This window comes from Spirillospora sp. NPDC029432 (assembly GCF_040703975.1).
Taxonomy (GTDB): Bacteria; Actinomycetota; Actinomycetes; order Streptosporangiales; family Streptosporangiaceae; genus Spirillospora.
Genome location: NZ_JBEZWH010000060.1, coordinates 1 through 48323, shown reverse-complemented (window position 1 = coordinate 48323; position 48323 = coordinate 1). Strand labels below are relative to the sequence as shown.

Below are 48323 nucleotides of genomic sequence, written 5' to 3'. Positions count from 1 at the left end.
GCCCCCTCTGCCCGGGGGCGGGTGCCCGGAGCGTCCAACGCGCGGCGGGGGCGCCCCCCCTGCGCGGGGGGCGTGGGGGGTCGACCCCCCACAATGAAACAGTGCATAAACCTTATGGCGATCTTGGGCGGCCTCCGCTGCATGAGCGGGCGCTTCGGCGTGCGCTGGTGCGGGATGGCGGGTTGTGGCGGGATGTCGGGGTCGTGGCGGAGACGGGGTCGACGAACGCGGATCTGGGTGAGGCGGCGGGGAGGGGGGCGCCGGAGGGGACGGTGCTGGTCACGGAGTCGCAGACGGCGGGGCGTGGGCGGCTGGGGCGGCGGTGGTCGGCGCCGCCGCGGTCGGGGTTGATGTTCTCGGTGTTGCTGCGGCCGGAGGTGGCGGCGGATCGGCTGGGCTGGTTGCCGTTGCTGACGGGGGTGGCGGTGGCGACGGCGGTGCGGCGGATGACGGCGTGGTCGGAGGCCGGTGAGGGGTTTCTGGGGGAGGCGGCGGATGTCGCGGTCGATGTGCGGCTGAAGTGGCCGAACGATCTTCTCGCCGGTGAGCGGAAGCTGGGCGGGATCCTGGCGGAGAAGGTGGCCGATGCGGTGATCGTCGGGTGCGGGTTGAACGTGGGGTTGCGGGAGGAGGAGCTTCCGGTGCCGACGGCGACGTCGCTGCTGATCGAGGGGGCGCCGATGAGTGATCGGGCGCCGCTGCTGCGGGCGATCCTGCGGGAGTTCGAGACTTGGTACCGGGAGTGGACGGCGCTGGGCGGTGATCCGGAGGCGAGTGGCCTGCGGACGGCGTACAAGGATCTGTGCGCGACGCTGGGGCGGGCCGTTCGGGTGGAGTTGCCGGGCGGGGAGCCGCTGCGGGGGACGGTCGGTGACATCGACGGGTCGGGGCGCCTGGTGGTGACCGGCGAGGATGGTGCGGTGCGGGCGGTCGGCGCCGGCGACGTGGTGCACGTTCGATGAACGCCGCGCGGGTATCGGCGGTCCGATCACCCCGGATGCATCGTGTCTGCCACGATATGTCGCGGAACTTGACCACGTCGCCGCCGCCGGCGGGCTGAGGGGCAGGGGAGATGTCAGCAGCGGGGTTGCCGGATCCGAAGGAGATCGAGGAGCTTCTGCTGGGCGGCGAGCTGCGTTACACCCGCGTCGGCGCCGTCGAGCGTGCGGGGGTGAGCAGGGAGTTCTCGGGCCAGGTCTGGAAGGCGTTCGGCTACCCTTCGATGCCCGACGGTGAGGTCGCCTACACCGAGGGCGACGTGGCGGCGCTGAACCGGCTGGGCCGCCTCATGGCGGAGGGCGTCCTGGACGAGGACGCGGTGATCCGGCTGGTGCGGGCGTTCGGGCAGACGATGGCGCGGCTGGCCGAGTGGCAGGTGAATCTGCTCAGCCACATGATGGGGCCGGGGGGCGACGAGCCGGACGCCGAGTCGGTGCGGACGATCGTGGAGCTGGCCGAGAAGCACATCGGGGAGTTCGAGCCGCTGGTGGTGCATGCCTGGCGGCGGCAGCTGGCGGCGGCGGGGACGCGCGCGATCGCCGCCGCGGCGACCCGGGAGCCCGGGTCGTCGAGCGCCGTGCGGCCGCAGATCACGGTGGGTTTCGCGGACATGGTCTCGTTCACGCAGATGAGCCGGGAGCTGGAGGAGCTGGAGCTGGCCCGGGTGGTCGAGCGGTTCGAGGAGACGGCGTCGGACATCGTGGCCTCGTGCGGCGGCCGGCTGGTCAAGACGCTGGGCGACGAGGTGCTGTTCTGCGCGGACACTCCGGCGGACGGCGGGGAGATCGCGCTGGCGATCGCCCAGGCGATCACGGATGAGACCGAGGTCCCGGACGTGCGGGTGGGGGTGGCGTACGGGCCGGTGCTGTCGCTGATGGGCGATGTGTTCGGCACCACGGTCAATCTGGCGGCGCGGCTGACCAAGCTGGCCCGGCCGGGCTCGGTGGTGATCGACGCGGAGCTGGCCGCGCAGCTGGAGAAGGAGCCGGGTTTCGCGAGCACCCGGATCGTGCGCCGTCCGGTGCGCGGCCTGGGGATCGTCCAGCCGTACGTGCTACGCCGCGCCCGCGGGGACGGCGGCGGCCCGTCGGGGTCTGGCGGGGAAGGGGCCCCGGCCGGCGGTTGACGGCCGGGGCGTTCCCATGGCGCCGCCCTTCCGGGCGCGCGTTCCGGCGCGGCCGGATCAGTAGTCGGCGATGGGCTTGGGCGCGTCCTCGCCGGGGGCCTCGGTGAGGCGCTGGAGGTAGTTCTGCTCGCCCAGCGACTCGACCAGGCTCAGCTCGGTCTCGAGGTAGTCGATGTGGTACTCCTCGTCCTCCAGGATCTTCTCGAAGATCCGGGCGGAGGTGACGTCGCCGCGGGAGCGCATCAGCTCGATGCCGGGGCGCAGCCGCGCGACGGCCTCCAGCTCGACCTGGAGGTCGGCCTTGAGCTGCTCGACCACGGTCTGGCCGATGCGGAGCGTGCCGAGCTTCTGGTAGTTGGGCAGCCCTTCGAGGAAGAGGATGCGGTCGGTCAGCAGCTCCGCATGCTTCATCTCGTCGATGGACTCGTGCCGGGTGTGCTTGGCGATCCGGGTGAAGCCCCAGTTCTGCTGCATCTTGGCGTGCAGGAAGTACTGGTTGATCGCGGTGAGCTCGGCCGTGAGCTGCTCGTTGAGCAGGTTGATGATGTCCTTGTCGCCTTCCATGGCGACCATGCTTGCACGCTGCCCTGTTCATGGACAGCACTAACCCCCCGTTCGGCCGTGTGTCACACCGGAACGGGGGCTCGGAAGCCTGTGGTCAGGCGGCGTCGGACGCGGCGACCTCCCCTTCGGCGGTGCGGACCGGCAGCGAGGCGCCCGCGACCGGCACCGGGACGGTGGCGGGCCGGGCGGCCGGTGCGGCCGGGACCGCGGGGTCGGCGACCGGCATCGGCTCGGTACGCTCGGCGGGCATGACCGGGGACGCCGGGCCGCCGGTGATAGCGTCGGCCAGCTCGCTGGCCGTGCGGTACTCGCTCACCAGGGCGTACAGGCGCTTGGTGCAGGTCCCGCAGCCGGGCTTCATACCGCAGGCGGCCTTGACCTCCTTGGGGGAGCAGGCACCGCCGGCCATGCAGCTCCGCACGTCATCCTCGGTGACGGCGTTGCAGATGCAGACGTACATCCGGCGGTCGAACCTTCCGTGCGGCGTTACGGTCGGAGGGCATCACCGGGGGACGTAGCGCCACACGCGGTAAGGGCACCCTCAATAAGGTAAGGCTCCCCTAAGGTAACTCACGAATGTCCGCTCTGGCCAGTGGTGGTCGGTTCTCTTTACCTGGCGGCCCGGCCCGCGGGCCTGGCGTGTGAGGCGGACCTCAGCGGGAAGCATCCGTCCCGAGCGACGGGAGGGCGGGACGGTGACGGTGGTCTGGCCGGGGGACGCATATCCGCTCGGGGCCCATTTCGACGGGGCGGGGACCAACTTCGCGATCTTCACCGAGGCGGCCGAGCGGGTGGAGCTGTGCCTGTTCGACGGGCCCGCCGGCGAGGGCGGCGGGGAGACGAGGATCTCCCTGCCGGAGGTGGACGCGTTCGTCTGGCACGCCTACCTGCCGGGGGTCATGCCGGGGCGGCGGTACGGGTACCGCGTGCACGGCCCGTACGACCCCCGGAGCGGCCACCGCTGCAACCCGAACAAGCTGCTGCTCGACCCGTACGCGCAGGCGATCGAGGGCGAGATCGACTGGGACGAGTCGTGCTTCGGCTACGGCTTCGGCGACCCGTGGTCCCGCAACGACGCCGACTCGGCGCCGCACACGATGCGGTCGGTGGTGGTCAGCCCCTACTTCGACTGGGCCGACGACCGGCCGCCGCGCACCCCGTACCACGAGACGGTGATCTACGAGGCGCATGTGAAGGGGCTCACGTACCGGCATCCGGAGATCCCGCCGGAGATGCGCGGCACGTACGCGGCGCTCGGCCACCCGGTGATCATCGATCATCTGACCGAGCTGGGCGTGACCGCCGTGGAGCTGATGCCGGTGCACCAGTTCGTCCATGACGACACCCTCGTCGACCGGGGCCTGCGCAACTACTGGGGCTACAACACCATCGGCTTCTTCGCCCCGCACAACGGGTACGCGGCGGCGGGGCAGCGCGGCGAGCAGGTGCTGGAGTTCAAGGCGATGGTGAAGGCCCTGCACGAGGCGGGCATCGAGGTGATCCTCGACGTGGTCTACAACCACACCGCCGAGGGCAACCACCTGGGGCCGACGCTGTCGTTCCGGGGGCTGGACAACGCCTCGTACTACCGGCTGGTCGAGGACGACCCCCGCTACTACATGGACACCACGGGCACCGGGAACAGCCTGCTGATGCGCAGCCCGCACGTCCTCCAGCTGATCATGGACTCGCTGCGCTACTGGATCACCGAGATGCACGTGGACGGCTTCCGCTTCGACCTGGCCGCCACGCTGGCGCGCGAGCTGCACGAGGTGGACCGGCTGTCGGCGTTCTTCGACCTCGTCCAGCAGGATCCGGTGGTGTCGCAGGTGAAGCTGATCGCCGAGCCGTGGGACGTCGGCGAGGGCGGCTACCAGGTCGGCAACTTCCCCCCACTGTGGACCGAATGGAACGGCAAGTACCGCGACACCGTCCGCGACTACTGGCGGGGGCGGCCGGCGACGCTGCCGGAGTTCGCGTCCCGGCTGACCGGCTCCAGCGACCTGTACGCCGACGACGGCCGCCGCCCCAACGCCTCGATCAACTTCGTGACCTGCCATGACGGGTTCACGCTGCACGACCTGGTCTCGTACGACGGCAAGCACAACGAGGCCAACGGCGAGGGCAACCGGGACGGCACCGACGACAACCGGTCCTGGAACTGCGGCGCCGAGGGCCCGACCGACGATCTGGAGATCATCGGGCTACGGGAGCGGCAGAAGCGCAACTTCATGGCCACGCTGTTCCTCACGCAGGGCGTGCCGATGCTGTCGCACGGCGACGAGATCGGCCGCACGCAGCGCGGCAACAACAACGCCTACTGCCAGGACAGCGACATCTCCTGGGTCGACTGGGACGGCCTCCAGGAGAACTTCCCGCTGCTCGACTTCGTCCAGAAGCTGGCCGCGCTGCGCCGCAGGCATCCGGTGTTCCGGCGCCGCCGCTTCTTCAAGGGGCGCCCGGCGGCCCGCACCGACAAGGGCGGCAAGGGCGGCAAGGACGGGAGCAGGGAGCTGCCCGACCTGCTGTGGTTCACGCCGGGCGGGCGGGAGATGACCGGCACCGACTGGTCGGCGGGCTACAACAAGTCGTTCTACATCTTCATGAACGGGGACGCGATCGGCGAGCCGGGACGGCGCGGCGAGCGGATCCGGGACGCCTCGTTCCTGCTGCTGTTCAACGCCCATCACGGCGATCTGGGTTTCGGGCTGCCGCCCGCCCGGTACGGAGGGATGTGGTCGAAGGTGCTCGACACGGCCGACCCCATGCTCGCCGAGGAGGAGTCTCCGGTGGTCAAGGCAGGTGAGACGGTGACGGTCGAGGCCCGCTCGCTCCAGGTGCTCCGCCGTGTCTGACCCGCCCGCCGCGCCCCCTGCCGCCCCCTCTGCCGGGCCCGCGACCGGCACGTACCGGCTCCAGCTGCGCGGTACGAGCGGCCCCGGCCGCTGCGGCCTCAACGAGGCGGCCGCGCTCGCCCCGTACCTGGCGTCGCTGGGCGTGTCGCACGTGTACCTGTCGCCCGTGCTCCAGGCGGCGCCCGGCTCGGCGCACGGGTACGACGTCGTCGACCACGAGCGGCTGTCGGCGGAGCTGGGCGGCGGTGACGCGTTCCGCGCGATGGTGTCGCGGTTCCGCGCGCACGGGCTCCGCGTGCTGCTGGACGTGGTGCCGAACCACATGGCGATCCCCGACCCCCCGGTGCTGAACGCGCCGCTCGCCGCGGTGATCGAGGAGGGGGCGGACTCGCCGTACGCCCGCTGGTTCGACGTCGACTGGGAGGCGGGCGGCGGCCGGCTCGTCCTGCCGGGGCAGGGGGAGCCGAACTACCGGCGCTTCTTCGACATCTCCGGGCTGATCTGCCTGCGCCAGGAGGACGCCGAGGTCTTCGCCCGCACGCACGGCCTGCTGCTGCGCATGGTGGCCGAGGGGCTGGTGGACGGGCTGCGGATCGACCACCCCGACGGCCTCACCGACCCGCGCGGCTACCTGGAGCGCCTGTCGGCCGCCGCCTCCGCGCCGGGGGAGCCGCGCTGGATCCTGGTCGAGAAGATCACCACGGGTGAGGAGCGGCTGCCGGCCGGCTGGCGGTGCGCCGGGACCACCGGGTACGACGCCCTCGGGATGGTCGGCGGCGTCTTCGTCGACCCGGACGGGGAGCGGCCGCTGACCGAGGCGTACACGGAGTTCACCGGCGGGCCGGAGTCGTTCGCCGAGGTCGAGCACGAGGCCCGCCGGTACGCGGCCGGGCACGGGCTGCGGCCGGAGGTCGACCGGCTGCACCGGGTGCTGTGCCGGGCGCTGGGCGAGCGGGACGAGGCGCGGCGCGCGGACCTCCGCACGGCCCTGGTCGAGCTGCTGGCCGCGATGCCCGTCTACCGGGCGTACGTCGTCCCGGGCGAGGACCCGCCCGTCCAGGCGGTCGAGGTCCTGGAGCGGGCGGAGAGGGCCGCGCGCGCCCGCGTCCCGGAACCGCTGCGCGACGACCTGCGGAGGATCGTCGCGCTGGCCCTCGGGGGCGGCGGCGGGAGCGGGGCGGCCGAGTTCGCCGAGCGGTTCCAGCAGACGTCGGCGCCGCTGGCCGCCAAGGGCGTGGAGGACACCGCGTTCTACCGCTGGAACCGGATGGCCGCCCTGAACGAGGTCGGCGGCGACCCGGCGCGCTTCGCGGTGAGCCCGGAGGACTTCCACGCGTACTGCGCCCGGCAGCTCCGCGACTGGCCCGCCACGATGACGACCCTGTCCACGCACGACACCAAGCGGCAGGAGGACGTCCGCGCCCGGCTCGCCGTCCTGGCGGAGCTGCCGGGGCCGTGGGCGGAGGCGGTGGGTCGCTGGCGCGGCTGGGACCCGAAGGGCTCGCCGCTCGAACCCGACCTGGAGTACCTCCTCTGGCAGACGCTCGCCGGCGCCTGGCCGCTCACGGAGGAGCGGCTCGCGGAGTTCCTGACCAAGGCGATGCGCGAGGCCAAGACCCGGACGAACTGGATCGAGCCCGACACCGGCTACGAGGAGGCGGTGCTCGCGTACGCGCGGCGCGTCCTCGCGGACGCCGACCTGACCGCCGACCTGGCCGGGTTCGTGGACATGCTGGACGGCTACGCGCGCGCCAACGTCCTCGGCCAGAAGCTCGTCCAGCTGACCATGCCCGGCGTCCCGGACGTCTACCAGGGCTGCGAGCTGGCCGGGCTGTCGCTGGTCGATCCCGACAACCGGCGGCCGGTCGACTACGGCCTGCGCCGCTCGCGCCTCACCCGGCTCGACAGCGGCCGCGAGCCCCGCGACCTGCACGACGAGAAGCTGCTGGTCACCTCGCGGGCGCTGCGGCTGCGCCGGGACCGTCCCGAGTGGTTCGGGACCGGCGCGTACGAGCCCGCCGCGGCGGAGGGGCGCGCGGCGCGGCACGTGCTGGCGTCCCGGCGCGGGGAGCGGCCGGGGGCGCTGACGGTCGCGACCCGGCTCCCGGCGGGGCTCGAACGGGCCGGCGGCTGGCACGGCACGTACCTGGACGCGGGCCCGGGCCTGTGGCGGGACGTCCTGACCGGCGAGGTCCACCGGGGCTCGCGGCTCGCGCTCGCCGACGTCCTCGGCACGCTGCCGGTGGCCCTGCTGGTCCCGGACCAGGCGGGGGACGGGTGACCCGCTTCGAGGTGTGGGCGCCGGACGCCGGGCGCGTCCAGGTCGCCGTCTGGGAAGGAGAGAACCCGAGCCGGCACCCGATGACGCGGGACGGGCAGGGCGGCTGGTGGATCGCCGACGTCCCCGGCGCGGGCCACGGCACGGACTACGGCTTCGTCCTGGACGATCAGGACGAGATCCTCCCCGACCCGCGCTCTCCCTGGCAGCCGCACGGCGCGCACGGAGTGAGCCGGGTGTACGAGCACGACCGCTTCCCCTGGACGGACGGCGCCTGGCGGGGCCGCCCCCTCCCCGGAAGCGTCCTGTACGAGCTGCATGTGGGCACGTTCACCCCTGAGGGGACGTTCGACGCGGCCATAGAACGGCTGGACCATCTCGTCTCCCTTGGGGTGGACGCAGTCGAACTCCTGCCCGTCGCAGCGTTCCCGGGGAATCACGGCTGGGGCTATGACGGCGTCCACCTGTGGGCACCGCACGAGCCGTACGGCGGGCCCGACGGGCTGAAGCGTTTCGTGGACGCCGCCCACGGCAAGGGGCTCGCCGTCATCCTCGACGTCGTCTACAACCACCTCGGCCCCAGCGGCAACCGCCTCGCCTCCTATGGGCCGTACTTCACCGGCGCGTACAGCACCCCATGGGGGGACGCGGTGAACTTCGACCAGGCGGGGTCCGACGAGGTGCGCGCGTTCGTCATCGGCAACGCGCTGATGTGGCTGCGCGACCACCATTTCGACGGGCTGCGCCTGGACGCCGTCCACGCCATCGACGACCACGGCGCCGTCCACGTCCTGGAGGAGCTGGCGGGCCGCGTGCGGGCGCTCTCGGCGCATCTGGGACGCGAGCTGTTCCTGATCGCCGAGTCCGACCTGAACGACCCGAGGCTGATCACCTCGCGGGAGGCGGGCGGGTACGGGCTGGACGGGCAGTGGTGCGACGACGTCCACCACGCGCTGCACGCCGCACTGACGGGCGAACGGCAGGGGTACTACTGCGACTTCGGCTCGACGGAGACGCTCGCGAAGGCGCTGACCAGGGCGTTCGTCCACGACGGGACCTGGTCGGCGTACCGGGGGCGCCGCCACGGCCGCCCGGTGGACGTGGAACGGACGCCCGCGCACCGGTTCGTGACGTTCCTGCAGAACCACGACCAGGTCGGGAACCGGGCCGCCGGCGACCGGACCGCGGCCGCGCTCCCGCCCGGCCGGCTCAAGATCGGCGCGGCGCTGCTGCTGCTGGGCCCGTTCACGCCGATGCTCTTCATGGGGGAGGAGTGGGCGGCGAGCACGCCGTGGTGCTACTTCACCGACCACCGCGAGCCCGAGCTGGGCCGGGCGGTGACCGAGGGGCGGCGGCGCGAGTTCGCCCGGCACGGCTGGGCGGGCGAGGTGCCCGATCCACAGGCCGCGGAGACCTTCCGGCGCTCGCGGCTCGACTGGGCCGAGGCGGGCGGCGGCGTCCACCGAGAGCTGCTCGAATGGCACCGCGCGCTGATCGCGCTCCGGCGGGCCTGGCCCGAGCTGACCGAACCGCGCCTCACCGGCGTCTCCGTGGAGATCCCGCGCGGAGAACGGGGAGACACGCGGGCGGATGAGCGGAATGGGGGCGATGAAACGGATGCCCGCCGGCTGGTCCTGCGGCGCGGCCGGATCCGCGTCGCCGTCGAATTCGAGGAACGAACAATGCAAATCCCGGTCGAACCGGACGCGCGCCTCCTGCTCGCCTCCGACCCGGCCGTACGCCTGGAGCCGGGAGCGGGTGCCGGAACCGCCGCGCTGACCCTGCCGGGACCCGCCGTGGCGGTGCTCGCAGCCCCCGCGACACGCTGACCTGTGCCAATAACGTACGGTTACTTCGCCCTACTCCCCGATTTGTTCGTGTTCATGGAAGTACTATGAGTGGCAAACCGCAGGTCAAGAGCGCGGCGGCCGCCGGGAAACGTTCATGAATGGTCATACGATCGGTCCATGACCTCAGTACTGCTCGCCGAGGACGACACGTCCATCTCCGAGCCTCTCGCCCGTGCGCTGCGGCGCGAGGGGTACACCGTCGAAGTCAGCCCGGACGGGCCGCAGGCCCTGGAGCGGGCGCTCGGAGGCGGCGTGGACCTCATCGTCCTCGATCTCGGACTGCCTGAGCTGGACGGTCTGGAGGTGGCGCGCCGGGTGCGCGCCGAGGGGCACGGGGTGCCCATCCTGATCCTCACGGCCCGCGCCGACGAGGTCGACACCGTCGTCGGGCTGGACGCCGGTGCCGACGACTACGTCACCAAGCCGTTCCGGCTGGCCGAACTGCTCGCCCGGGTCCGGGCCCTGCTGCGCCGCGGCAGCACCGAGACCCCGATCGTCCAGGGCGTCCGGATCGACGCCGAGTCGCGCCGGGCCTGGATGGGCGACCAGGAGCTCCAGCTGACCACCAAGGAGTTCGACCTGCTGCGCGTGCTGGTGCGCGACGCCGGCAAGGTCGTGACCCGCGAACAGATCATGCGCGAGGTGTGGGACACCAACTGGTGGGGATCCACCAAGACCCTCGACATGCACATCTCCTGGCTGCGCCGCAAGCTCGGCGACGACGCCGGCAGCCCGCGCTACATCACGACCGTGCGCGGTGTCGGCTTCCGGTTCGAACGCGGCGACTAGCGGGCCCCGCACGCCCTGAACCGTTCGCCATGATCATGCGGCAACGCCGCGGGCCGATCCGAGACGGGCCGCGGCGCGATGCGGCGTGATCACGGCTTCACCTCGAAGGAGCCCTGATGAGGCGCCGACTGCTCCTGTCGACGCTCGCGGTGGCGGTCGTCGCGATCCTGCTGCTCGGCATCCCCCTCGCCTACGCCACGCACAAGCTCATCTACGAGGAGGCGCGCCAGTCGCTGGACCGCGAGGCGGCCTCGATCCTCGGCGGGGTCGGCTTCAGCCTGGAGTCCGGCCAGCCGATCACCGACCAGAAGATCTCCCAGGAGTATCCCGGCCGGTACATCGTGATCACGCTGGCGAACGACCGGACGGTCACCGCCGGGGCGCGGCCCGCCCGCGGCACCGAGCTGCTCACCGCCACCGGGTCCGCCGGCGGCGTGCGGGTCCAGGTGTCCCGGCCCGCCGGGCAGATCCAGGACGAGGCGCTGCGGCTGATGCTGCTGATCGGCAGCCTGGCCGCGCTGGGCGTCGCGGTGACGGTCGGGCTGGCGATGTTCCAGGCCAGGAAGCTGACCGTGCCGCTGACCGACCTGGCCGAGACCGCCGACCGGCTGGGCAGCGGCAACGCCCGGCCGCGCCGCCACCGGTACGGGATCCCCGAGGTGGACCGGGTCGCCGAGGTGCTCGACCGCAGCGCGGTGCGGATCGCCGACCTGCTGGCGGCCAGCCGCGAGTTCGCCTCCGACGCCAGCCACCAGCTCCGCACCCCGCTGACCGCGCTGTCGATGCGGCTGGAGGAGATGGTCGAGGCCGCCGAGTACCCCGAGGTGGTCCGCGAGGAGGGCGCCGCCGCGCTGGCCCAGGCCGAACGCCTGGTGGCCGTGGTGGAGCAGCTGCTGGCCCGGTCCCGGCACGACCGCACCGGCGCCGCCGTCGCGGCCCCGGTCGACGACATCATCGCCCAGCAGGTGGAGGAGTGGCGGCCGATCTTCCGCCGGGACGGCCGCGACGTCCGCACCACCGGCGAGCGCGGGCTGGTCGGCATGACCAGCCCGGAGGGGCTCTCCCAGATCATCGCGACGCTGCTGGACAACTCGCTGGTGCACGGCTCCGGCCCGGTCACGATCAACACCAAGCTCGGGGTCGGCTCGGTGGTGGTGGAGATCGGCGACGAGGGCCCGGGCATCCCGGCGGACCTGGAGGCCAGGGTCTTCGAACGCAGCGTCAGCAGCGGCAAGGGCACCGGCCTCGGGCTCTATCTGGCCCGCTCGCTGGCGGTGGTGGACGGCGGCCGGCTGGAGCTGATCCAGAACCGGCCCGCGGTGTTCGGGGTGTTCCTGCGCCCGGCCGCCGAGGCCCGGCTGGCCTCCGAACGCGTCGTGATCGGCCCCGCCTGAGACGGTCGGCCTGAGATGGTCGGCCTGAGACGGTCAGCGGGTGCGGGTGAACTCCGCGTGGCCCTCCGCCGGCCGCCCGCCGATCGGGCTGCCCAGGCCATGGGACGGCAGGGAGTGGCCGTTGACCCGCTGGGAGGCGGCGGGCTCGGCGGGAGCGGTGGGAGCGGCAGGAGCGGCGGGCTCGGCGGGCGCGACCCCCGGCAGCCCCGAGTGCGGGTCGACCTGCGCGGCCTCCACCGGCAGGAACACCCACTTCTTGTACGACCAGAAGCGGAACAGCGTCGCCGCCCCCGTACCGAGGATCAGCGCCGCGTTGTAGTAGATCGGGCCGTGCAGCCCGAGCACGTAGTGCACGAAGCCGATGAACAGCTGGGTGATCACTAGGCCGACGCCGTTCAGCGCGAAGAACAGCACGTACTCGCGGCCCAGGCCGGTCCGGTCACGGTGCCGGAACGTCCAGTAGCGGTTGGCCAGGTACGAGAACGTGGTCGCCACCACGGTCGCGATGGCGTTGGAGGACAGCGGTCCCATCCCCAGGCCGGCCTCGTTGTGCAGCGCGTTGCTGAGGACCATCGTGATGACGAAGGCGATGGCGCCGACGCTGCCGAACTTGGCGAGTTCGCGCACCAGGTGCTCGAACCGGTGGCGGAGACGGGAGAGCAGCTTCACGAACGAGGACCGTCCTTCCGGACTGCGGCTGCGGCTTCGGCGGCCACTGCGCGGCGCGGGCGTCCGGCCGGCGCGCGCTCTGGCGACTGTGGAGGCACATCGAGGATAGACGCATGTGACCACTGGGACGTCGTAACGGGAACGATCCCCGGTTCGCGCCCCTTCCCCCTGCCCTCCCCGAAGAGGATCACACATCCTTAGACGCCGTACCCGCCCGGTTCGTTCACCATCCCGGCCCCGATAGCCTTTCGGGCGTGAGAGATCCAGCTCAGATGCCCACGGTGGGTATGGCGGGCGGCGGGCAACTCGCCCGGATGACCCAGCAGGCCGCCATCGGGCTCGGCGTGTCGCTGCGGGTGCTCGCCGGCTCGGCCACCGACTCGGCGGCCCGGGTGTGCGCGGACGTCCACGTCGGCGACGACTCCTCGCTCGACGACCTGCGCGCGCTCGCCGAGGGCTGCGACGTCGTCACGTTCGACCACGAGCACGTCCCCGGCGCCCACATCCAGGCCGTCGAGGACTCCGGCGTCCCCTGCCGGCCCGGTGCCGCCGCCCTCCTGCACGCCCAGGACAAGCTGGTCATGCGCGAGCGGCTCAGCGGCATCGGCGCGCCCTGCCCGGCGTACGGGCCCGTCCCCGAGGACGAGCCGCTGGCGTTCCTGGAGGCGTTCGGCCGCGAGCACGGCTGGCCGCTGGTCCTCAAGGCCACCCGCGGCGGCTACGACGGCAAGGGCGTCTGGGTCCTGAACGGCCCGCGGGAGGCGGACCTGGCCGGCCGGCTGATCGCCGAGGGCGTGACCCTGATGGCCGAGGAGCACGTCGCGTTCCGCCGCGAGCTGGCGGCCCTGGTGGCGCGATCGCCGCACGGCCAGGGCGCCGCGTACTCGATCGTGGAGACCGTCCAGGAGAACGGCATCTGCGTCGAGGTGATCTCGCCCGCGCCCGGCCTGGACGGCGACACCGCAGCCGAGGCGCAGCGGCTCGCCCTCGACATCGCCGACAGGCTCGGCGTGACCGGCCTGCTGGCGGTCGAGCTGTTCGAGACGGACGCGGGCCTGGTGGTGAACGAGCTGGCGATGCGCCCGCACAACTCCGGCCACTGGACGATCGAGGGCGCCCGCACGTCCCAGTTCGAGCAGCACCTGCGCGCCGTGCTGGACCTGCCGCTCGGCTCCACCGAGCCGACCGCCCCGTACACCGTCATGGCCAACGTGCTCGGCGGCGACAAGGGCGAGATCTACCACCGCTACCTGCATGTGATGGCCCACGACCCGGCCGTCAAGGTGCACTTCTACGGCAAGGACGTCCGCCCCGGGCGCAAGATCGGCCATGTCACCGCGCTGGGCGCCGACCTCGCCGAGGTCCGCGAGCGCGCCCGGCACGCCGCCGACTTCCTGCGCTGGGGCTCCGACATGAAGGAGAGGCCCGAGTGAGCCGTAGTGCCGGAAGGCGGCCCGGAGACGAACGGAGGGCACCGTGACCCAGGTCGGCGTGGTGATGGGGAGCGACTCCGACTGGCCGGTGATGAAGGCCGCCGCGGAGGCGCTGGACGAGTTCGGCATCGGGTACGAGGCCGACGTGGTCTCGGCGCACCGGATGCCGCACGACATGATCGCGTACGGCGCGGAGGCCGCCGGCCGCGGCCTCAAGGTGATCATCGCGGGTGCGGGCGGCGCCGCCCACCTGCCCGGCATGCTCGCCTCGGTCACCCCGCTGCCGGTCATCGGCGTCCCGGTGCCGCTCAAGCACCTGGACGGCATGGACTCGCTGCTGTCGATCGTCCAGATGCCGGCGGGCGTCCCGGTCGCGACCGTCGCCGTCGGCGCCGCCCGCAACGCGGGCCTGCTGGCCGTGCGGATCCTGGCGGCCTCCGACGAGGCCCTCCAGGCGAGGATGGCGGACTTCCAGCGGGACCTCCACGCCCAGGCCAAGGCCAAGGGCGCCCGCCTCCGCGAGAACCTCTAGGCGCTACCGGCCTTACCGCCGCAGCGCCCATTCCACGGCCGGGCAGCGGTTCATGACGACGTCCAGCCCGGCCTCCTGGGCCCGCCGCGCCGCCGCCTCGTCGATCACGTCCAGCGGCAGCCAGACGGCCTTCGCGCCCGCCGCGATCGCCTCGTCCACCACGGCGCCCGCGTGCTCGGCGCGCCGGTAGACGCCGACGACGTCGATCTCGCCGGGCACGTCCCCCAGCGAGGCGTACCCCTGCTCGCCCAGCACGGTCGCCTTGGACGGGTGCACCGGCACGACCGTCTTGCCGCGCTCCTGGAGCAGCCGGGCCTGGGTGTGCACCTCCCGGTCGGGATTGTCCCCCAGGCCCACGAAGGCCCACCGCCGCGACTCGTTCAGCAGCCGCCGGATCACGTCCTGCCGTGCGAACAGATCATCCATGTCCGCCACAACATCGGCGGGCCTCCGAACGTTCCCTAGGGGCGGCCCAGGGCGCGGTAGTTCCAGCCTGCGGAGCGCCACTGCTCGGGGTCCAGGGCGTTGCGGCCGTCGACGATGTTGCGTTCGGCGACGACCTCGCCCAGGGCGTGCGGGTCCATCTCGCGGAACTCCTGCCACTCGGTCAGCAGCAGCACCACGTGCGCGCCGCGGGCCGCGTCCAGGGCCGAGTCGCCGAAGTCCAGGGCCGGTTGCGCGCGGCGCGCATTGGCCATGGCCTGCGGGTCGTACACGGTGACCTTGCCGCCCTGGCCGCGGATGGTGGCGGCCACGTCGAGCGCGGGGGAGTCGCGCACGTCGTCGGAGTTGGGTTTGAACGCCGCGCCGAGCACGCCGACCGTACGGCCGATGAACGAGCCGCCCAGCTCGTGCCGGGCCAGGTCCACCATCCGGATCCGGCGGCGGATGTTGATCTCGTCCACCTCGCGCAGGAACGTCAGCGCCTGGTCGACGCCCAGCTCGCCGGCGCGGGCCATGAACGCGCGGATGTCCTTCGGCAGGCAGCCGCCGCCGAAGCCGAGGCCGGGGCCGAGGAACCGGCCGCCGATCCGGTCGTCGTACGACAGCGCCTCCGAGAGCTTGGTCACGTCGGCGTGCGCGGCCTCGCAGACCTCGGCCATCGCGTTGATGAACGAGATCTTGGTGGCCAGAAAGGCGTTGGCCGACACCTTGACCAGCTCCGACGTCGGGTAGTCGGCGACGATGAACGGGGTCTCCTCGGCCAGCATGGAGGAGTAGACCTCGCGCAGGACCTTCTCCGCCCGGTCGGCCGCGCCCGGGTCCGGCGGGACGCCGACGACGATGCGGTCGGGGTGCAGCGTGTCCTTGACGGCGAAGCCCTCGCGCAGGAACTCGGGGTTCCAGGCCAGCACGGCGTCGCCGTCGGCGGGGGCCAGCATGGCGATCCGGCCGGCGAGGCGCTCCGCCGTGCCGACCGGCACGGTCGACTTGCCCACGATCACGCAGGGGCGGTGCAGCAGCGGCGCCAGCGAGGCGATCGCGTCGTCCACGTAGGTCATGTCCGCGGCGTACTCGCCCGCCTTCTGCGGGGTGCCGACGCAGACGAAGTGCACGTCGCCGAACTCGGCGACCTCCTCGTACGAGGTGGTGAAGCGGAGCCGCCCGTTCTCCAGGTTGCGGCGGAGCACGGGTTCCAGACCCGGCTCGTAGAAGGGCAGGTCGCCCGCCGCGAGCCGGGCCACCTTCTTCGGGTCGACGTCCAGTCCGAGCACCTCGAAGCCCAGGTCCGCCATGCAGGCCGCATGGGTGGCGCCCAGGTACCCGGTCCCGATCACCGTCAGCCGGTGGGTCAAGGCACAACTCCTTCGTCGTCTCTCGCTGCCGCCCGGTGTGGACATACCCCGCCCTGGCCGGGGGCAGTGTACCGGCGGGTAGCATTCGCGCTATGAGTCCCGACTTTCCCACGTACGCCCCGTCGGAGGAGCACGAGCTGCTCCGCACGACGGTCCGCGAGCTCGCCGACGCAAAGATCGCGCCGCATGCGGCGGAGGTCGACGAGGAGTCCCGCTTCCCTCAGGAGGCCCTGGACGCGCTGGTGCAGAACGACCTGCACGCGGTGCACGTCCCGGACGAGTACGGGGGTGCCGGGGCCGACGCCCTCGCCACCGTGATCGTGATCGAGGAGGTCGCTCGCGCGTGCGCCTCCTCGTCGCTGATCCCGGCGGTGAACAAGCTCGGTACGGTTCCGGTCCTGCTGTCCGGCTCCGCCGAGCTCAAGAAAAAGTATCTGACTCCGGTGGCGAAGGGCGAGGCGATGTTCTCGTACGCCCTGTCGGAGGCCGAGGCCGGGTCGGACGCGGGCGGCATGAAGACCCGCGCGGTGCGTGACGGGGATCACTGGGTGCTCAACGGCGCCAAGATGTGGATCACCAACGCAGGGGTCTCGGAGTACTACACGGTCATGGCCGTGACCGAGCCGGGCGTCGGGGCCCGCGGCATCTCCGCGTTCGTGGTGGAGAAGGGCGACGAGGGCGTCTCGTTCGGGCCCAAGGAGAAGAAGCTCGGGATCAAGGGCTCGCCGACCCGCCAGGTCATCCTGGAGAACGTCCGGATCCCCGCCGACCGGATCATCGGCGCGGAGGGCACCGGCTTCAAGACCGCCCTCGCGACCCTGGACCACACCCGCATCACCATCGCCGCCCAGGCCCTCGGCATCGCCCAGGGCGCGCTGGACTACGCGCTCGGCTACATCAAGGAGCGCAAGCAGTTCGGCAAGTCCATCAGCGACTTCCAGGGCGTCCAGTTCATGGTGGCCGACATGGCGATGCGCCTGGAGGGCGCCCGCCAGCTCACCTACCACGCGGCGATCAAGTCCGAGCGCGCGATGCACGGGGAGAAGGTCCCCGACCTCACCTTCGTCTCCTCGGCCTGCAAGGCGCTGGCCTCGGACGTCGCGATGGACGTGACCACCGACGCCGTCCAGCTCCTCGGCGGCTACGGCTACACCCGCGAGTTCCCGGTCGAGCGGATGATGCGCGACGCCAAGATCACCCAGATCTACGAGGGCACCAACCAGATCCAGCGCATGGTGATGGCCCGCCAGCTCCTCAAGTAGTCCGGAAAGCAGCCCGGAGGTCGAGACTCCGCCAGGGGCCGCCCGCGCCGCATACCCGCGCGGGCGGCCGCTCGCGCCCGGGGTCCCTCAAGGCCCCTGCTCGCCCGGCACCGCCCGCAGGCGGCGATCCGGTTCGGCGCGCCCGGCGGGTCCCTCCTGCGGGAACCAGGCCCAGGCGTCGCAGCTGGTCTCCTTGCACTCCACCTCGATCCGGACGAACGCGCCCGGGTCCGGCAGTGCGAAGCCGGGACGCACGATCTCGTCGTAGAGGTACCTCGACACGATCATGCCCAGCCCGGCGCCACGGTCGCCCAGGGCGGCCTTGAACGAGGCCGCGTCCAGCAGCCGGAACAGGTGGTTCGCCGCGGCGCCGGCGGCGCCCTCGCGATCGGTCGCCACGTACCCGGCGTGGACGGCGACCCGCAGCGCGAGCCTGGCCTCCGGCGACGACATCAGGTTGTGGCTCCGCAGCCCGGCCTGGAGCAGCGCCGGGAACGGCCCGAGCAGCGGCCCGGCCCCCGCCTCGGCCGGCGCGATGACCAGCATGCCGTCCCCGCGGTCCTCGTGGTGGCAGGAGCGGAGCGGGACGCCGGCCTCCTTCAGCGCGGACTTCACCAACCGCCGCAGGACCTTGCGCAGGTACGGCTGCACCCCCGGTTCGCGGCCGCCGAAGCCGACGATGTCGACCGCGACCAGGGTGCGGTGCAGGAGCGGTGTCGGGGTGTGGTTCATCGCTTCCCATCTCGTCGTTGAGTGGTCGATCCATTTGGCAGGCATCATCCGGCGCCGCTCTGATCGTTCCGCGAGGAAGGGACGGATCTATCCGTAAATATCTTGGTATGGCCAAGATTGAACGCGGGTCGCCGTGGTGGCGGGCGTCCAGTCCTGTCGCGCGACGTTCGCCTGGGGCGGTAAAACCGAAAAGTGTCGCGAACTGTGTCATGTGACGTGGTTCGGTCGCGCGTGATCGTTCAATGAATGGTTCGTGAAGGTGTGCCGGGCGCGTGCGGCCCGAGGAGCGTCCAGCGCCGTCCGGGTACGTCCGGACGGCCGCCGGTGCGGTGGAAGGTCCCCGCGACCGCGTTCGTGTACGTCATGATTTCGGGTGAGATGCCTGTCGATCAGTGGTCGGCGGGCCTATATGCGATCCGCCGATCGAGCGGTCGCGTTTCGAAGATCGTTCTTCCAGGGCCTCGCCTGGTACGGCCGAGGAATGGATCATCTGGCCTGACGGTGATGGTGATGCACATGGAGTGGAAACGTCCCTTCGGCAGGATGCCGTGGCCTTCACGTGCCGCCCGCGCGGCCGGGATCCGCCGTGCGGACTTCGAGCGCTTCCTGGAGGTGAACCATCCCGGGGCGGGGGCGGAGAGGCGCCGCCTGCGGCTGCTGATCACCTTCGTGCTCCTCCTGTACGGCGACCGGGACGCGGTGCTGCGGCGCGCCCCCGACTGGGGGCTGAAGCCCACCAAGGCCGAGGAGTTCGTCCGCGGCGACGTGGAGTTCGGGTTCCGCTGGTACTCCATCGAGGGCATGCTCACCGACTGCGGCGCCGAACCGGCCCTGGTGGAACTCGCCCGGGAGCTCTTCTACGAGTTCGGCCGGGGTGAAGCCCCCCGTACCTCCCCGGTGGCCGCGGCCACCCCCGTCCAGGCGGCCTCCGCGGCCCCCGCGCCCGCGTTCGCCGCCGAGCCGGGAGCCTCCGGAGCCGAGGAGGGCGAGAGCGGGGAGCGGTGCGAGGGCGCCGGGACGGCCGGGAGCAGGCCCGCCGAGAGGGAGGGCCAGACCGCCCGCAAGCCCGACCCCGGAACGGTCACCACGACCGCCGAGCTGATCCAGCGCATGCAGGCGTACCGCTTCTGGAAAGGGCGCCCGTCCTTCCGCAGCATGGCCGCCGGCACCCGCTACGCCCACACGACGTTCAGCGGCCTCGCGAGGCGGACCAGGCTCCCCAGCCTGGAGCTGGTGCTCGCCTACATCCGGGCCTGCGGGGCCGACGAGGCCGAGCTGGCGGCGTGGCAGGAGGCATGGCAGCGCCTGTCGATCACCGAGTCCGGGACACCGGAGGGGTGAGCGCGCCCGTCAGCCCTTGCAGAGCTTTTCGGTGGCGGTGCCGGACTCGACGTCGCCGGACGGGTTCGCGGACGCCGACGGCGACGGCGCGACCTCGACCTTCTCGACGCCGGACCAGTCGTCGCCGACGAGGACCTGGACGCGCGAGCCGAGCGAGCCCACCTGCTTGAGCTTGGCGCCGGGGATGGCGGCGGCGAGCGTCTGCGCGGAGTCCTTGCGGTCGGGGCCGTACTGGATCGTGGTGGTCTGGAGGCCGCGGCGGGCGACGCCCGGCACGACGGTGACCTTGAAGCCCTCGTCGCGGAGCTGGCCGCCGGCCTTGGTGGCCAGGCCCGGGGTGCCGATCGCGTTCAGGACGCTGACCCGGATGTCCGCGGGCGGGACGGTCGGCCCGGTGGGCTTGGCCGTGGTCGGCGCCGGGGACGGCTTCTTCTCCTTCGCCACCGGCTGGTCGCGCCTGATCTTGGTGAAGAGGTCGTCGGCGCGGTTCTGCTCCCACAGGACGCTGGACTGGGCCGTGGGGGCGTTCCAGAACACGGCGCTGTGGTCGGGGTTGGCCAGCGGGACCTTGGCGAACGTGAGGCTGTCGGTGGACAGGCCCTTCATCTGCTCGGCCAGGCCAGGCAGGTTGTCGGCGAGCTTCTCGTCCACCCGCAGGGACTTGAGCGCGGCGCTGAGGAAGCGGGACGACTTGCCCGGGTCGCTCAGCGTCTTCGTGCTCAGGGCCTGCTTCATCATCGCGGCCATGAACTGCTGCTGGCGGTCGATGCGGCCCAGGTCGCTGCCGCCGGTCAGGGTGTAGCGGGCGCGGGCGAACGCGAGCGCCTTCATGCCGTCCACGTGGGTGGTGCCGGCGGGCAGTACCAGGCCGCTCTTCTTGTCGTTGATCGGCTCCTCGGTGCACACGTCCACGCCGCCGAGGGCGTCCACCATGCTGATGAAGCCGTAGAAGTTGACCTCGACGTAGTGGTCGATCGACACGCCGGTCGAGCGCTTGACGGTGTCGACGGTGAGGTCGGGGCCGCCGAACTGGTACGCCCAGGTCAGCTTGCCGGGACGGCCCGGGACCGGGGTGCCCTTGGGCCCCTCCGACCCGTTGGACCTGTGCGGCGGGATCGTCACGTACGAGTCGCGCGGCAGGTTCACCACCGTGACGCGGTCGTGGTTCCGCGAGATGTGCATCAGCAGCATCGTGTCGGACCGCTCGCCGGCCTCGTGGCCGAGCTTGGCGGCCTTCTGCTGCTCCTTGGTGAGCCCCTCGCGCCGGTCGACGCCCGCCACCAGGATGGTCATGGCGCCCTTCGGCGTGTCCTTGCCCTTGCCGAGGCCGCCGACGTTCACCCGGTCGAGGGCGCCGGTCACGTAGTTCTGGAACGCCCAGGCGCCGCCGGACGTGAGCAGCACGAACGCCGACATGGCGCCGGTGACCATCAGGAAGCGGCGCTGCCTGCGGGCGCTCATCGCCGACCGGCGGCTCATGCCGGAGCCGGGGCGGCGCGGGCCGCGCGGGCCGTCCACCGCCACCCGGGGGGCCGGTACGCCGTCGACCGTGACGCCCTCGATGCTCTCGTCGTCATCGGCCGGGCCGCCGGGGCCGCCGGGGCGTGGCTTGAAGTACCGCTCCAGCGGATCGGTCTCGCCGTCCCGTCCCTGCCCGTCCGGTTTCCTGGGCCCGTCTGCCATCCTGGCCGCCGCCTCCCGAGAACTTCGCTTCGGCACCTTCCGGCACGCATGGGTTCCCACTCTAAAGTGGGAGACACCGGTCCGTTCGGTACCTGGACCTCGTGTCCTTGCAGTAACGTGGCGCCGTCTTGACCTTGCCCCCGGGCTGACCCGGGTGTGTTCGGCTGCGTCATGGACGATCGAGAGAGAGCCCGCGAGTCCAGATGAATCCGTCTTCCGGCGCGCACAGCGCCCCGCAGGCCGCCACCACCGACCGTACGTGGCCGGCGGTTTCCGTGGTGATGCCCGTACTGAACGAGGAGCGGCACCTCACCGACGCCGTTCGCCGCATCCTGCTCCAGGAGTATCCAGGCGAGCTGGAGCTGGTGCTGGCGATCGGGCCGTCCCGGGACCGCACCGAGGAGATCGCCGCCCGGCTGGCCACCGAGGACCCGCGCATCGTGGTGGTCGCCAACCCCACCGGCCGCACGCCGCAGGGGCTCAACATCGCGATCAAGGCGTCGCAGTACTCGATCATCGTGCGGGTGGACGGCCACTCGCTGCTGCCGGCGGACTACGTCCGGGCCGCGGTGGAGACGATGGAGGAGACCGGCGCGGACAACGTCGGCGGGATCATGGCGGCCGAGGGCGTCACCCCGTTCGAGAAGGCCGTGGCGCGGGCGATGACGTCCAAGATCGGCGTCGGGAACGCCCGGTTCCACACCGGCGGCGAGGCGGGCGAGGTGGAGACCGTCTACCTCGGAACGTTCCGGCGGAGCGCGCTCGACCGGGTCGGCGGGTACGACGAGACGTTCGTGCGGGCCCAGGACTGGGAGATGAACCACCGGATCCGGCAGACCGGCGGGCGGGTCTTCTTCACGCCCCGGATGCGGGTGACGTACCGGCCGCGGCCCAACCTGCGGGCGCTGGCCAAGCAGTACTTCCACACCGGCCGCTGGCGCCGCGTGGTGGGCCGCGAGCACCAGGGCACGCTGAACTTCCGCTACCTGGCGCCGCCGCTGGCCGTGGTCGCGATGGCGGCGGGCGCGGTGGCCGGGGCGTTCGGGTTCTGGCCGGGCTGGATCATTCCCGGCGCGTACGCGGCCGGCATCGTGGTCGGCGCGGGCGTCGAGGGCCGCGGGCTGCCGGTGTCGGCGTGGGTGCGGCTGCCGCTGGTGTTCGCGACCATGCACGTGTCCTGGGGGCTCGGCTTCCTGACGAGCCCGCCCGGACTGGGCCAGCCGACTCCGGCGAAAACCCCATAACGGTCTCGAACCTTTCTCCCGATCACCGCGTCTCAGGGTTACGTTGGACGGATCATGCCGTCGGCGCCTGAGGAGGTGGCCATGTCCGGTGGAGCGCGCCATGGGATCGGCGTGGTGGTCGGGCTCGTCGCCACCCCGATCATCGCCGTGTGCCTGATGTACGGGACCGATCGGACGGTGCGCTCCGCGCGCCTGCTCATAGAGCTGCCCTGGTCGCAGCGGTTGCCCGGAGCCGCCGCGCTGCTGGTCGCCGCCGTCCTGATCGGGTTCCTGATGGGCTCCCGGCTGTCCCCGGTCGCCTCGGCCGTCCCCGGGGTCGTGTTCAGCGTGATCGGGCTGCTGTGGGTCGCCGCGCCGCGGTTCAGCTCCCGGCACCTGCCCGACCTGATGCCCGGCGACCTGGCGCGCTGGTTCCTCGTCTTCAGCGTGTACGGCGGGTTCCTGCTCGTCGGCGTCGCGCTGCTCGCCGCCTCGGCCCCGCCGTCCCGCTGGCGGTCGGCGGCCGGCGCTGGCCGCGGCCAGGCGCCCCGGTACGCGGGCCCGATGGGCCCGGGAGGCCAGGGAGCCCCGCCGGTGGGCCCGCCCGGCGGGCAGCCGGGGCAGTACGCCCCGCAGGCGCACCCGCAGCAGCCGTACGGCACGCCGCCGCCCGCTCCGGGAGCGCCGCCCGCCGCCGACCCGAACCCGCCCGCCCAGCCGTACGGCACGCCGCCGCCGGCCGACCAGGGCCCGTTCGGTGCGCCGCCCGCCGCGCCGCCGGCGGCCCCCGAGCCGGGAGCGCCCCGCTACGGCTCCGGGAGCGACCAGCCCGGGCAGGCGCCCGCGGGCGGCTCCGCGCCGAAGCGGGAGCAGCCGGGGGAGTGGACGCAGATGTACGGCGGCGACGACCTGCGCGGCGACTAGGACGGCAAGTGAGCGCCCGCTAGCCCCTCGCCCCTTATTCGGCGCCCTGCTCGACGGCGGCGGCCTCGCCGCTCAGCGCCGCCACCACGCCCGGGACGTCGTTGACGACCAGCGCGTCCACGCCCGCCGCGGCGAAGTCGCGGGCGCGCTCGGCGGGCGGGCACCAGGCCAGGATCTCCAGCCCGGCCTTGTGCGCCACGTCCACGCAGTGCTCCAGCGGCCGCAGCCGGGTGTCGGGCTGGTCGAAGCCGCAGGACGCGGTGTGCACGCCGACCGCCTGGAGGCCGAGGCCCGCCGCCGCCGGGATGCCGTGCCACAGCGGGAAGCGGTGCCAGGTCAGCAGCCCCAGCGGGACGCCGGGGAGGTGGTCGCGCAGGTGCGCCAGCAGCGACGGGTCGAACGAGGTCACCAGCAGCGGCCGGCGGCGCGCCTCGCGTTCCAGGACGGGGAGCAGCAGGGCGCCGGTGCGCCGGGACGGGTCGTCGACCGCGTCCTCCAGGATCGTCTTGACGTCCACGTCCACCGGCACCTCGGGCGGCAGCGCGTCGAACACCTCCTCCAGCAGCGGCAGCCCGAGCGCGGCCGCCTCGCCGTCCACGACGAACGCGCCCTCCGGGGTGGTCGGGTCGTGCCGCAGCACCAGGGCGTCGTCGGCGGTACGGGTGACGTCGAGCTCGATCCAGGACGCGCCGGCGGCCAGCGCGGCGAGCATCGAGGGGATCGTGTTCTCGGCGACGGTGGCGCCGTCGGCGGCGCCGGGGACCGCGAGGTCGCCCGAGCCGAGGCCGCGGTGGCCGATGACGGCGGGCCGGTGCCGGGAGTCCGGGTCTTCGAAGATCACGAGTTCTCCGGGTGGTCGGGGGAGTCGGCGGCGAGGTGCTCGGCGACGACGATGTCCAGCGGGTGGGTGACCTTGAGGTTGCGCTCGCTGCCCTCCACCACCCGGATGGGCACCTCCGGGAGGTAGCGGTGCACGATGCCGCAGTCGTCGGTGGCCAGCAGGTCCGGGTCGGCCAGCGCCCGCTCGTACGCGGCCCGCACCGTTCCGAGGCGGAACCCCTGCGGCGTCTGGAACCGGCTCAGCGAGGCGCGCGGCGGCATCCCCGCGACCAGGCCGTTCTCGACGGCGACGATGGTGTCGGCGGACGGCACGCCGACCGCGACGGCGTCGTACCCGTCCAGCGCGGCCAGCACGCGGTCGACCACCGGGGCGTCCACGAAGGGCCGGGCGGCGTCGTGGAAGAGCACGCGGGTCGCGTCCGGGTGCCCGGCCAGCGCCTCCAGCGCGGCCGCGGTCGAGGCGGTACGGGTGGCGCCGCCCTCGATCACGCCGGTGACCTTGCGGAACGGGGCGGCCAGCGCGGCGGCCGCGCGAACGTGCCCGGCGGCCATCACCACCAGCACCTCGGTGATGCCGGGATGGCCGTCGAAGGCCGCGATCGCCCGGCTGAGGATCGGCCGCCCGCCGACTTCGAGGAGCTGCTTGGGGCGGGCCGAGCCGACCCGCTGCCCGATGCCGCCCGCGAGCACCACCGCCACCGTACGGTCCGCCATGCCGTCCCATCTCGTTGATCGCAATATGTAGCCGGATGGCTACAATGAGCAGTCGTTCCTGTCACTGCACCCAGGCGGCCGGGAGGCGCCGATGACCCTAGCGGTGATCATCGCGACGGGCCGGGCCCGCGGCGGGGCCGGCCCGGGACCCGCGGCGGCCCTGCCGTACCCCGGCGGCTCCGCCGCCCCGGGCGACCCGGACGGGCCGCCGACGCTCCTGGCGCGGCTGTGTGATCAGCTCACCACGCTCAACGTACCGGACGTGCACGTCCTCGGGCGGCCCGATCTGGCGCCGCCGCTGCGGGCCCACGGCCACTTCGTCACCGAGTGCGCCGACACCGCCGCCGACCTGCGGGAGATCGCCCGGCTGGCCCGGCTCGCCTGGACGGACGGCAGGACGCTGCTGCTCCTGCCCGCCGACCTGGTCACCGCGGACGAGCCGCTGGCCCGGCTGCTGGACGGCGCGGGCGCGACGGGCGCGACGGGCCAGCCGGGCGCGGGCCCGCCGGTCGCGGCGCTGACCGCACCGCGCGGCCGGGCGCCCGCCCGCGGGCCTGCTCCGGCGGACCGGCCGTACGGGACGGCCGACGCCCGCGTCGCGGGCCGCCGGATCGTCGCCGCGGGCTCCGCCGACCACGCCGTGGCCGGCCCGAACGCCCTCACCCTCGGCGCGCTGCGGATCGGGGCGGAGCAGGCGCGGGCCGCCGCCGACACGGCCGCCGAGCTGGCCGGGCTCGTGACCCCGGAGACGCGGGCGGACGCCGCCGAGCTGCTCCTGGTCGGCCTCGTCCGGTCCGGCACGGCGGTGGCCGCCGCGCCGTGCGGCGGCGCGCCCTGCCGCCGGGCGGCCGACGCGGCGGGCGTGCGCGCGGCCCGGTCGGCGATCGAGGACGGCGACGACGCCGGCCGGCTCGCCGCGGCCGTCAAGGCCGACGACGGGTTCGTCGCCACGTACGCGGTCAGCTCGTACTCGCCGCACATCGTCCGCTGGGCCGCCGGCCGCGACCTCACGCCCGCCGCGGTCACCGGGTCCTCGCTGGCGCTGGCGCTGCTGGCGGCGATGTGGTTCTCCGCCGGGACCCGCGCCGGGATGCTCACCGGCGCGGTGCTCCTCTACCTCTCGTTCGTCCTCGACTGCGTGGACGGCCAGCTCGCGCGCTACACCGGCCGCGCGAGCGTGTCCGGCGCCTGGCTCGACTCGGTGCTCGACCGGGTCAAGGAGTACGCCGTGTACGCGGGACTGGCCGCGGGGTGCGCGGCCGCCGGCGGGTACGTGTGGGCGCTCGCCGCCGCCGCGCTGGTCCTCCAGGTGGTGCGGCACATGATGGACTTCTCGTTCCACGCCCGGACGGTCCCGGCGCCGGCCAGGGCCAGGCTCACAGCGTCCCTCATGGCGGGCGACACGCCCTGCCCCGCGGTCGCCGCCCACCGGGCCCCGGACGGCTCCTTCGGCCTCCCGGATCCCGCCGCGCCCGCCGGCCCCGGCACCCCGCCGGTCCGCCGGGGCGGCGGCCGGGCGGCGTACTGGGCGCGGAAGGCGCTCGTCCTGCCGAGCGGCGAGCGGTTCGCGCTGATCGCGGTCACGGCGGCCGTGGCCGACGCCAGGGTGACGTTCATCGCCCTGCTGGCCTGGGGCGCGATCGCCGCCGCGTACACCCTCGCCGGACGGCTCGACCGGGCGGTCCCGGCGTGACCGGGCCGGGGAGCGGACTCCTCCGGGACGCCGTGCCGCACGCGCGAGGCGGGCCCGGCGCCGGCGGCGCGGCCGTACCGGACCGGCTGCGGGCCTACCGGGACGACGGGCCGGTCGTCCTGCTGATCGGGCGGCTGGGCTGGGAACGCCCGTCCCCGCCGGTCGCGGTCGGTCTGTCACTGCTGCTCACGGCGGTCCTGCTGGCCGCCGGGGCGGGCGGCTGGTACGCGGCCGCGGCGCTCGCTCCGCCGCTGGCGGCCGGGCTCACCGGACCGTCCGCACGCCGTCCCCTGGAAGGGAGGATCGACTGGCTTGTCCCTCCCGGTCTGCGCACGATCGAGTATGGTTACCTCGCCGCATTGGGGTTCGCGCAGGGTGTGGCCGCACCGCTCGTCTACGTGCTGCTCGCGGTCCTGGCGTACCACCACTACGACATCGTGTACCGCACCCACCAGGGGTTCGGGGCGGCCGGGCCGCTCCGCCGGGCCGGGCTGGGCTGGGACGGCCGGATGCTGGTCGCGGGCCTGGCGGGACTGGCGGGCTGGGCGGGCCTCTCCGGCGCCCTTCCGTTCGCGTACGCGGCGCTCGCCGTCTACCTTGGCGTGTTGTTCGTGGGCGATAGCGTCGCGGCATGGGCGCGGACCGTGCCCATGAGCGGCCGCGGTGCCGGGCGCGATGCGGTGCGCGGCGGCGTGACGGGTCACCTGGAGGAAGAGGAAGCATGATCGGAATGGTGCTGGCGGCGGGCGCGGGCCGGAGGCTGCGGCCCTACACCGACACGCTGCCCAAGGCCCTGGTTCCGGTCGATGGTGAGACCACCATCCTGGACATCGCCCTGGGCAACCTCGCCGAGGTCGGGCTGACCGACGTGGTCATCGTCGTCGGCTACTGCGCGGGCGCCGTCGAGGAGCGCAAGGCCGCGCTGGAGGAGCGCTACGGCGTCTCGCTCACCCTCGTCCACAACGACAAGGCCGAGGAGTGGAACAACGCCTACTCCATGTGGCTGGCTCGGGAGCACTTCTCCAAGGGCGTCCTCATGGTGAACGGCGACACGGTCCACCCGGTCGGGGTCGAGAAGACCCTATTGTCGAACCGCGGCCCGGACATCCTCCTGGCGGTGGACGACGTGAAAACACTCGCCGACGAGGAGATGAAGGTGACCCTGGACGCCGGGGGGCGGCTCCAGCGGATCACCAAGCTGATGGACCCCGAGACCGCGTACGGGGAGTACATCGGCGCCACCCTGATCGAGCCGGCCGCCGCCGAGCCGCTGGCCGACGCGCTCAAGGCCACCTGGGAAGGGGACCCGGACCTCTATTACGAGGACGGCTACCAGGAGCTGGTCAACCGTGGCGGCGTCATCGGCGTCGCCCCGATCGGCGAGGTGGACTGGGTCGAGGTCGACAACCACGACGACCTGGAGAAGGCCCGCCGCATCGCCAAGGGCTACTGACCCGCCCGCCGGGCCCGGGCGCGCCGACTCGCGTCCCGGGCGCCCCGACGTCCCGAGCGAGGAAGTCCACATGCCCCTGCTGACGCGGATGCTGACCGCGCCGCTGTCCATCGATGTCCGGCGCGGCGCCGTCGCGGCCCTGGGCGACCTGCTGGCCGACCGGCGGATCGTCACCGAGGGCCGGGTCGCCATCGCGGTCGGCCCCGGCCAGGGCGACCAGATCGCCGAGCACGTCCGGCCGTCGCTCGCCGCCTGCGAGGTCTTCCAGGTCGACGGCGGCACCGTCGACGCCGCCGTCGCGCTCGGCTCCAAGCTGCGGGCGGGCTCGTACGAGGCCGTCGTCGGCATCGGCGGCGGCCGGACGATCGACGCGACGAAGTACGCGGCGACGCTGGCCGGCATCCCGATGGTCTCCGTCGCGACCAACCTGTCCCACGACGGGATCTGCTCCCCGGTCGCGTCGCTGACCCACGAGAAGGGCAAGGGCTCCTTCGGCGTGGTGATGCCGCTGGCGATGGTCGTCGACCTCGACTACGTGCGGGCCGCGCCCGCCGAGCTGGTCCGCGCCGGGATCGGCGACGTGGTGAGCAACTTCTCGGCGGTGGACGACTGGCTGCTCGCCGCCGACGAGTGCGGCGAGCCGGTCGACCGGATGGCGCTGACCGTCGCCCGCACGGCCGCCGAGGCGCTGCTGCACCAGCCGGAGTCCGTCGAGTCCGACCGGTTCCTGACCGTGCTGGCCGAGGGGCTCGTGCTGTCCGGGATGGCGATGGCGTTCGCGGGCTCGTCCCGGCCGTCCAGCGGCGGCGACCACGAGATCCTGCACGCGATCGACCAGCTGTACCCCGGCACCGCCAACCACGGCGAGCTGGCCGGGATCGGCGCCGCGTTCTGCTACCACCTGCGCGCCAGGCACCTGGGCACCGGCGCCGACCGGCTGGCGGAGATCACGGCCTGCCTGGACCGGCACGGGCTGCCCCGGCTGCCCGGCGACATCGGGCTGACCGCCGAGCAGTTCGCGCGAGCCGTGGAGTATGCCCCGCAGACGCGCCCCGGCCGCTATACGATCTTGGAGCATCTCGGCCTGGACCAGGGCGCGATCCTCAAGGCGGTGGAAGAGTATGTCGAAGCCCATGGCGGCTGAGATCCCGGAGATGCCCGCTCCCGGCGACGACCAGAGGCCGTCCCGGCGGTCCGCCAGCGTCGCCGACGTCCGGCGGTACGGGCAGCCGCCCGGCCTCAAGGACCGCCGCAACGAGGAGCACTGGGCCGGCCGCCTCTACATGCGGGCCCTGTCGCCGTACTTCGCCTGGCTGGCCATGCGGCTGGGGTTCAGCCCCAACCAGCTCACGTACATGATGATGGGCTGCGGGATCGCGGCCGGCGTCGTGGTGTCGCTGCCGTTCGGCGGCACCGGCGCGCTGTGGACCGCGCTCGGCGGCGCGTTCCTCATCCAGGTCTACCTGCTGCTCGACTGCGTGGACGGCGAGGTCGCCCGCTACCTGCGGCAGACGTCCGTCGCCGGCGTGTTCCTCGACCGGATCGGCCACTACCTCTCCGAGGTCTCCCTCCTGATCGGCCTCGGCTTCGCCGCGCAGGGCGGCTGGTCCAACGGCGGCTACGCCGAGCTGGGCCTGCTCGCAGCACTGGGCGCCGCGCTGATCAAGGCGGAGACCGACAACGTCGTGGTGGCGCGCGCCAAGTCCGGCCTGCCCGCCGACCCGGCCGGCGGCGACCGCGCGCTGCGGCCCCGCTCCACCGGGATGGCGCTGGCCCGGCAGGCCGCCTCGATGCTGAAGTTCCACCGCATCATCGGCGCGGTCGAGCTGTCCCTCCTGATCGTGGCGGCCGCCGCGATCGACGTCCTGCTGGGCAACGAGACCCCGGCCGCGATCCGGGTGCTCACCGTCGCGGTCGCCGCGGTCGCGGTCGTCCAGACCCTGCTGCACCTGGTGAGCATCCTGGCCTCGCGGAGACTGAAGTGAGCCTTTCTGAGGAGATCGAGGAGGCCCCGGTGGCCACCCGCGGCGGCGGCACCCTCTCGGTCGTCGTGCTGACCATGGGCAACCGCCCCGCCGAGCTGGCCCGCGCCCTGCGCAGCGCCCTCGACCAGGAGCACGTCGACGTCGAGGTCGTCCTGGTCGGCAACGGCGTCCCCGGCGACTGGAGCCCCGGCGACGACCCGGTCTTCGACGACGAGCGCGTCGTCCTCGTCCGCCTCCCCAAGAACGTCGGCATCCCCGCCGGCCGCAACCGCGGCGTCGAGGCGTCGTCCGGCGACATCGTCCTGTTCCTGGACGACGACGGCTGGTACCGCTCCACCCGCCTGGGCGCCCACCTGCGCGACCGCTTCACCGCAGACCCGTCCCTGGGCGTGGTGTCGTTCCGCGTCCGCGACCCGGAGGGCGGCCGCGGCGAGCGCCGCCACGTCCCGCGCCTGCGCGCCGGCGACCCCGAGCGCTCCTCCGAGGTCACCACGTTCCTCGGCGGCGCCTGCGCGGTCCGCCGCGCCGCCTTCGACGCCGGCGGCGGCCTCCCGGAGGACTTCTTCTACGCCCACGAGGAGACCGACCTCGCCTGGCAGGTCCTCAACGCGGGCTACCGCATCGTGTACGACGCGTCCGCCGTCATGTTCCACCCGGCCGTCCTGCCCACCCGGCACGACATGTTCTACCGCTACAACGCCCGCAACCGCGTCTGGCTGGCCCGCCGCAACCTGCCCTGGACGATCGGCCTGACGTACCTGGCCGTCTGGGTCGCCATGACCGTCCTGCGGGAACGCAAGCCCAGCGCCCTCAAGCCCTGGTTCAAGGGCTTCCTGGAAGGCTGGCGCAAGCCCGCGGGCCCCCGCCGCCCCATCTCCTGGCGCACGGCCTGGCGCATGACGAGAACCGGCCGCCCCCCGATCATCTGACCGTTCCGGCGGGCAGGTGGGTCCAGGCGGTGAGCCTGGCCTCCTTCACCCGCACGTTGGCTCGGACGTAGGCGGCCGGATCGACCTGCCCCGGCGCGTGCTTGACGACGCTGTCGTACACCGGCTCGGAGACGATGAACCCCATGTGCGCCGAGGACGCGGCCAGCCGCTGCTTGAACGCCGGCGCGTCCAGCAGCCGGGCGGCGCGGATGATGGTGTAGCCGTTCACGCCGTGCGGATCACTGGTCACCGGGCCCACGTCGAGCGCGGCGCGCAGCCGGAACCGCACGGCCTCGTCCGCGTCCCGGTTGTGGCGCGCGAGTCCGGCGGCCAGCCGCCCGGCGAGCGGATCGACGATCGACTCCGCCGGCACGGCGGGCGGGACGACGACCAGGATCCCGTCGCCGCGGTCCTCGCGGTGGCAGTCCGCCCAGGCGATGCCCGAGCGGTCGAACGCCTCCTCCATGATCGCGTAGGCGGCCCGCCGGATCGCCAGCCGGTCCCTGTCGGTACGGGTCGGGGCGGAGAAGCCCACCACGTCGACGAAGAGCACCGGGCAGTACTGGCCGGTGAACTCCGGCCCCGTGGAGTCCGGACTGGAGGACTCCGGCTGGGTGGAGCGGGTGAGGCGGTCGTAGATCTGGCGTTCCAGCACCTCCACCACCCGCGGGTGGTCGTCCAGGAAAGCGTTGAACGCGGCGGCCGAGGCGACCATCACCCGGACCGGAGTCATCGCGATCACGGTCGCGGACCGTTCCCTGATCAGCTGCATGGCCCGTTCACCGAGGATGTCGCCGGGGCCGCGCCGCGCCAGCTCCCGGCCGTCGCCCTCGCCGCCGGAGGTCACCCGCACCACACCGGAGCGGATCACGATGACCCGGTCGGCGGGCTGGTCCTTCTGGCACAGCACCGTGCCCTGGGGGAACGTCATGCGCTCCGACAGATGCGCGAGGGCGCCGCGCTCGATGGGCGTCAGCTCGGCCCAGAACGTGTGGTTCGGTACGAAGCCGCCCTCCGGCTCCCACTCCGGCCTCCCGTCCCGTACGGCCACGGTGGACGGCGCTCCGGTCCCGGAAGCGGTGATCGCGGCGGCGGCCGAGGGCCGTACCGCCGCGGTGCGGCGCGGGGGAGGCCCCGCGCGCACGGGCTTGCCGCGCAGGAGGGTCGCGAGGGGCATCGTGAACGCGGCGGCTCCGACCTGCATGAGCCCGGTGACGTCCTCGGAGGAGTCGGCCTTCTCCAGCCCCCGCAGGGCCAGGCACACGAGCATGAGCGTGTAGCCGGACACGGGGATGGCCACCACGGCCACCATGCCGAGGACGACGAGCGCGGCGACGCCGACGTCGACGGATCGCGCCCCGCCGATGAAGAGGGCGGTCCCGCCCGCTCCGGCCGCGACCGCCAGAACGGCCCGCGTGGTCCCGTCGCGTAGCCGACCGCGCTTCTCGGGTGCCGATCGGTGGCCCATGCGCCGTCCCTCCTCGTCTTCGGGTGGCCGTCCGGGGTGAGTGGTCACCGCCGTCGGTTCCAGGGGCGCGGGGGTTCTGCTAGGCCGAGCGTACGCGCTTCGTACATACGATGTACATACGATTGATGTATAACAGCATCGGTAAGGGAGAAAGTATGAGTACGTTCGCCGGTGCGGGGTATGTCGTGAAGACATGCCATGGGACGATGTGCGTCGCTGACGCGAGCAGGACGTGTACGGCCGGTGGGCCTGGAGCGGTGGTGCGAGGGGACGGGCGGGTATGCGCCCTGGTGAGGAGGCCGCGATGAGCACGGGGGAATCGTCCGTGGCGGGTCGTTCGCAGAACGGTGCCCGGCAGAGCGAGGCGCCGTCCACCAAGGAACGGATCACGGTCAACCTCACGGGCAAGGGGGCGGCCGCGCTGGCCGATCTCGTGGGCCGCACGGGGGACTCCAAGACCGACGTCATCAACCGCGCGCTGATCCTCTACGACTACTTCGAGTCGATCATGGGTGAGGGAGGGGCGGTGTTCGTCCGGGAGGCCGGAGCCGCCGAGACCGAGCGGGTGCGCTTCCTCTGAACCGTACGGGCCTCGCGGGAGGGTGATCCGCGGGAGGTCGAGCCCTTCCTGGCGGGCGGCCGGAGAACCGGCCTCAGCGTTCCGTGGCCGCTTCCAGCAGTGCCGGCGCGGAGGAAGGACATGGTGGCGGCGAGGCGCCCCACCTGGTACCCACGGGAGAGTGCGCCTCGTACGCGAGGCGCGGTCCGACCTCGAAGGGAAGGCGGCGGTTCGGCCTGATGGAGGCGGTGTCCTTCTGGAACAGCGCGCCCGCGGGGTAGTCGGGGATGCCGGGGGACTGGCGGAGCCGCTTGAAGCCGCGCTCGCGGTAGTAGCGATGCAGCGCGTAGTTGTCGGTCCAGACGTCGATCCGCAGCCAGCGCGCGCCGTACCACTCGCGGGCCCGTACACCGGCCCAGTCGAGCAGGTGCGCGCCGATGCCCAGCCCGGCGCGACCTCGGTCGACGACGAGCCGGTGGAGGTAGAGAGCCGGCTGGGCGCGCTGCCGGGCGGTCCACAGAGCGACGTTCGGGGTGCGGGTGAGCGTCACGGTGGCGACCGGTGCGGCCTCCTCCATGAGCAGCCAGGTCTGGCCGCGCTCAAGCGCGTCAAGGACGCGCTGGTCGCGTTGCTCGCGATCGGGCCAGGGCCGCTGCCATTGCGTGGTGCCCTTGGTGCGCAGCCATCCGGCGGCGCTGTCGATCAGGTCGAGTACGGATGGCAGATCGCCCGGTGAAGCTGGACAAAGTCGGAACCTCACTCCCACTCTCGATCCTCGCTCGCGACGACGGAACCGCGGATCCGGGTCGTAAGCGGCCAACCGTGCCGCCATCCCGGACCTGCCGACAGGGGCAGATAATCACCGTAACGTATACGATGCCGGAATAATGAGCTATTGACCGATCTGCTAGCGAGGGTCCTTGTAGGGGTGAACATCAACTGATGTGACGAAAGTCCGATTCAGTGTGTTTCTGGGTTCTCCCTGTTCCGGCCGCGGCCCGAACCGCCGTGCCCACCGGTCCGGGCACGGCACGGCGGCGACTCGTGCGGCGTTCAGGCGGGCTTCAGTTGCAGACCTGGCGAACCTCGGCGTCGAACGACTCCGTGTCGTCGGAGTGGCTCCGGAACTTGCGGCGCGGATGTGCGGAGCCGGTGACGACCGCGTCCGCGACCGCCTGCGGTAGCGGCAGCACCTCTTGGCCCAGGTAGCGGGCGTCGGCGAGCCGGGTGCGCTCGCCCGGGCGCCCGCTGACGAATCCGCCGATGCGCCAGCCGGTCTCCTCGTCCCACACGAGGGCGCGGGTCTCGCCCTCCAGGCGGCAGACGATGGTGGCGTCACGTGGGCCGGACGGGTCGAGCCACGACCTCTCCAGCTCGATGCCCGCTGCCTGCAGGGCGCGCGCAGAGGCCGTGATGTAGGGCCGGAGCAGGTCGAGGGCCGGGTCCTCGTGCCTGGCCGGCAAGGTGCTGTCGGACATCGGGTCTCCATCTACTGAACAGGCGCCCACGGTGGGTGCCTTTAGCTGAAAGACGCAAAAACAGATAGAAAAGCTGTAGTCGGCAGTAAAAGATCGTGAAAAAGTTACAGCCGGAACGACGAAAAAGGCCGATTTGGCCGGCCCGCTAGGAACGGGCCGGCCTATCGTGAAGATCCTGGGGATCGGGTGGGATGCTGCCTGGGAACCTCCGAGTGTTGCTTGGGCGGCCATTCTGGCAAGTGGTACTAGCGTGGCAGGCGCGCTTCGATGACGAATTCGTTGCGATCTGTCGGGTAGACCGTCACCGTGTAACGGCAAGGGCGGTCTTCGGTGTCATAGACCGTCCGCTTGTGCTCGTAAACCCACACGCTGCTCTCGGCCGGGAGTTTGAAGAAGTCCCGTTCGTCCTCGTCGGGCGGCCGGATCCAGAGGGTGTCCGTGTAGCGGTCCTGGCGAATGCCCAGCTTCTCCTCCAGGTAGGCCATCGTCCCCTCTTCGATGTCCTGGCGTTTCTTCAGCGCGGCCGCCCCGCGCTCGACGAAGCTGAACGGGTAGTACGAGGTCTGCATCGACCACGGGACGTCCTCATCGGCCTCGTCGGTGATGTAGCGACGCTGGTGGCGCAGGATGAGGTCGTCGCCCTCGTTGATGCCGAGTTCCCGGCTCTGCGTCTCGTCCGCCTGCTCGATCAGCACCTTGGTGGACGACACCCAGGCGTCGCGGCCCTGCTTGCTGGCCTCGGTGGTCCACGCCTCCCCTTCGCCGCCGCTGAATCCGGTCTCCTTTTCCGGAGTCAGCGTGATCTTGAAGAGTTCGGGCTGCTTGACCACGAAATTGCCGCTGCCCTGGCGTGACTGGACCAGCCTGAGGACCTTGAGCCTGTTGATCGCGTCGCGCACCGTGTTGCGGGCGGAGCCGTACTCGGCCATCAGCTCTTTCTCGGTCTTCAGGCGCTGGCCCGGCTTCAGCTCACCCGCTTTGATCTTCTTCTGCAGGTCGGCGGCGATCTCCTCGTACCGAGCCGGCATGGCACCTCCCAAAGACGATCCCGATTGGTCTGGATGTCCTGACCCGTACAGATGAGCTGTCCGAGGCAGTCCAGCAGGCCGACCGGCCATGATCGCATGTTTAAGCCCGATTGTCCGGGTTATCTACTCGTTGGGATGACTGGGATGAGCTTACCCGCCCAACTAGGTCAGGTCACTGGAATCGGCCGGATCATATGGAGGAGTTTCGTCCCCCTGGCGGCAACGAAAGAGGAAGAAGAGGAGATTGTGGCGATGATCGCAATTGCGGGCGCTTACATCGCGTTCGTCACCTTCGCTCTCTATCTCGGGCTCTGTGCGGCGTTCGGCCGGCACAGCCGGCGGACCGTGCTGGCGAACCGTCCGCGCGGCACCCGATGGGAGACCGCGTTCCGATCGATGGCCGGACTCTTCGTTCACCGGCCGACCCGGTAGGACGATCGCCCCAAGCCGGCCCGCGGAGCCGCTCGGGGCATCGAAAAGAGGGAGTCCCGGTGAGACATCAGGATCTGAGTTCGGAAGAGCCGTCCGGAAAAGCCGACCTCGTGGTCGTCACGGAGCCCGCGGGGGCGGATCCGTGCGCAGGGGCGGCGGAGCGGGTGGGGCGCTCCGCGGCGGATGGCGACAGGGCGGACCAGGGAGGAGACAGGGCAGAACGGCGGTGAGGCTCATGGCGATGCCGGCTGGGACCGCGAGGTGCGAACGCGCCTCGCGGTCCTTTCGTCGCGGACCTTTTTGCGGACCCTTCTCGTTAGGTGGCGTCAGTCCTTGGTGAGGGTGGTCTGCCAGGTGGGGTCGGCCGTGAGGATCGTCAGGTGCTGGGTGGCTCGGGAGACGGCCACGTAGAGGACGCGGAGGCCGCGGGGGGACTGGGCGGCGACCGTCTCGGGGGCGACGATGACGGCGGCGTCGAACTCCAGGCCCTTGGCCTCCAGGACGTCGAGGACCTGGACGCGGTCGGGGAGGCCGGCGGCGAGGCGGGCGCGGGCGGTCTCGGTGCCGGTGGGGAGGATCAGGCCGATGGTGCCCTCCACCCGGGTCAGGAGGGCCTCGACCGTCTCGCGGGCGGCGGGCTCGTGGTCGGCGGCCGGGAGCAGCCGGATGTCCGGGTCGATGCCGGAGGCGCGGACGGCGCGGGCCGGGTGGGCGCCGGGGAGGGCCAGGGCCAGGACGCGGGTGGCGACGGCGGCGATCTCGGTGGAGTTGCGGTAGTTGGTGGTCAGCTCGTACTCGTGGCGGGCGCGGCGCGGCGCGGGCTTGCGGCGGCGCCGGGAACGGCCCTCGGAGGGGGCGTCCTTGGCGCCCAGGGCGATGTCCATGGCCTCGCGGGCGGCGTCCAGGTCCTCCCAGGCGCTCTGGGCCGGGTCCTCGACGATCGTCCAGCTGGCCTGGCGGCCCCGGCGGGCGAGCATGCGCCACTGCATGGGGGACAGGTCCTGGGCCTCGTCCACGACGATGTGGGCGTACTCGGGGCGCTCCTCGACGACGCCGTCGTCGACGCGGCGGGAGCGTTCGAGGCGCTCGATGGACGTGGTGAGCTCCTGCATCTCCGGCTCCCACGACTCGTCCGCGACCTCCTCGCCGGTGAGGATGTTGACGCCGTCCACGACGAACGGGTCGTCGTCGGCGGGCTTGCGGCGGCGGGACGGGCGGGGCGGCGGGCCGAGCAGGGCGTCGATCTCGTCCAGGAGGGCGATGTCCTGGTAGGAGAGCGGCGGTTCGCCGGCCCAGGCGTCGGCGAGGAGGCGGACGGCCTCGGGGGACAGGTCGCGGGACGCGGCGCGGCGCAGCCGGTCGCGGTCGCCGAGGGCGCGCAGGACGTCGATCGGGCGGCGCATCGGCCACCAGGCGACGAGGAAGTCGGTGAACGCGCGCTGGTCGCGGACGCGGGCGAGGAACTCGCCGCGCATCGTGTCGCCGCTCCCGTTCGACGAGACGGGGAGGGGCGTGTCGGACGGGTCGAGTTCGGCGAGGCCGTCGGCGGCGAGGAGGGCGTTCCAGACGCTCAGGTCGCCCTCGGCGGCGGACGCGGCGGCCTCGGGGCCGCCGAGATCGCGGAAGGCGTCCCAGAGGGCGTCCAGGAGGCTCTCGGCGGCGCGGCCGCGGGCGGCGTTGACGCTGCCGCGGCTGCGCCGGTGGACGTCGTTGCGGATCCGGTCGAGCCTGGACCGGTCCAGCCGGACCACCACGCCCTTGTAGACGACCCGCAGCTCGTCGGGGGCGCCGGGGGCGTGGTCGGTGACGGCGCGGCGCAGCAGCTTGGCCATGTCGCCGGCGCCCTTGAGGCGGGCCAGTTCGGGAGTGTCGTGGACGGTGCCGGAGACGCCGTCGACGAGGTCGCCGAGGGAACGGAGGGTGGCCGAGCCCTCGCCGAGGGACGGCAGGACGCGCTCGATGTAGGCGGTGAAGCGCCGGTTCGGGCCGACGACGAGGACGCCCCGCGAGCCGAACCGGCGGCGGTGCCGGAACAGCAGGTACGCCACCCGGTGCAGGGCGACGGCGGTCTTGCCGGTGCCGGGGGCGCCGCGCACCAGGACGGTGCCGTCGGCGGGTGCCCGGATCACCTCGTCCTGCTCGCGCTGGATGGTGGCGACGATGTCGCGCATCGCGCCCTCGCGGGCGCGGGCGAGGGAGGCGATGAACGCGCCGTCGCCGATGACCGTGAGGTCGCCGGCGGCGGCCGGGTCGAGCAGGTCGTCCTCCAGGTCGACGACGGTGTGCCCGCGCGAGTGCAGCACCCGGCGGCGGATGACGCCGCGCGGGTCCTCGGGGGTGGCCTGGTAGAAGTCCTCGGCGGCCGGGGCGCGCCAGTCGATCACGAGGGAGTCGTGCTCGGGGGTGCGCACGCCGATCCGGCCGATGTAGCGGATCTCGTCGCCGGCGGTGCCGGCCTCGCCCTCGGCGGAGCGGCGGGGGCGGCGGGACGGGTCGAGGTCGAGCCGGCCGAACACGAGGCCGTCGTCCGCCACGTCCAGTGCCCTGGCGCGCATGGCGGCCTGGTGCACCATCGCGTCCCGGTCGACCAGCGACCCCTTGGTGCCGGCCATGGACTGCCGGTAGCCCTCGCGGATCATGGCCTGGGCGTCCGCGCGCATCTCCTCCAGCCGCGCGTACGCCACGTCGACGTAGCGCTGCTCGGTGGCGATCTCGTGGTCCTTGACCGTGGCCGGCCGGCCCTCCACGTGGGACGACATGCAGGCTGCTCCCTCACCGTCCGCGCCCCCGGAAGGGGCGAAAGAGACAGCGTATTCGCTCGGCCCGGGGTACCCCGAAATCGCGCGTTCGACCCCGGCGTCCCCTTTCCGCGTACGGTCAGTTCGCCGGCAGGACGCGGCTCAGCAGGCCGGGCGCGTACCGCTTGGCCAGCACGACCGCGCGCGTGATCGCGTCCGGGAAGACGTAGAGGCCGTCCCCGGCCAGCGAGCGGTCGACCGCGTCCAGCACCGCGCGGGGCGGCAGCGGCTTCATCCCGGCCGCCGTGCCGCCCGGGTCGGCGGCTGCGGCCGCGCGGTACGCGGGGGTGTCGACCTGGCGCGGGCAGACGACCCGGAACCGGACGCCGCCGCCGCGGTGCTCGTTCGCCAGCGTCTCGGCGTAGGCGTTGACGGCCGCCTTGGCGGCCCCGTACGCCGAGGACCCGGCGACCGGGGTGAACGCCGCCAGCGAGGAGAAGAGGATCAGCTCGCCGGCGCCGCGGCCGAGCATGCCGGGCAGGGTGGCGCGGACGACGTTCACGGTGCCGAGGTAGTCGATCCGCAGGGCCCGCTCGACGTCGGCGAGGGGTTGCTCCAGCGCGGGCGCCAGCGGGCTGACCGCGGCGGCGTGCACGACGCGGTGCACGGCGCCGGACTCGGCCACGACCGCCTCGACCGCCGCGGCGTCGGCGACGTCGCAGGAACGGGTGTGCATGTTGGGGGAGCGCAGCGCGGTGCGGGCCAGGCCGTCCTCGTCCACGTCCACCGCCACGACGTCCCGGCCGGCGGCGGCGAGCCGCTGCGCCGCGAGCGCGCCCAGGCCGCTCGCCGCCCCGGTGACCAGCGCGGTCTTCCTCAACTCCGGTCCTCCTCCGCGCGGCCCGCGACGGGCACGGCGTCCGCGAAGCTCATCGTCAGGTGGTCGACCGTGGCGGTGCTCAGCGCGCGGGCCCGGTCCAGCCCGATCTCGCGCAGCTCGTCGGCGACGGGGTGGTCGCCGAGCCGGACCCGGGCGCCGCCGGGCCGCATCCGGACGCCCGAGGCGGCCAGCGTCCAGGGCGTGCGGCGGGTGGTGCCGTCCAGGCAGGAGTAGGCGGTGACGTCGGGCATGGCGCCCGCTCCGGCCGGTACGGGCACCCCGGGCCGCACGGCGATCTCGATCGCGGTACGGCCGCCGAACCGCACGGCGCAGCGCCGGGTCCGGCCGGCCAGGTCCATCGGGATGTCGGCGAGCTCCTTGGGGAAGCCCCAGATCGTCCGGCCGGCCTCCAGGGTGAACTCCTGGTTGACGGGCAGCCAGTGGATGAACGCGCCGGCGCCCTTGAGGCCGCGCGGGCCGGGCCGCGGGCTCGTTCCGGGCGGCTGGACGAGGAACGCGACGGCGAACTCGTGGTACGGGCCGAGGTCGCCGTCCGCGTACCGGATGAACGCCAGCGAGCAGATGGCGCGGCCGGGGACGGGCTCGGCGACCTCCAGCCCGGAGTAGGCGATCAGGGCCTGGGCCGGGGCGGCCGGGACGGGGAACATCGCCGAGGCGACGGCGGCGTCCCGGATCCGCACGGGCATCGCCACCCGCTCGCCCTGGATCAGGTGCGCGGGGGTGTGGGTCTCGGTCGTCACACGCCTAAGTAGAACAGGTTCTCATTTTGAAGTCACGCGCCGGCGGCCGCCCGTTCGCGGCCGGCGCGCTCACCGCCGCTTCTCGACGGCGGTCTTGATCCGTTCCAGCGTGGCGCGCATCCCGGCCCGGTTCAGCGCGGCGCGCCGCTCCGCCGGGACACCGGTGAAGACCTTGCCCATGAGAGTGACGAGCCTTGAGCCGCGGGTGTCGCGGCGCAGGTCCTGCCAGTACTCGGTGAGCCGGGTCGAGCCGCCGTCCACGCCCTCCAGCCGGTAGCCCCACAGCGCGACCGGGATGCCGAAGCTCGACACCCGGAACGCGAACAGCTCGCCCGGCAGGGCGGCGGTCACGCGCGCGTTCGTGAACCACACCCGCGGGCCGATCCGGTTGAAGCCGACGAAGCGCGTCCCCGCCTCGATCGAGCGGCCGCGGATCCACACGGCGAACAGCTCCGGGCTCCAGCCCGGCATCTTCCGCAGGTCGGCCACCGCCTCGTACACCACGGCCGGGGCGGCACCGACGACCACGCTCTCCTCGGCGACCCATTCGCGTTCCATGCCTGGATGATCCCGCATGACCGGCGGGTCACGCCATATCCCGCCGGGCCGGGCGGAGCCGGGCCGTCAGCGGAGGTGGGCGTAGCGCTCGCGCCAGTCCGCGTACCAGGACGCGAACCACGGGTGCCCCTCGGCCAGCGGGATGACGTACGTCACGGTCTCGGCGTAGTAGCGGCGCTGGAAGTCCGGCGGCATCTGGTCGAGCCGCTGGACGTTGCTCACCCGGTCGGCGAGCTTCACCGCGATCGCCTCGGGCGGCGCGTCCCGCAGCCGGCGCAGGTACGCCGCCTTCGCCGCGCGCTTGGCCTGCCGGCCGGGGGATCCGGCGGGCGGCTTGGTGACCCAGTCCACCAGCTCCGCCACGACCGGCCCGAACGCCTCCTCGACCTCGCCGACCGTGGCGTCGGTGTCCTCCACCACATCGTGCAGGAGCACCGCCGACAGGACCTCGGTACGGGTCTCGCCCGCGCCCCGGACGAGGGCCTCCAGCGCCTCCAGCAGGTGCTCCACGTACGGGACGCCGGTCGGCCGCGTCTGGTCGCCGTGCCAGCGCACCGCCGCCTCGGCCGCACGCTCCAGCGCGGGCAGATCGATCGCGTTCCGCGCCGGGCCGGGCACGGGCGGCTCACGCTCCAGGTCGGCGCGGGCCTCGTCCCAGGTGCGCCAGGAGTTGAAGGTTTCCACGGGGCTCCGTTTCTCGCCGCGTGTCGCGCGGGGTGTCCGGCACAGGGCATGGTGGGAGGCGTTCGCACGGTTCACTGACACGGTACGGGACGAGGCCGGAGGGAGGCGGACACGGTCGTGGGCACCGGCTGGGAGCGCCCGCGCGGCGGGCCGCGCTCCGTCGGGCGCGGCCTCCTCGCGTTCGCCCTCGCCGCCGCGCTGGTCGCCGCCGGCGGCCTGATCGTCGACCGGTTCGTGCTCCAGGCCGAGTGGTGGCAGGTCCGGCACACCGTGACCGCCGAGCCGGTCGCGCCGCAGCCCGCGCTGGGCCCGCCGGCCGGCCCGCTGGCGGTGAGCTGGCAGCGCACCGCGCAGGTGCGGCGCGGCCCGCAGGCCGGGTACGGCACCGTCGCGTACGACGTCGCGCAGGGCCAGGTGGTGACGGCCTCGGGCCGCGGCCTGGAGGTCCGGGACGCGCGCACCGGCGCCGCCCGCTGGAGCTACCGCCGGACCGGCTGGACCATGCTCGGCTGGGCCGCCACCGCCTCCCGGCTCGTCGGCCACTTCGAGCGCGACGGGCACCGCGGCGAGCGGCAGATGGTCGGGTTCGACGCGCTGTCGGGCGGGGTGCTGTGGCGCCGTACCGGCGACCGGCCCGCCGCCGCCAACCGCGACACGCTGCGCTGGCCCGCCGGCTCCGGCGTGGTGCTCACCACCGACCGCGACCGCCGCGTCCTGCGCGGCCGCGCCGCCGCCGACGGCAAGAAGGCGTGGACGGTGCGGCTGCCCGCCGGCTGCCGCCTGTTCGAGGACGCCGCGCACCCGTCCGACGGCACCGAGAAGCTGATGGCGCTGGCCCTCGACTGCGAGGGCGGCTCCCGGCTGCTGGCCGTCGACCCGTCCCGGGGCAGGCAGCGCTGGGTCCGCCCGCTCGGGTCCGCCGAGTCGCCCGAGGTGCGGATGCTGGACGGCGTCACGCTCGCCGCCGACGGGACGGCGCTGCGCGCCTACGACCGCGACGGCACCCAGTTCGCCGTCTGGAACGGCGACGAGGTCTGCGCCGACGGCATGTGCCCCGCGGTCCTCGTCGGCGGGAACCTCATCGTCGTGCGGGACCCGGACGGCGACGGCGAGGGCGGCCTGATGGAGTCGGTCGCCGTGCCGTCCGGCCGGACGCGGTGGAAGCGGGACGTCCCCGGCTACGTCGCGCTCACGACCGCGGCGGGCCGGGTGTACGCGCTGCGGCCCAAGCTGGACGAGCGGCTGCTGCCCGCCGGCGTCGACGTCGTCGAGCCCGGCGACGGGACGGCCACGACCGCGCCCGCGCCGTTCGCGATGGACCCCGTCCTGGGCGGGGTGCGGCCGTGGCTGGCGGCGGCGGGCGGGCTGCTGTACGTCGCCGTCCCGGAGGCGGCGCCCCGGCCGACCGGATCGGCCCGGCTGATCGCGCTGCGCGGCGGCGCGGCCGGGCCGGGCCCCGCCGAGCTGGGCGGGGTCGCGGAGGCGGACTGGCCGGACGCGTGCGCGCTGCTGAAGGCGCTGGACCTCAAGGGCGAGTACGTCGCCAGGCCGGAGCGGGCGACGCTGGAGGGCGTGCGGCTGCCGCACCCGGTGAGCTGCACGTACGAGCCCGACGAGAAGGCGGCGAAAGACAAGAAGGAGAAGAAGGAAGAGAAGGAGAAGGGCGAGACGGAGGACGCGGGGGACGCCGGGGCGCCGTCCGGGTCCCCGGTGCCGTCGCGGAGCCCGTCCGAGGGGGCGTCGCCGGAGCGTTCAGCCGTGCCGGGTCCGGTGCCGGGAGCGGCGCCCGGATGGGGTTCGCGGGGTCTCACGGTGACGGTGAAGTGGGTCGCCCCGGCCCCCGGCGGCGCGTCGGCGATGCTGGAGACGCTCCAGTCCACGCAGTCCAAGGCGCGGCGCCGTACCGACATCGGCGGCGACGAGGCGTACGAGATCGGCCCGGCCGCGAGCATGATCGCCCTGCGGGTGGACCGCTATATCGTGATGGTGGACGCGGCGCGGCCGCCGGGCGCGGCGACCCGGCTGGCGAAGGCCGTCGCCGAGCGCCTGCCGCGCCACCGCTAGGGCTCGAACGCTCAGACGGCGGCGGGCGAGCGGCCCGCCCACTCCTCCAGCTGGCTGACGAACGGCTCGGCGTGCACGGGCCAGTGGTAGCGCGCCCGGGCCGCCTCGTAGCCGCGCTTGCCGAGGCCGGTGCGCAGCTCGGCGTCCGCGCGCAGCTTGCGGACGGCGTCCGCGGCGGCGGCCGGGTCGCCGAACGGGACCACGATCCCGGAGCCGGCCGGCTCCACGATCGCCACGGCGGGCGGGTTCGGGGTGGTGATCACCGGGACCCCGCGGGCCATGTACTCGACGATCTTGGTGGGCATCGAGTGCCGGTAGTTGGGCTCGTCGTGCAGCAGCGCCAGGCCCGCCATGGCGCCCTCGGCGATCCGCAGCGCCCGGTCGTTCGGGACGAAGCCGTACCAGCGCAGCACGCCCTCCCGCTGCGCCTCCCGCAGGTGGGGGCGGATCTGCGGGTCGGCGGCGCCGATCAGCTCCACCATGACCCCCTCGGGCGCCAGCAGCCGGGCCATCTCGATCATGTCGAGGGCGCCCCGGGCCTCCGACAGGTGCCCGACGTAGACGATCCGGCGGTCGTCCGGCGGCGCGGGCGGCAGGTCCGCGACGAACGTGGTGTTCGGCACGACCGGGTGCGGCTCGCGGAACCGCTCGCGATAGCCCTCCTCGGCCAGCAGCAGCCGGTGCCGCCGCTCGCCGCGGGTCTCCAGCCGCCGCACCAGCGGGCGCAGCAGCGGCCGTACGGGCCCGGGCACCCAGCCCTTGGCGACCAGCGCGGCGGCGGTGTCCTCGTGCACGTCCCAGACGACCGTGCGGTTCCGCACCGAGCGCGGCAGCGAGATCAGCAGTTCGGGATCGTGCAGCAGCACGAGGTCGGCGTAGGCGGAGTGCTCTTCCAGCGCGCGGTGCGCGGCGCGCAGCGCGCGCAGCCGTTTCCGGCCCGCCGCCCGCGGCACGTCGACCGGGCTGATTTCCCGCCAGGGGGTCACGTTACACGCCCGGAACGGCGCGATATAGGTGACCTCATGGCCCGCGTCGAGCAAGGACCGGATCTGCCTGTGCAAAATCCTGGCATCCTCGGGATGGTGCACGATCGTGCAAACGCAGACCCGCATTCCACTCACTCCGGAACGGTTCCGATGATCTTTCACTCTGGATCCTCCGGTCGCCGTGGAAATGGCGGATGAATTCCGCCTGTCCGGGCGATGGACGCCGCAGGTCGGCTCGGGCGGGGCCGCGGGCGGGCCGTTCACAGCAGCTCGACGCTCTCGCCGCGCGCGTCCCGGGTCCGGCCCCTGGTGTCGAACAGCAGCCGGGCGTTCCGCGCCAGCGTGTCCGCCTCGTACTCCGCGTGGTCGGCCAGCACGATCGCCAGGTCGGCGCCCGCGAGGGCGGCCGGCAGGTCCGGCCCGGCCGAGGCCACCTCGACCCCGTCCACCTGCCAGGACGGCACGTACGGGTCGTGGTAGGCCAGCTCGGCGCCGAGTCGGTCCAGGCGGCGGGCGATGGGGCGGGCCGGGGATTCGCGCTGGTCGGCGATGTCGGCCTTGTAGGTGACCCCCAGCAGCAGGACGCGGGCGCCCTTCAGCGCCTTGCCGTGCTGGTTGAGGAGCTGCTGGGCGCGCTCGACGATGTAGCGCGGCATCCGGTCGTTGATCTCCTGGGCGAGTTCGACGAACCGGAAGGGGTAGCCCAGCGACCTGACCTTGTACGACAGGTAGTTCGGGTCGATCGGGATGCAGTGCCCGCCCACACCCGGCCCGGGACGGAACGGCTGGAACCCGAACGGCTTGGTGGCGGCGCAGTCGATCGCGTCCCACAGGTCCACACCGAGCTCGTTGCAGAACACCGCCATCTCGTTGACCAGGGCGATGTTGACGTGCCGGTAGGTGTTCTCCAGCAGCTTGGCCATCTCGGCCTCGCGGGTCCCCTTGGCCAGCACCACCTGCGCGACGAACTTGCCGTACAGCGCGGCGGCGGCCTGGGCGCACGCCTCGGTGAGCCCCCCGACGATCTTGGGGGTGTTGGCCACCCCGTAGTGCGGGTTGCCGGGGTCGATGCGCTCGGGCGAGAACGCCAGGTGGAAGTCGGTGCCCGCGGTCAGCCCGGAGCCCTCCTCCAGCAGCGGCCGCAGCACCTCTTCGGTGGTGCCCGGGTACGTGGTCGACTCCAGGACGACCAGGTCGCCGGGGTGCAGGTGCGGCGCGATCGTGGCCGCGGCGCCCTTGACCGCCGTCAGATCGGGGCCGCCCTCGTCCGACAGCGGGGTCGGCACGCAGATGACCATGGTGCGGGCGGCGGCCAGCACCGAGGCGTCGGCGCTGGGCGCGAAGCCCGCGGCCAGCATCTCGCCGACCTCGCCGTCCGAGACGTCGTCGATGTGCGAGCGGCCCGCGGCCAGGCCGTCGATGACGCGGGTGTCGCGGTCCAGGCCCCCGACGCGGAGTCCGGCCCGGCAGGCCTCCCTGACGAGCGGCAACCCGACATAACCGAGTCCAATGACCACCAGATCCATTCCGGTGGCTCCCTTCGCGCGAGTTCTATGTCACTGCATAGGCGTCCCGGTAGCGGCTGGCCACGGCTCGCCAGGTGCGTTCCGCGCTGACCCATTCCCGGGCCGCCTGTCCGATTTTTCGGCGTTCTTCGTGACTGTAAATCAGCGCTGCCAGGGAATTCGCCCATGCCGCCGCGTCTTCCGGAACTGTTAACGTGCCGGTCACGCCGGGTTCCACGATTTCGCGCAGAGCATTGACATCACTTGCTATTACTGGGATTCCCCCCGCCATCGCCTCGATCGGCTTGAGGGGCGTGACCAATTGGCAGACCCGGTCCGCCCGGCGGGGGACGGCGAACACATCGAGGAGCGCGTGGTAGCGACGGACCGACCCCATCGGCACCCGGCCGGTGAACACGACCCGAGCGTCGTGCTCGCCGCCGGGGCCGGCGCCGCCCTGCCCGGGGCGCCGGTCGTCGACCGCCAGGCCGTGGCCGGCGGCCCGCCGCACCAGCGCGCCGGTCTCGGGCCCGTCGCCGACCAGCAGCAGCGTGACGGGCGTGCCGTCCTCGCGCAGCAGGGCCGCCGCGTCGATGAGCGTGTCGATGCCCTCGTAGCCGTAGAACGACGACGTCAGCCCGACCACCGGCAGCCGGGGGCTCAGCCCCAGTTCGGCGCGGAGGCCGGCGGCGTCCGGCAGCGGCTCCAGGAACGCCGCGTCCACCCCGTTCGGCACCGTGAAGATCCTGTCCGGGTCGACGCCCCGGCCGGCGATCTCGGCGCGCATCGCCTCGCCCAGCGTGACCACGGCGTCCGCCTCGGCCATCCGGCGGGTCTCCAGCTCCCGGGTCAGCCGGTAGAAGTCGTCGCTCTCCCGGTGCGACGGGTCGCGCGACAGCCAGGAGTCCTCCAGGAAGCCGCGCACCTCGTACACCACCGGCAGCCCGTGCCTGCGGCCCAGCTCCAGCGCGACCGCCGCGTTCAGGTGGTTGCTCACCGCGTGCAGCACGCGCGGCCGCACCCGCTCGACCAGGCGCCCGGCGAGGTCGGCGCTCTTGCCGACGTCGCGGCGCGGGTCGGCGGCGGGCAGCCAGGGGAGCAGCCGGTGGTACGGGACGCCGTCCACCTCGACCGCCGCCCGCGCGTCGCCGAGGCCCTGGTTCAGCGGGTAGCCGAGCCGGGTGACGACGTGGGTGTCGTAGCCCAGCTCGCGCTGCGCGAGGGCGATCCGGTGCGTCCGCACGGTGTAGCCGGCGTTGGTGAGCGGCAGCGCGTTCGTCACGAACTGCAGGACGGCCCCAGTCCCGGGCTTTGCCGTCGTACGGGAACGCTCACGGGCGGGCGGGGCCGGCGCGTCCAGCAGGGCGCGCAGGTCGGCGGACTCGCGGCGCGGGTCGCGGGGGCGGGGCACCGCGAGGCGGGAGCCGCGCAGCCGCGCGCCGGGGCGGCCGGGCACGGCCCGGGCCAGCAGCCGCACGGCCAGCCGGGGCGCCCGCCCCGGGTCGTCGCGGAGCTGCCGCCAGGTCTGTCCCAGCAGGTAGACGGGTTTTTTGAGCACGGCGGGCGAGCGTAGGCAACCCCGATGAACAGAAGGGAAATTGTGGTGGCGTCCATCGTGCACGTTCTGGGAGCACGCCCGAACTTCGTCAAGGCGGCGCCGGTGATCGACGCGCTGGCGGCCCGCGGGGCCGCGCAGGCGGTGGTCCACACCGGCCAGCACTACGACGAGAAGATGTCGGAGATCTTCTTCCGCGAGCTGGGCCTGCCCGAACCGGACGTCAACCTCGGCGTCGGGTCGGGCAGCCATGCCCAGCAGACGGCCGCGCTGTTGCTCGGGCTGGAGGAGGAGTTCACGAGCCGTTCACCGGAGCTGGTCATCGTGTACGGCGACGTGAACTCGACGATCGCCGCCGCGCTGGTCGCGGCCAAGCTGCACATCCCGGTCGCGCATGTGGAGGCCGGGCTGCGCAGCTTCGACATGACCATGCCCGAGGAGGTCAACCGGCGCCTGACCGACCAGCTGTCGCAGCTGTGCCTGGTCACCAGCCCCGAGGCGATCGGCCACCTGGCGGCCGAGGGCATCGATCCGGGCCGCGCGCACCTGGTCGGCAACCCGAT

At 73.0% G+C, this 48323-nt stretch carries 44 protein-coding genes; 23 read left to right on the top strand and 21 right to left on the bottom strand.

Going from position 1 to position 48323, the window contains the following annotated elements; all coding sequences use genetic code 11:
• Positions 1 to 101: 101 nt before the first annotated feature.
• Positions 102 to 962 carry a biotin--[acetyl-CoA-carboxylase] ligase gene (locus tag AB0881_RS32755; RefSeq protein ID WP_366623223.1) on the top strand — a complete coding sequence of 287 codons (861 nt, stop codon included), beginning with the start codon at positions 102 to 104 and terminating at the stop codon, positions 960 to 962.
• A 125-nt stretch (positions 963 to 1087) separates the two neighbouring features.
• Positions 1088 to 2125, top strand: a complete 1038-nt coding sequence (locus tag AB0881_RS32750) for an adenylate/guanylate cyclase domain-containing protein (protein ID WP_366623221.1) — start codon at positions 1088 to 1090, stop codon at positions 2123 to 2125.
• Between the two features lie 57 nt (positions 2126 to 2182).
• On the opposite strand, the gene bfr is transcribed toward AB0881_RS32750, so the two are convergent.
• The gene (gene bfr / locus AB0881_RS32745) at positions 2183 to 2689 is read right to left on the bottom strand and encodes a bacterioferritin (RefSeq protein ID WP_366623233.1); all 507 of its coding nucleotides are present in this window, start codon (positions 2687 to 2689) and stop codon (positions 2183 to 2185) included.
• A 94-nt stretch (positions 2690 to 2783) separates the two neighbouring features.
• Positions 2784 to 3149, bottom strand: a complete 366-nt coding sequence (locus AB0881_RS32740; protein ID WP_366623219.1) for a (2Fe-2S)-binding protein — start codon at positions 3147 to 3149, stop codon at positions 2784 to 2786.
• Between the two features lie 235 nt (positions 3150 to 3384).
• Here AB0881_RS32740 and glgX point away from each other — a divergent pair, with 235 nt between their 5' ends.
• The 5 genes from glgX (at position 3385) to AB0881_RS32715 (ending at position 11855) form a co-directional block, all read left to right on the top strand.
• Positions 3385 to 5544 carry a glycogen debranching protein GlgX gene (gene glgX / locus AB0881_RS32735; protein WP_366623217.1) on the top strand — a complete coding sequence of 720 codons (2160 nt, stop codon included), beginning with the start codon at positions 3385 to 3387 and terminating at the stop codon, positions 5542 to 5544.
• A complete protein-coding gene (treY, locus tag AB0881_RS32730) occupies positions 5537 to 7825 on the top strand; it encodes a malto-oligosyltrehalose synthase (RefSeq protein WP_366623216.1) in 2289 nt (762 codons plus the stop codon). The genes glgX and treY overlap by 8 nt, the downstream gene beginning before the upstream one ends.
• A complete protein-coding gene (gene treZ, locus AB0881_RS32725; protein ID WP_366623215.1) occupies positions 7822 to 9651 on the top strand; it encodes a malto-oligosyltrehalose trehalohydrolase in 1830 nt (609 codons plus the stop codon). Before treY ends, treZ begins: the two co-directional genes overlap by 4 nt.
• A gap of 138 nt (positions 9652 to 9789) precedes the next feature.
• On the top strand, positions 9790 to 10461 hold the full coding sequence (locus AB0881_RS32720) for a response regulator transcription factor (protein WP_019629095.1): 672 nt from the start codon (positions 9790 to 9792) through the stop codon (positions 10459 to 10461).
• Positions 10462 to 10577: 116 nt separating this feature from the next.
• Positions 10578 to 11855 (top strand): ATP-binding protein, encoded by a 1278-nt coding sequence (locus AB0881_RS32715; RefSeq protein WP_366623213.1) that lies wholly within the window; start codon positions 10578 to 10580, stop codon positions 11853 to 11855.
• 33 nt (positions 11856 to 11888) lie between these two features.
• Here the strand turns inward: AB0881_RS32715 and AB0881_RS32710 are convergent, their stop codons facing one another.
• The gene (locus tag AB0881_RS32710) at positions 11889 to 12524 is read right to left on the bottom strand and encodes a GtrA family protein (protein ID WP_366623212.1); all 636 of its coding nucleotides are present in this window, start codon (positions 12522 to 12524) and stop codon (positions 11889 to 11891) included.
• A 272-nt stretch (positions 12525 to 12796) separates the two neighbouring features.
• Between AB0881_RS32710 and AB0881_RS32705 the strand changes: the two genes are divergently transcribed.
• Both AB0881_RS32705 and purE read left to right on the top strand, forming a co-directional pair.
• Positions 12797 to 13957: a 5-(carboxyamino)imidazole ribonucleotide synthase gene (locus tag AB0881_RS32705; protein ID WP_366623210.1), complete on the top strand. Its 1161-nt coding sequence runs from the start codon at positions 12797 to 12799 to the stop codon at positions 13955 to 13957.
• A gap of 43 nt (positions 13958 to 14000) precedes the next feature.
• Positions 14001 to 14489: a 5-(carboxyamino)imidazole ribonucleotide mutase gene (gene purE / locus AB0881_RS32700; RefSeq protein WP_366623209.1), complete on the top strand. Its 489-nt coding sequence runs from the start codon at positions 14001 to 14003 to the stop codon at positions 14487 to 14489.
• A gap of 12 nt (positions 14490 to 14501) precedes the next feature.
• Here the strand turns inward: purE and AB0881_RS32695 are convergent, their stop codons facing one another.
• Entirely contained in the window at positions 14502 to 14915 is a 414-nt protein-coding gene (locus AB0881_RS32695) for a CoA-binding protein (protein ID WP_366623207.1), read from the bottom strand.
• Between the two features lie 35 nt (positions 14916 to 14950).
• Entirely contained in the window at positions 14951 to 16330 is a 1380-nt protein-coding gene (locus AB0881_RS32690) for a UDP-glucose/GDP-mannose dehydrogenase family protein (protein WP_366623205.1), read from the bottom strand.
• 47 nt (positions 16331 to 16377) lie between these two features.
• Here AB0881_RS32690 and AB0881_RS32685 point away from each other — a divergent pair, with 47 nt between their 5' ends.
• On the top strand, positions 16378 to 17547 hold the full coding sequence (locus tag AB0881_RS32685; protein WP_366623203.1) for an acyl-CoA dehydrogenase: 1170 nt from the start codon (positions 16378 to 16380) through the stop codon (positions 17545 to 17547).
• Positions 17548 to 17634: 87 nt separating this feature from the next.
• Here AB0881_RS32685 and AB0881_RS32680 read toward each other — a convergent pair whose 3' ends face one another.
• On the bottom strand, positions 17635 to 18279 hold the full coding sequence (locus tag AB0881_RS32680) for a hypothetical protein (RefSeq protein ID WP_366623201.1): 645 nt from the start codon (positions 18277 to 18279) through the stop codon (positions 17635 to 17637).
• Positions 18280 to 18795: 516 nt separating this feature from the next.
• Here AB0881_RS32680 and AB0881_RS32675 point away from each other — a divergent pair.
• Positions 18796 to 19620, top strand: coding sequence for a hypothetical protein (locus AB0881_RS32675; protein WP_366623199.1), 825 nt, complete (start codon positions 18796 to 18798; stop codon positions 19618 to 19620).
• Positions 19621 to 19629: 9 nt separating this feature from the next.
• Here the strand turns inward: AB0881_RS32675 and AB0881_RS32670 are convergent, their stop codons facing one another.
• A complete protein-coding gene (locus AB0881_RS32670) occupies positions 19630 to 21303 on the bottom strand; it encodes an LCP family protein (protein ID WP_366623197.1) in 1674 nt (557 codons plus the stop codon).
• Between the two features lie 203 nt (positions 21304 to 21506).
• Between AB0881_RS32670 and AB0881_RS32665 the strand changes: the two genes are divergently transcribed.
• Positions 21507 to 22547 carry a glycosyltransferase family 2 protein gene (locus AB0881_RS32665; RefSeq protein WP_366623196.1) on the top strand — a complete coding sequence of 347 codons (1041 nt, stop codon included), beginning with the start codon at positions 21507 to 21509 and terminating at the stop codon, positions 22545 to 22547.
• Positions 22548 to 22628: 81 nt separating this feature from the next.
• The gene (locus AB0881_RS32660) at positions 22629 to 23450 is read left to right on the top strand and encodes a hypothetical protein (protein ID WP_366623194.1); all 822 of its coding nucleotides are present in this window, start codon (positions 22629 to 22631) and stop codon (positions 23448 to 23450) included.
• Between the two features lie 34 nt (positions 23451 to 23484).
• Here AB0881_RS32660 and AB0881_RS32655 read toward each other — a convergent pair whose 3' ends face one another.
• Together AB0881_RS32655 and ispD are read right to left on the bottom strand one after the other, a co-directional pair.
• Entirely contained in the window at positions 23485 to 24291 is an 807-nt protein-coding gene (locus tag AB0881_RS32655; RefSeq protein ID WP_366623192.1) for a glycerophosphodiester phosphodiesterase, read from the bottom strand.
• Entirely contained in the window at positions 24288 to 25004 is a 717-nt protein-coding gene (ispD, locus tag AB0881_RS32650) for a 2-C-methyl-D-erythritol 4-phosphate cytidylyltransferase (protein WP_366623190.1), read from the bottom strand. The genes AB0881_RS32655 and ispD overlap by 4 nt, the downstream gene beginning before the upstream one ends.
• 91 nt (positions 25005 to 25095) lie before the next feature.
• On the opposite strand from ispD, the gene AB0881_RS32645 reads away from it, so the two are divergent.
• From AB0881_RS32645 to AB0881_RS32620, 6 genes are all read left to right on the top strand, one after another.
• A complete protein-coding gene (locus AB0881_RS32645) occupies positions 25096 to 26697 on the top strand; it encodes a CDP-alcohol phosphatidyltransferase family protein (RefSeq protein ID WP_366623188.1) in 1602 nt (533 codons plus the stop codon).
• Positions 26694 to 27422 carry a DUF5941 domain-containing protein gene (locus AB0881_RS32640; RefSeq protein ID WP_366623186.1) on the top strand — a complete coding sequence of 243 codons (729 nt, stop codon included), beginning with the start codon at positions 26694 to 26696 and terminating at the stop codon, positions 27420 to 27422. The genes AB0881_RS32645 and AB0881_RS32640 overlap by 4 nt, the downstream gene beginning before the upstream one ends.
• A complete protein-coding gene (locus tag AB0881_RS32635; protein ID WP_366623185.1) occupies positions 27419 to 28150 on the top strand; it encodes a phosphocholine cytidylyltransferase family protein in 732 nt (243 codons plus the stop codon). Before AB0881_RS32640 ends, AB0881_RS32635 begins: the two co-directional genes overlap by 4 nt.
• 88 nt (positions 28151 to 28238) lie before the next feature.
• Entirely contained in the window at positions 28239 to 29294 is a 1056-nt protein-coding gene (locus AB0881_RS32630) for an iron-containing alcohol dehydrogenase family protein (RefSeq protein ID WP_366623231.1), read from the top strand.
• Positions 29295 to 29304: 10 nt separating this feature from the next.
• Positions 29305 to 30135, top strand: a complete 831-nt coding sequence (locus AB0881_RS32625; protein ID WP_366623229.1) for a CDP-alcohol phosphatidyltransferase family protein — start codon at positions 29305 to 29307, stop codon at positions 30133 to 30135.
• A 74-nt stretch (positions 30136 to 30209) separates the two neighbouring features.
• The gene (locus tag AB0881_RS32620; protein WP_366623227.1) at positions 30210 to 31064 is read left to right on the top strand and encodes a glycosyltransferase; all 855 of its coding nucleotides are present in this window, start codon (positions 30210 to 30212) and stop codon (positions 31062 to 31064) included.
• Here AB0881_RS32620 and AB0881_RS32615 read toward each other — a convergent pair.
• Positions 31057 to 32532, bottom strand: coding sequence for a cyclic nucleotide-binding domain-containing protein (locus AB0881_RS32615; RefSeq protein WP_366623183.1), 1476 nt, complete (start codon positions 32530 to 32532; stop codon positions 31057 to 31059). The genes AB0881_RS32620 and AB0881_RS32615 overlap by 8 nt on opposite strands.
• A gap of 304 nt (positions 32533 to 32836) precedes the next feature.
• Between AB0881_RS32615 and AB0881_RS32610 the strand changes: the two genes are divergently transcribed.
• Entirely contained in the window at positions 32837 to 33112 is a 276-nt protein-coding gene (locus AB0881_RS32610) for a hypothetical protein (RefSeq protein ID WP_366623181.1), read from the top strand.
• A 73-nt stretch (positions 33113 to 33185) separates the two neighbouring features.
• Here the strand turns inward: AB0881_RS32610 and AB0881_RS32605 are convergent, their stop codons facing one another.
• The 3 genes from AB0881_RS32605 to AB0881_RS32595 form a co-directional block, all read right to left on the bottom strand.
• Entirely contained in the window at positions 33186 to 33857 is a 672-nt protein-coding gene (locus tag AB0881_RS32605) for a GNAT family N-acetyltransferase (protein ID WP_366623179.1), read from the bottom strand.
• A gap of 298 nt (positions 33858 to 34155) precedes the next feature.
• Positions 34156 to 34569, bottom strand: a complete 414-nt coding sequence (locus AB0881_RS32600; protein ID WP_366623177.1) for a DUF6292 family protein — start codon at positions 34567 to 34569, stop codon at positions 34156 to 34158.
• A 245-nt stretch (positions 34570 to 34814) separates the two neighbouring features.
• Positions 34815 to 35597, bottom strand: coding sequence for a GntR family transcriptional regulator (locus AB0881_RS32595; RefSeq protein ID WP_366623175.1), 783 nt, complete (start codon positions 35595 to 35597; stop codon positions 34815 to 34817).
• A 246-nt stretch (positions 35598 to 35843) separates the two neighbouring features.
• On the opposite strand from AB0881_RS32595, the gene AB0881_RS32590 reads away from it, so the two are divergent.
• A complete protein-coding gene (locus AB0881_RS32590; RefSeq protein ID WP_366623174.1) occupies positions 35844 to 36029 on the top strand; it encodes a hypothetical protein in 186 nt (61 codons plus the stop codon).
• A gap of 326 nt (positions 36030 to 36355) precedes the next feature.
• Here AB0881_RS32590 and AB0881_RS32585 read toward each other — a convergent pair whose 3' ends face one another.
• The 5 genes from AB0881_RS32585 to AB0881_RS32565 form a co-directional block, all read right to left on the bottom strand.
• Entirely contained in the window at positions 36356 to 38788 is a 2433-nt protein-coding gene (locus tag AB0881_RS32585) for an AAA family ATPase (protein ID WP_366623173.1), read from the bottom strand.
• Positions 38789 to 38906: 118 nt separating this feature from the next.
• Positions 38907 to 39647 carry an SDR family NAD(P)-dependent oxidoreductase gene (locus tag AB0881_RS32580; protein ID WP_366623171.1) on the bottom strand — a complete coding sequence of 247 codons (741 nt, stop codon included), beginning with the start codon at positions 39645 to 39647 and terminating at the stop codon, positions 38907 to 38909.
• Entirely contained in the window at positions 39644 to 40408 is a 765-nt protein-coding gene (locus tag AB0881_RS32575; protein WP_366623169.1) for an acetoacetate decarboxylase family protein, read from the bottom strand. Before AB0881_RS32575 ends, AB0881_RS32580 begins: the two co-directional genes overlap by 4 nt.
• Before the next feature lie 69 nt (positions 40409 to 40477).
• The gene (locus tag AB0881_RS32570; RefSeq protein ID WP_366623167.1) at positions 40478 to 40966 is read right to left on the bottom strand and encodes an SRPBCC family protein; all 489 of its coding nucleotides are present in this window, start codon (positions 40964 to 40966) and stop codon (positions 40478 to 40480) included.
• Positions 40967 to 41032: 66 nt separating this feature from the next.
• On the bottom strand, positions 41033 to 41650 hold the full coding sequence (locus AB0881_RS32565) for an HD domain-containing protein (protein ID WP_366623166.1): 618 nt from the start codon (positions 41648 to 41650) through the stop codon (positions 41033 to 41035).
• A 117-nt stretch (positions 41651 to 41767) separates the two neighbouring features.
• Between AB0881_RS32565 and AB0881_RS32560 the strand changes: the two genes are divergently transcribed.
• Positions 41768 to 43714: a PQQ-binding-like beta-propeller repeat protein gene (locus AB0881_RS32560; RefSeq protein WP_366623165.1), complete on the top strand. Its 1947-nt coding sequence runs from the start codon at positions 41768 to 41770 to the stop codon at positions 43712 to 43714.
• A gap of 11 nt (positions 43715 to 43725) precedes the next feature.
• On the opposite strand, the gene AB0881_RS32555 is transcribed toward AB0881_RS32560, so the two are convergent.
• The 3 genes from AB0881_RS32555 to AB0881_RS32545 all read right to left on the bottom strand — a co-directional run bounded on the left by AB0881_RS32555 (position 43726) and on the right by AB0881_RS32545 (position 47763).
• Positions 43726 to 44826, bottom strand: coding sequence for a glycosyltransferase family 4 protein (locus tag AB0881_RS32555; RefSeq protein WP_366623162.1), 1101 nt, complete (start codon positions 44824 to 44826; stop codon positions 43726 to 43728).
• A 134-nt stretch (positions 44827 to 44960) separates the two neighbouring features.
• Positions 44961 to 46226: a nucleotide sugar dehydrogenase gene (locus tag AB0881_RS32550; protein WP_366623160.1), complete on the bottom strand. Its 1266-nt coding sequence runs from the start codon at positions 46224 to 46226 to the stop codon at positions 44961 to 44963.
• Between the two features lie 25 nt (positions 46227 to 46251).
• The gene (locus AB0881_RS32545; protein WP_366623158.1) at positions 46252 to 47763 is read right to left on the bottom strand and encodes a glycosyltransferase family 4 protein; all 1512 of its coding nucleotides are present in this window, start codon (positions 47761 to 47763) and stop codon (positions 46252 to 46254) included.
• Between the two features lie 57 nt (positions 47764 to 47820).
• Here AB0881_RS32545 and AB0881_RS32540 point away from each other — a divergent pair.
• A partial coding sequence (locus tag AB0881_RS32540) for a UDP-N-acetylglucosamine 2-epimerase (RefSeq protein ID WP_366623225.1) occupies positions 47821 to 48323 on the top strand: 503 nt, incomplete at its 3' end.

Excerpts from the sequence above, each read along its gene's own strand:
- bfr (WP_366623233.1), bottom strand. The coding sequence starts at position 2,689 with ATGGAAGGCGACAAGGACATCATCAACCTGCTCAACGAGCAGCTCACG.
- AB0881_RS32740 (WP_366623219.1), bottom strand. The coding sequence starts at position 3,149 with ATGTACGTCTGCATCTGCAACGCCGTCACCGAGGATGACGTGCGGAGC.
- AB0881_RS32720 (WP_019629095.1), top strand. The coding sequence starts at position 9,790 with ATGACCTCAGTACTGCTCGCCGAGGACGACACGTCCATCTCCGAGCCT.
- AB0881_RS32715 (WP_366623213.1), top strand. The coding sequence starts at position 10,578 with ATGAGGCGCCGACTGCTCCTGTCGACGCTCGCGGTGGCGGTCGTCGCG.
- AB0881_RS32705 (WP_366623210.1), top strand. The coding sequence starts at position 12,797 with ATGCCCACGGTGGGTATGGCGGGCGGCGGGCAACTCGCCCGGATGACC.
- AB0881_RS32695 (WP_366623207.1), bottom strand. The coding sequence starts at position 14,915 with ATGGATGATCTGTTCGCACGGCAGGACGTGATCCGGCGGCTGCTGAAC.
- AB0881_RS32690 (WP_366623205.1), bottom strand. The coding sequence starts at position 16,330 with ATGTCCACACCGGGCGGCAGCGAGAGACGACGAAGGAGTTGTGCCTTG.
- AB0881_RS32685 (WP_366623203.1), top strand. The coding sequence starts at position 16,378 with ATGAGTCCCGACTTTCCCACGTACGCCCCGTCGGAGGAGCACGAGCTG.
- AB0881_RS32680 (WP_366623201.1), bottom strand. The coding sequence starts at position 18,279 with ATGAACCACACCCCGACACCGCTCCTGCACCGCACCCTGGTCGCGGTC.
- AB0881_RS32675 (WP_366623199.1), top strand. The coding sequence starts at position 18,796 with ATGGAGTGGAAACGTCCCTTCGGCAGGATGCCGTGGCCTTCACGTGCC.
- AB0881_RS32670 (WP_366623197.1), bottom strand. The coding sequence starts at position 21,303 with ATGGCAGACGGGCCCAGGAAACCGGACGGGCAGGGACGGGACGGCGAG.
- AB0881_RS32665 (WP_366623196.1), top strand. The coding sequence starts at position 21,507 with ATGAATCCGTCTTCCGGCGCGCACAGCGCCCCGCAGGCCGCCACCACC.
- AB0881_RS32660 (WP_366623194.1), top strand. The coding sequence starts at position 22,629 with ATGTCCGGTGGAGCGCGCCATGGGATCGGCGTGGTGGTCGGGCTCGTC.
- ispD (WP_366623190.1), bottom strand. The coding sequence starts at position 25,004 with ATGGCGGACCGTACGGTGGCGGTGGTGCTCGCGGGCGGCATCGGGCAG.
- AB0881_RS32645 (WP_366623188.1), top strand. The coding sequence starts at position 25,096 with ATGACCCTAGCGGTGATCATCGCGACGGGCCGGGCCCGCGGCGGGGCC.
- AB0881_RS32635 (WP_366623185.1), top strand. The coding sequence starts at position 27,419 with ATGATCGGAATGGTGCTGGCGGCGGGCGCGGGCCGGAGGCTGCGGCCC.
- AB0881_RS32630 (WP_366623231.1), top strand. The coding sequence starts at position 28,239 with ATGCTGACCGCGCCGCTGTCCATCGATGTCCGGCGCGGCGCCGTCGCG.
- AB0881_RS32625 (WP_366623229.1), top strand. The coding sequence starts at position 29,305 with ATGCCCGCTCCCGGCGACGACCAGAGGCCGTCCCGGCGGTCCGCCAGC.
- AB0881_RS32620 (WP_366623227.1), top strand. The coding sequence starts at position 30,210 with ATGGGCAACCGCCCCGCCGAGCTGGCCCGCGCCCTGCGCAGCGCCCTC.
- AB0881_RS32615 (WP_366623183.1), bottom strand. The coding sequence starts at position 32,532 with ATGGGCCACCGATCGGCACCCGAGAAGCGCGGTCGGCTACGCGACGGG.
- AB0881_RS32610 (WP_366623181.1), top strand. The coding sequence starts at position 32,837 with ATGAGCACGGGGGAATCGTCCGTGGCGGGTCGTTCGCAGAACGGTGCC.
- AB0881_RS32600 (WP_366623177.1), bottom strand. The coding sequence starts at position 34,569 with ATGTCCGACAGCACCTTGCCGGCCAGGCACGAGGACCCGGCCCTCGAC.
- AB0881_RS32595 (WP_366623175.1), bottom strand. The coding sequence starts at position 35,597 with ATGCCGGCTCGGTACGAGGAGATCGCCGCCGACCTGCAGAAGAAGATC.
- AB0881_RS32585 (WP_366623173.1), bottom strand. The coding sequence starts at position 38,788 with ATGTCGTCCCACGTGGAGGGCCGGCCGGCCACGGTCAAGGACCACGAG.
- AB0881_RS32570 (WP_366623167.1), bottom strand. The coding sequence starts at position 40,966 with ATGGAACGCGAATGGGTCGCCGAGGAGAGCGTGGTCGTCGGTGCCGCC.
- AB0881_RS32555 (WP_366623162.1), bottom strand. The coding sequence starts at position 44,826 with ATGCGGGTCTGCGTTTGCACGATCGTGCACCATCCCGAGGATGCCAGG.
- AB0881_RS32550 (WP_366623160.1), bottom strand. The coding sequence starts at position 46,226 with ATGGATCTGGTGGTCATTGGACTCGGTTATGTCGGGTTGCCGCTCGTC.